Consider the following 56,420-nt stretch of genomic DNA (forward strand, 5'->3'; position numbering starts at 1 on the left):
AGGCGAAGGGCAGCGAGTGTGGGTGACCTACGCGAAAGACAACTACGACCTAGCCAAGGTTGAGGGAAGAAAGTGGACGCTTTCGCTGATTCCCGCCTTGAGCACGCTAGCGGTCGCGAGTGCCATAGCAGCCGGGTTATGGTGGCTGGTGAGCAGGTGGCCTGCTACGCAAGCCGCAAAGGCTCCCACTATTCGCACCACCGTGAGGTAAGCGTATGCGCGTGGCGATCATCGCCGAGTCCTTTTTGCCCTACGTCAATGGAGTAAGCAACTCAGTGTTGCGCATCCTCGACTACGCCTCGCGCCACGGGCACGAATGCATCGTGATCGCGCCGGGTAGCGCCCATGACATCAGCAACGTAGGCACCACACCCATCATTCGAGTACCGCAGATCCGTGTACCAAGAATTAACTCCCTGCCGGTAGGCGCTCCGAGCCCAAAGGTGCTTTCTGCCTTACGTGAATTCCAACCAGACGTCGTGCACCTGGCAAGCCCCTTCGTGCTTGGCGGCGCTGGTGCCTGGGCTGCAAAGCACCTCGATGTTCCCTGCGTGGCGGTATTCCAAACAGATATTGCAGGTTTTTCACTTCGCTATCGCCTGAGCTGGCTCTACCAAGCCTCTTGGCGCTGGATTGCCACCTTGCACAATGCCTGCAGCCTCACACTGGCCCCCAGCAGCGTGGCCGAGCAGGAACTGCGTCGCGCAGGTGTGCACGATATTCAGCGCTGGGGCAGGGGAGTAGACGTAGCGCTTTTTCACCCCAAGAAGCGCCGCCGCCAGAAGGCACAAGACCAACCAATCAGGGTGGGCTACGTGGGCAGGCTCGCGGCAGAAAAAAGCGTGCATCGCCTGGCCTGCCTGGATCAAGACCCAGCCTTTGAGCTGGTGATTATTGGTGATGGGCCAGAACGCGGCGCGCTGCAAAGAGCGATGCCCAATGCTGAGTTCCTCGGTGCACGGTATGGCGAAGAGCTCGCCCAGGAGATGGCGAACCTGGATATCTTTGTGCACACCGGGGAATTTGAAACCTTCTGCCAAACCATTCAAGAAGCCCACGCCAGCGGTGTGCCAACCATCGCCCCGCGCGCCGGTGGCCCGATTGACCTCATCGACCCAAGCGTTGGGGAATTGCTGCCTGTTGCATCATTTGAGCAGGAATTGCCTGGCGCGGTGCGTCGACTAGCAAAGCAACACGACGCTATGAGCAAAGCGGCACGGGCGAAGGTAGAGCCGCGAACCTGGGACGCCGTGTGCCAAGCATTATTTGAGCACTACGCCCAGGTGCGTGCCTGTTTTGTGGCTTAGCGCCCAAAGGTAGAAGCGGCGTTGACTACACTTACACAGCGTGGCTAAGGCATCTTTGGACAAACAACCCAGCGACGTGGCAAAAATGTTTGACGCGGTGGGCAAAAAATACGACCTCACCAACACCATCTTGAGTTTTGGTCAGGATCGGCACTGGCGCAAACGCACCCGCGAGCGCCTAGATCTGCGCCCCGGCGAGCTCGTGCTCGACCTTGCCGCCGGCACCGCAGTGTCCACCGAGGAGCTAGCCAAGTCCGGGGCCACCGTGATTGCCTGCGACTTTTCCCAAGGCATGCTCGCAGCAGGTGCCGAACGCGACGTGCCTAAAGTGTGCGGCGATGGCATGCAACTGCCCTTTGCCGATGCCACCTTCGATGCCGTGACCATTTCCTACGGCCTGCGCAATATCCACGATTTCCGCGCCGGGCTGCGCGAAATGGCGCGCGTGACCAAACCCGGTGGCAGGCTGACGGTGGCGGAGTTTTCCAAGCCGGTGGTGCCGGTATTTGGCACCGTGTACAAGGAATACCTGATGCGCCTCTTACCGCCGGTGGCTCGCCTTGTATCTTCCAACCCCGATGCCTACGAGTACTTGGCCGATTCCATCCGTGCATGGCCAGAACAAGAGGCCTTGGCGCGCGAGATCAACGCCAATGGTTGGTCGGATTGCGGCTGGCAAAACCTCACCTTCGGCATCGTGGCCATGCACTCTGCCATCAAGCCTGCCTAGTATTGCCAGGTAGCCTCGGGGCATGCAGAAAATCGTCCCGAATATTTGGTGCAACGGCAATGCCGATGAAATGGCCGAGTTTTATCTGGCAGCCTTCGAAGATGCCCACGTTGTTGAGCACCAGCGCTACCCAGCAGAAGGCCTGCTGGATTTCCAGCAGCCCATGGCCGGGCAAACGCTATTGATCGAGCTTTCCCTGCGCGGCTTTCACATCATGCTCATCAACGCTGATGACACCTTCACCCCCAACCCCTCGATCTCTTTGATGGTGAGCAACCCCAGCGTCGAGGCCACCACCAAGCTCTATGAGCACCTCTCAGATGGTGGCTTTGCCCTCATGCCCTTGGACTCTTATGACTTCAATGAGCATTACGCCTGGGTGCAGGACAAGTTTGGTGTGAGCTGGCAGTTGTTCAGCCACACCGAACCCACCGACCTCCCCGCCATCTACCCCAGCCTCATGTTCTGTGGCGATGCCCAGAATCGCGCCGGCGAGGCCATCGAGCGTTATACCAAGCTTTTTAGCGGCCACGTGACCCAAAAGGTGACCTACGGCGAGATTGGCCAGGATGCCAACGGGGTGATTGAGCCCGAATCGGTGGTGTTTGCCACCTTCGAACTGCTCGGTGAAACCATCGGCGCGATGGACTCAGCCGTGGAACAAACGTTGAGCTTCGATGGTGGCGTGGCGCTGTTGGTGAATGCCCACGGCCAGGAAGAAATCGACCACTACTTCGATGGCCTCAGCGCTGTGCCTGAGGCCGAGCGTTGCGGCTGGCTCCGCGATGAATTCGGCGTGAGCTGGGAAATCGTGCCAGACAACATGGGCGAACTCATGGCTAAGCCCAATGCCTATGAAAAGCTCATGGGCATGGGCAAGATCATGATTGAGGAGTTTTAGCAGGTTGTTGCACGACCCGCGGAACTGCCCCCAGCCTGCTACTGCTTGGTGTTCTCCACGGTGTCGAGGATGAACTTGGCCGAGTGATGCAGTTGCTCAATTTCCCAGTCGTTGAGCTGCGGTTGGAGGCGTTTTACCCAACCCTCGGGTTCGATGAAGGTGGGCAGGGAGAGTGAGACTTCGGGCAAGTCGTAGATGCCGTCGGCGATCAGCGTGCAGATGGGGTGCACGGAGCGTTCGCCGATGAGCAGACACTTGGCCAGTGCGTTGGCAGAGCGTGCCACACCGGCATTGGTCCAGCCTTTGTTCAGCAGCACGTCGTAGGCGGAGCGGATCACGCGTTCTTGCATTTCTGGTGCGCTTGGCAGCGCGCTGCCGCGCCAGTGGCCGAGTTCTTCCCAGCCAAGGCCAAAGACATTGACTTGGGAGAGTGCCGGCAGGGCAGTGGAGCCGTGCTCGCCGATCATGTAGCCGGTAACGGATTTGGGGTCGATGCCGAGCTCTTGGCCGATGGCGTAGCGCAGGCGCGCGGAATCGAGCATGGTGCCGGTGCCGAAGATCTTGTGGGTGGGGTAGTCGAATTCGGTCACGGCCACATGCACCACGGCATCCAGTGGGTTGGTGATGAAGATGATCACCGCATCCTTGGTGTGTTGGACGATATTGCTCATCACATCGCGCACCACCACGCCGCTGAGCCCTGCCAGTTCGGAGCGATCGGGCATACGCTCGGGATCGTTGGGGTCGGGCACGATGGAGGCGCCGGCGGCCACGATGATGATGTCTGCATCTTTGCAGTCGCTGTAATCGCCTGCGTGGCAATAGGTGTGCGTAGTGCCCATCACGCCGGTGGATTGCGCTTGGTCTACTGCCTCACCGAGCGCGACCTTCGGCTCAATATCGATGGTGACAATTTCTGAGTACAGGCCTGAGTCCATGGCATAGCTCAACACATAAGAACCAACATGACCCAGACCAACGACGACGAGTTTTGATTGTTGCATGCCTTTAACTCTAGAAAGCGCCGTTGCGTTTGTGTGCCCTATTGCCTGCGTTTATCCCCACAGCACCCTATCGCCGCGCAAACGGATGCTCATCCCTGAGGCCGCGCGCCAACAACGAGCCACCAGGTCGCGGTCTTGCTCTACCACGAGGTTGCCCATCAAGCGGGCGGCCGTGGGCATGATGTACTTCCCCAGCGGTTTGCGCAGCGCGAATGGGCCTGTAAGTGGCAAGAATTGCGGGTAGGTCAAAGCGCGAGCCAAGGTGCGTGCCAACAAAAAGGCTTCACCATAGTGTTCACGCAAGGCAGCAGGCCACGTATCGCTGAAATCTTCGCCTTGGCTCAGGAGCTCTACTGCCATGCGGGCAGTTTCTAGTCCATAGTCGATGCCCTCGCCGTTGAGCGGGTTCACGCAGGCGGCTGAATCACCAATGAGCATCCAGTTCGGTCCTGCCACGCCAGATACTGCGCCACCCATGGGCAGCAGCGCGGAGGTGACGTGCTGGGGCTTAGCAAACTCCCAGGCTTCGCGTTGCTGATCGGCATAGAGATGCAGCAGCTTTTTGGTATTCACCTTCGCTGGGCGCTTATCGGTAGAAAGTGCGCCGCAACCGACGTTCGCGCGGCCATTGCCAAGCGGGAAGATCCACCCATAGCCTGGCTGAATGGTGCGGTTGGCGTCGCGAAGCTCAAGGTGCGAATGGATCCAGGGTTCATCCCCGAAGGGCGTATCGCAGTAGGAGCGCGCGGCAATGCCAAACACTTCGCCTTTATGCCAGGTGCGGCCGAGCTGTTTGCCAAAGGTGGAACGCACCCCATCGGCCACGATGACAAAACGCGGATGGATCTGGGTGCCGTCGCTCAAACACACCTGCTTGATCGACCCATCGACTGTTACTTCCGTAGCGCCTGCGCCGCCAAGGAAACGAACGCTGTCCTGCGCCACGGCGTGATCCAGCAGGGTTTGATCCAACTCGGTGCGGGGCATGGCCGAGCCGAGGGTGCCGAAGGGGGAGTCGGGCCAGGGTGCTTCAACGGAACCGCCGAAGCCGTGCAGTTTCAGGCCCTTGGAATGGTAGTGGGAGGTGACGTCGATGCCCATCAACTCAAGCTGGTGAATCGCGCGAGGGGTGAGGCCATCGCCGCAGGTTTTATCGCGGGGGAATTGTGCTTGATCAACGATCAGCACGTCGAGGCCTTGTTGCGCGGCGTGCCAAGCAGCGGCGGATCCGGCTGGTCCTGCACCGATCACGAGCAGCTCTGGGCTTAATTGCTTAGGAGTCACAGGGGTTATTGTGGCAGTTCAACTGCTGGCCGTGCACCCCGGGGTGTGTGTATGTGGGCGTTTCGACTACGGTAAAGGGGTTAGTTGGAACATGCTTCACGTGGCACGACGCTTTGAGCCCCTCGGCGCCGAGCCCTCGACCTCAATGTAAGGCAGTGTGGAAATGAGCAACGGCGCCGAAGGATCGCAGCCAGTGGCGGCGGCACACGTCGATCTTGGCGACGACACCCTAAACAAGGCCGTAGCCGATGGCATGGAGCGCGTAGAAACGCTGCTGATCGAGGAGCTATCGAAAGGCGAGGCCTTTGTTTCCGAGAAGGTGCTGCACCTGACCAAGGCAGGCGGCAAGCGCTTCCGCCCCATGTTCGCGCTGCTGGCCTCCCAATACGGCAGCGAGCCGATGAATGATCGCGTGATCAAGGCCGCCGCGATTGTAGAGATGACGCACCTGGCCACCCTCTATCACGATGATGTGATGGATGAGGCCGATAAGCGCCGTGGCGTGCCCAGTGCCAATGCCCGTTGGAATAACTCGGTGGCCATCTTGGCTGGCGACATCCTGTTGGCGCACACCTCGCGCATCATGAGTGAGCTGGGTGTGGAAACGGTGGCGCACTTTGCCGAGACCTTCGGGGATCTGGTTACCGGCCAGATGCGCGAGACCATCGGCGCTGGCGACGGGGATCCGGTGGAGCACTACATGAACGTGATCCGCGAAAAAACCGGCGTGCTGATCGCCTCTGCTGGCTTCTTAGGTGGCCTGCACTCCGGGGCAAGCCAGGAGCACATCAAGGCCTTGCAGGGTTATGGTTACGCCATCGGCATGGTCTTCCAGATCGTGGACGACTTCATCGACATCTTCTCTGACACCACCCAGTCCGGCAAGACCCCCGGCACGGACCTGCGCGAAGGCGTATTTACCCTTCCCGTGCTCTACGCGCTGCAGGAGGACACCCCGGTGGGCGAAGAGCTGCGCGGCATCCTCACCGGCCCCATCCATGACGATGCCACGGTGGAGCATGTGCTGGGCCTGCTGGCGAAGTCGCAGGGGCGGCAAAAGGCGCTTGACGACGTCTCCGCGTACCTCAATGAAGCCGAGCAGCACCTCGAGGCACTGCCTGCATGTGCCACCACGGATGCACTGCGCAACCTGGCTCGCTTTACCGTAGCGCGCGTGGGTTAGTGCCCCCTGTAGTGCGAATTTGCAAAGTTATGGGATGGGCAGTGTAGAGTGTTCAACGCACGCCAGGTTGCCCGAGCGGCCAAAGGGAGCGGACTGTAAATCCGTCGGCATTGCCTACAGAAGTTCGAATCTTCTACCTGGCACAGCAATATAAGGAGCCCGTCACGAAAGTGACGGGCTCCTTCGCGTTTCCCAAAAACCCATGACAATAGTTAGATCAAGCCTATAATGAGGTGACCTACGACACATTAGAGGGGCTATGAAGCGGAAAATTCTTTCGGCTTCGGGATCGATGAGCGCAATACTTGCGGCGACTGGCGTCTCTCCCGTCATGGCGATTCAGCCCGCATGATGCAGCGCAAGGTTGCTAAGCGTTCAGAAGAGCATGATCCCGAGGCGCGTCAGGCGGCGCTGGACTTCCAGCGGGACATCGATCGAGGGCGTGCTGGCTTCTAGCGCGGCCGTGCCGATCAGGGGCGTTGAAAACGGGAGCGTTGGGGCGCTGAAAAGCTAGGCTGTAGTGCAGATTTGTGTTCTTTCAACGCTTCGGGTTAATCTTTATCAGGCTTCAACAGGAGCGGGTCGGAAAATACCGGCACAATTCAATGAGGCTAGCGCCCCCTTAGCTCAGTCGGCAGAGCGTTTCCATGGTAAGGAAAAGGTCGACAGTTCGATTCTGTCAGGGGGCTCTGTTCTTTTATCTAGGGTAACCTAGTTGGAAGATCGTGGCGGTGTAGCTCAGTGGTAGAGCAAGCGACTCATAATCGCTGTGTCGCGAGTTCAATTCTCGCCATCGCTACCAAAGGGGCGTGGCTCAATTGGTAGAGCATCGGTCTCCAAAACCGAAGGTTGCAGGTTCGAGTCCTGTCGCCCCTGCAAGAGAAAAAATAGAACACCCGGTTGCCTTGAGGTACCGGGTGTTCTTGCGTTCTATTGGCACCACCATCAGCGTGCTATAGTTGCCAATCTGAACGTGGTGCACCTGGCGGTGCGCCAAAAGGTCCCGATAGGCAACATGATTAAGGGAATGCAGTGAGCGAAGAACAACGGCAACCTACCTCGGCAGCCCGGCCCACCGGCAAGCGCCAACTCGCCGGAACGAGCACCGTTGATGCTTCCCAAGCGGAGGCCAAGAAGGTAGCCAAGCGCGAGCATGATGATCGCCCCGGCGGTTCCGTCGTGCAGTTCCTGCCTGAGGTGGGCAAGGAAATGCGCAAGGTGATTTGGCCTACCACCAAGCAGATGGTCAACTACACCATCATCGTGTTTGCTTTCCTGATTTTGATGACGGCTCTTGTAGCAGGCGTGGACTTCGTCGCCGGCTTGGGAGTTGAAAAGGTGCTGACCCGGTAGTTATACTGGCACCCACTAAAAAAGAAGATCCCGCCTCACCGAAAGCACTGGTGAGGCGGGATACTTTATGTCAGTGAGCGGGCTAGGCTTAAAAGCAGCACGGCCACCACGCTGGCAGGAAGTACGACACACCTTCAAGAGGATGGAACACAGTATGAGCGATGAGCACAAAGGCTCCTTTGCTGATGCTTTCGGCGAAGCCGTCGAAGCATCACTAAGCGCCGAGCAAGAACAAGAGCAGCAGTCCGAAACCTCCAACGAGGTTGAGGTTGAAGAGCAAACGGTGCAGGAAGCCGACTACGAGGCTGCCATCGCTGAAGACTCCGAGGAACTCGACGCCGATGCCGAGTACAAGGCTCGCCTGCGTAAGTTCACCCGTGAGCTGAAAAAGCAGCCCGGCAAGTGGTACATCATTCAGTGCTACTCCGGTTATGAGAACAAGGTGAAGACCAACCTGGACATGCGTGCCCAGACCCTTGAGGTGGAAGATTCCATCTTCGAGGTCGTTGTGCCCGTGGAGCAGGCCGTGGAGATCCGCGACGGTAAGCGCAAGATTGTCAAGCGCAAGCTGCTGCCCGGCTATGTGCTGGTGCGCATGGACATCAACGACCGCGCCTGGTCCGTGGTACGCGATACCCCTGGTGTGACCAGCTTCGTGGGCAACGAAGGCAACGCCACTCCCGTCAAGCACCGCGACGTAGCCAAGTTCCTCATGCCGCAGGAATCTGCCCCCGGCACCGACAAGGGTGCTGCGACCGAAGACGGCGAGCAGGTCGTGGCAATGCCCACCGAAGCCACCAAGGCTCCAGTCCAGGTGGACTACCAGGTTGGCGAGGCCGTCACCATCCTCACCGGCGCCCTGGCATCGGTATCGGCCACCATCTCCGAGATCGACGCCGAAAACGGCAAGCTTCAAGCGCTCGTGTCGATCTTCGGCCGCGAAACTCCTGTGGAGCTCGGCTTTGATCAGGTAGAAAAGATCACCTAGGCCTTTTATCGCCCTGATTGCACTAGGACAAACCCCGGCTGCTTTGGTTGCAGCCGGGGTTTGAGTGTATTCTGGTTGATCGCGTGTGTTTGAGGCATGCGCGAATAAGAACATATACATCCCCGGTGGCTGGATGAATGAAGCACAGGCACGCTGTATCGCCTCGTTTCATGTCTCTGGCATCCGGACGTCGAAAAGCCAAAAAGGCGCATCGGCGTTAACACGGAAAGTTGGTAGAAGTCTCCATGGCTCCTAAGAAGAAGAAGGTCTCCGGCCTGATCAAGCTGCAGATCGAAGCAGGCCAGGCAAACCCGGCTCCCCCGGTTGGTCCTGCCCTTGGTGCTCACGGCGTGAACATCATGGAATTCTGCAAGGCTTATAACGCTGCAACGGAAAACCAGCGCGGCAACGTTGTGCCTGTAGAGATCACCGTCTACGAAGACCGCTCCTTCGACTTCAAGCTGAAGACCCCTCCGGCTGCCAAGCTGCTGATGAAGGCCGCTGGCATCAAGAAGGGCTCCGGCGTTCCCCACACCCAGAAGGTGGGCACCGTGACCCTCGACCAGGTCAAGGAAATCGCTCAGACCAAGCTTGAAGACCTCAACGCATACGACGTTGACACCGCAGCCAAGATCATCATGGGCACCGCACGCTCCATGGGCATCGAGGTCAAGGAATAAGCAAGGGACTCAGTGCTGCACCTTTTCGCAGCATGACCCTCACCGTGGCAGGGCCAGCTTCGGCCCGCACCACACAATCCGAATAAGAACCACAGAAGGATTTTCAACATGAGCAAGCGTTCTAAGGCATACAAGGCCAACGCAGAGAAGGTAGACAAGAGCCGCGTGTACAGCCCCATGGCTGCTGCAGAGCTGGTGAAGGAAACCTCCTCCAAGAACACCGACGCCACCGTTGAGGTTGCACTGCGCCTCGGCGTTGACCCCCGCAAGGCTGACCAGCTTGTGCGCGGCACCGTCTCCTTGCCCAACGGCACCGGTAAGACCGTGCGCGTGGCCGTATTCGCCGAAGGCGAGAAGGCAACCCAGGCTCAAGAAGCTGGCGCCGACATCGTGGGCACCACCGAGCTGATCGAGCAGATCACCGCTGGCACCATCGACTTCGACGTTGCTATCGCAACCCCCGACCAGATGGCCAAGGTTGGCCGTGTGGCTCGCGTCCTCGGCCCCCGTGGCCTGATGCCGAACCCCAAGACCGGCACCGTGACCACCGACGTGGCAAAGGCTATCGCCGACGTCAAGGGCGGCAAGATCTCCTTCCGCGTGGACAAGGCTTCCAACCTGCACGCCATCATTGGTAAGTCCTCCTTCGACGCCAAGGCATTGGCTGAGAACTACGGCGCACTGATCGACGAAGTGCTGCGTATCAAGCCTTCCTCCTCCAAGGGTGTCTACCTGAAGAAGGTCACCATGGCCTCCACCTTCGGCCCTGGCGTTCCGGTTGATCCTTCCGTTCAGAAGAACTACACCGAGGCCTAAAAGCCCTCAGCGCGTGCTGGCTCATTATTGAGCTAGCACACGTTCTACACTCATCCCTATGGCTGGTTTTCCACGCCATAGGGATTGTTGTGTTTTTAGAGATCATGACGAGGGACTAGACCATGCGCACATCGGACCGAAGCTACCGCAGACATGCAAGACTCATCAGCGCAGCGGTCTTAAGCGCTGCCATCTTCGGAATGATCCTTGCCCTGACCGTGCTCGTGTTCAATCCCTTAGATAATGACGCGCTGAGCTTGGTGATGTTGCTATTTTTCGGGCCGCTGATCATCTGGATCGCCCGAAGGTTCAAACAAGCCAAAGCGCGCCTGACCTATGCGCGCATCGATGCACAACAGTATCCGGATATTCACCAGCTAGTTCAGCGCTTCTCCCGGGAAGTCGAGCTCAGAGGCTTCCCGGCGGCCTTCCTTATCACCGACGCCTCAACCAACCCTTGCGCGGGAGAGCTCAACACCAGGCCTTGTGTGCGCATCGGTTCCGATTTCTTTGCAGGGTGCAGGGAAAACGACACGCCCGAAGCGCTGGAGTTTATGGTGGCCCACCAAATCGCGCACCTTAAAGCCGGGCACACCAGCCACTGGTGGGCGATGGTGGTGTCCTCCGTGCGCTTTGTTCCTGTGCTCAATGCCCTGGTTGCTCGCCAAATGGAGTTCCACGCCGATTATCTTGCAGCCCGCATGTCGCCTCAAGGAGCAGGACTGGCCATCGGCTTATGCCAGGTGGGCAAGGATAATTTTCCCTACCTCAACCCCGAGGTCCAATACGACAGTGGTGTAAGCAGCTCCGGCTTCTGGGCCTGGATTGCCAAGTGGAGCAGCATTGAGGTCAGCCCGTCTGAACGGTATGCGCGCTTAGTTGATGCAGGGCTCGTGCCCCAAAAACCCGAAGAGTAGCTTGCCCGAGCTGCCAGGGCAGTGTGCGGTTTTCCGGGCTGCCACAGGGGCGCTGAAAAGCTCGCCCCCGAATAGGGGAATACTTAATCGGTTCAGTGTTAAATCTGAATCGGTTAAGCCTTTGAGCTGCATGTTTTAGCTAGCGCAGAGGGGTTAGTCTCGTGGGCATGGCAAAAATCAATGTGGCTATTGCAGGCCTAGGTAACTGTGCAACCTCCCTGATTCAGGGGATCCATTACTACCGTGATGCAGACCCAGCATCGGAAGTCCCTGGACTCATGCACGTCCAATTCGGCGACTATCACGTAGGCGATCTCAACGTGGTGGCAGCCTTCGATGTGGATGCAGACAAAGTGGGCAAGGACGTCTCCAAGGCCATCGAAAGCGGCCAGAACTGCACCATCAAGATCTGCGATGTGCCCGAGATGGGCGTGAAGGTCCAGCGCGGCCATACCTTGGATGGCTTGGGTCGCTACTATCAGCAGACCATCGAGGAATCCGATGCTGAGCCAGTAGATGTGGTTCAAGCGCTCAAGGATGCCGAGGTAGACGTGCTGGTGAGCTACCTGCCGGTGGGCTCTGAGGAGGCAGACAAGTTCTACGCCCAGTGCGCGATTGATGCAGGCTGCGCCTTTGTCAACGCCCTTCCGGTCTTTATCGCCTCTGATCCCGAGTGGGCTGAGAAGTTCCGTGCAGCCGGTGTGCCGATCGTCGGTGACGATATTAAAAGCCAGGTGGGCGCCACGATCAGCCACCGCGTGCTGGCCAAGCTCTTTGAGGATCGCGGCGTTCGTCTTGAGCGCACCATGCAGCTCAACGTCGGCGGCAACATGGACTTCAAGAACATGCTCGAACGCGAGCGCCTGGAGTCGAAGAAGATCTCCAAGACCCAATCGGTGACCTCGAATCTGCACTCCGGACCTTTGGCCGGCAAGATCGAAGACCGCAACGTGCATATCGGCCCTTCCGACTATGTGGAGTGGTTGGATGACCGCAAGTGGGCCTATGTTCGCCTTGAGGGCACTGCCTTCGGCGATGTGCCGCTGAACCTGGAGTACAAGCTGGAGGTGTGGGATTCGCCCAACTCCGCCGGCATCATCATCGACGCCATCCGCGCTGCAAAAATCGCCCTCGACCGCGGCATCGGTGGGCCGGTGGAATCTGCTTCTTCCTATCTGATGAAGTCTCCGCCTACCCAGCTTGGCGACGACACCGCTCGCGCCGAATTGGAAGCGTTTATCGCAGGCGATACTGAAGAATAATCCCCGTGATGGCCAAACAAGAGGTCTGTTTCAGCCGGAATTTGCGCTGTAGAGCTTTGATGCTGTAGCCTCGCAAGTCGAAGTTTGAAACGGACCGCTTGGTCCCCGCTCAAGTTTCACCGAAGACCGTCGGTTAGCCAAGTTTTGGCTCGAAGGAATCCAAGCAATTGGATCAGCCCACGCAGGAGACACTGAAGCGTTTTACTCCTTCCAAGGAGAACTACGTGCCCTGTGCTCTTGCACGGGGTTTTTGTTTTGTCTCAAGCGCTAGCGCTTTTAGGCGAACAGAAGCCCCGGCGGATCAGAACACGATTGATACGTACATGAGGAAGGAGGCGAAGTAATGGCAAACCCGAAGAACGAGCAGTCCCTCGCTGAGCTGAAGAACCGCTTTGCAGAGGCTGACTCCGTCGTGCTCACCGAGTACCGCGGCCTGTCCGTGGCTCAGACCACCGAACTGCGTCGTGCACTGGGTGCAGATGTCCAGTACTCCGTCGCCAAGAACACCCTGGTCAAGCTTGCTGCTAAGGAAGCTGGCATCGAGGGCCTTGATGATCTCCTCGTTGGCCCCACCGCTGTTGCCTTTGTTAAGGGCGAAGCCGTGGACGCTGCGAAGGCGATGAAGAAGTTCGCTTCTGACAACAAGGCATTCGTAGTCAAGGGTGGCTACATGGACGGCAACGCACTGAGCGCTGCTCAGGTTGATGCCATCGCCGAGCTGGACAACCGCGAGACCACCCTCGCAAAGCTGGCTGGCGCCATGAAGGGCAACTTGGCAAAGGCTGCAGGCCTATTCAACGCCCCCGCTTCTCAGGTTGCGCGCCTCGCAGTTGCGCTGCAGGAGAAGAAGGAAGCGTAAGCCTTGCCCCCAAGCGGGCAACACACGTTTTACACACAACACTTTGGATGCGAACCTGCGGGCGAGCATCCGCCTTAAGAAAGGAATACCACCATGGCTAAGCTCACCAAGGACGAGCTCATTGAAGCTTTCAAGGAGATGACCCTGATCGAGCTCTCCGAGTTCGTGAAGGAATTCGAAGAGGTCTTCGAAGTTACCGCTGCTGCTCCGGTTGCTGTTGCTGCCGCTGGCGCTGCAGGTGGCGACGCTCCTGCCGCTGAAGAGAAGGACGAGTTCGACGTTGTGCTCGAGGACGCCGGCGCCAAGAAGATCGGCGTGATCAAGGCTGTTCGCGAGATTGTTTCCGGCCTGGGTCTGAAGGAAGCTAAGGAGCTCGTTGAGTCCGCTCCTAAGGCTATCCTCGAGGGCGCTAACAAGGACGACGCTGAGGCTGCCAAGACCAAGCTCGAAGAGGCTGGCGCTAAGGTTACCCTCAAGTAATATCCCCTTCGGATATTCACTTCACATCCCCCAACCGGCATGGTGCTGGTGGGGGATGTTTTCTTGCGCTTTATCCCCTTGTCCCTTCTAAGATCAACGCATGACCAAGGCCACCACACCACCAAGCATCTTCGCCGATGTCGATACCGGCATCGACGACATGCTGGCGTTGATCTACCTATGCGCCCTGCACCGTGCAGAAGAAATCACCCTTGCCGGGGTAAGCGCTAACGCGGGCAACACCACCGCCACCATGGCGGCCAATAACACCCGCTACATCCTGAATCTGCTGCACTGCCACGATGTGCCGGTGGCACTCGGCGCTCAAAGCCCCTTGAGGGTGCCGCTGACGATCACCCCGGAAACTCATGGCCCGGCAGGCCTTGGCTACGTGTTTGCACCTGGCAATGAACAGGCCAAAAACCTCAGCGTTGCGGCAGGAGTAGTGCCAGAGGCTCGCGTGATGCAGGCCTTGCAGCGGCCAAGCCCACTGGCTCCGGGAATCCTTGAAGATGCTCCACGGCTTTGGCGGCAGGTGCTTAACACCTACCCACAGTGCCGCTTGCTGGTGAGTGGCCCAGGTACCTCAGTTGCCCAACACCTAGAGCTTGCCCGCGAGTTCTCCCACATCACCGTCATGGGTGGGGCAGTGGACTATCCCGGCAACACCACCGAGCATGCCGAGTGGAATTTTTGGTCCGACCCAGACGCAGCCCAAGCGCTGCTCAGCTTGCACCCCACACTGCTGAGCTTGCAGATCAGCGAGCAGATCACCATCACACCAGAAGTGCTGGACTCCCTAGCCATGCCAGCAGAACTCCACAAAGTAGTAGCCGAGGCATTGCGTTTCTACTTCGAATTTCATCAGGCAATGGGCGAAGGCTATCTTGCCCAAGTCCACGACCTGGCGGCGGCGATGATTGCCTGCGGCACCGCCTCGTATGCCACCACTGCCTGCAAGCTAGCCCTCGATCCCGCCGATCGTGGAGCACTCAAAAGTGGGCAAGGCGATGAGGTCGCTGTCATTAGCAGGCTGGAAGCAGCAGCGGTCGAAGAAGAATTACGCCGGGCGTGTGCGCTGCTTGGCAAATAGGCAGCAATGGCGTGCTATCCGGACTTGGAAGTGCAGGCAGGGGCGTCGAAAAGCTCATGGGGGCACCCGTGTGGAAAGCACAAGCCCGTCGTGGTTGAATGCCCAAGTGTTGTGCTCGAGGTGACATAGAGCCAACCTGACCAAAGCCCAGTGGCTGCAAGCCCATGATCGGAGCCAACGCAAAGGTTATCTATGTCTACAATCTCGAATCGTCGCAGTTATATCCTCACCGGTGTAGCACTTGCCATCATGGCGCTCACCTGGCTGATCCTGGTGCTCATGCACCCCGAAGATCAATGGGACTCCCTGGCCCAAGGCCCCGGAGCGGTTGTAGCACTGCTGGGATTTAGCCTCGGAGCTATCGTCGCGCTGGTTGCCGTCATCCCCGTGCTTCACCCCCGTGCGCTCGCACTGATCCCCGTGGCTCTGGTGCTCAATATCGTGCTCGGCCAGATCGTGGGCACCAACCCGCTGCCCATTCCGCTCTACCTCGACTCCATCGGAACGGTACTGGTTGCAGCACTTTGCGGCCCGCGTGCAGGCATGGCTACCGGTGCGCTCTCGGCCCTGGTGTGGGGAACCTTCAATCCCACCGTGGTGCCCTTCGCCGCGGACTACGCCATGATCGGCCTGCTCGCAGGTCTGGCTCCCTGGGTTACCCGCCGCTGGCTCGTGCCGATCTGGGGCGCATTTGTTGGCCTGCTGTCTGCACTCATGGCAGCACCTATCGCCTCCTTTATCTTTGGTGGTACCGCCGGAACCGGCACCGGGCTTTTGGTCAGCTTCTACCGTCAGCTCGGCCTTTCGCCCATGTCTGCGGTGTATGCGCAGTCGTTAAGCTCTGATCCCATTGACAAGGTGATCGTCTTTAGCCTGGTGCTGCTCATTGTTGCTGCCCTGCCCAAGCGCACCATGCGAGAATTTCGCCCCAAGGATGCCGCACCCAAAGCGGTAGCACCCAAGACCACTGCCGCCTAGTGCTCCTTCGCCTGCCTGCCGTGCGTTTGCATCCTTTTACGCTGCTCACCTTCGCCGGATGCTCCATGGTGTTGCTGACTGCCTTAAACAATGTGGTGGCATCTGCCATTGGGCTTGGCGGAGTGATCATTGTAGGCCTGCTCGCTCGGCGCAAGGCAGTGCTTCTTACCACCGCAGCACTCGGGCTGCCGGCGGTGGCCTCGTTTAGCTTGATGTATGGCCTGTTCGGTCAGTGGCAATCGGCGGCAGAGCTCAGCCTTCGCTTCGCCGCGATCCTGGGCTCAGGGCTGCTGTTTTTTAGCTTTATCGACGCAGACGAGATGCTTCGAGCCATGAGCACCAAAGTGCCCGCGCCGGTGGTCTTTATCCTGGGCTCCATTAGCCGGATGACCCAACTAGCCCAGCAGCGCCTGAGCACCATCGAAGAGATTCAACGCTCGCGGGGGATGAAGGTGCGCAAGTTCTCGTGGAATAACGTGCTCTTGCCCCTGATCGTGGGTATGGTCACCGACGCCGCGGTGCGCAGCAGACCCCTCCAACGCACGGGCATTGCCAGGCCAGGACCGCGCACGGTGCTCTACCCAGTAGCTGACCGCACCGCCGAGCGGGTCTTACGATGGCTTTGTGTACTCATTACTGCCTTGGTCTGTGTTGCGGTGGTGATCTGATGCAAGAGCAGCAAGAACAGCACTCGCGCCGATATATCTGGGGTGCCTCTGGCAGTGGCTTGAGCCAATACGCCTGGGAGATGGCAGAACACACGGGGGCGGCGTGGGTTGGCAATGATGCCGCGGCACACATTAGCCTGCTCAGAGCCACGGTTGAACAAGAGCTGGCCTTTGGCATGGAGCAATTGGCCATTCCGCGCGATGAGATGTTTGCGCGCATTGCCGAGGCTGCCGAGCAATGGGGGCTTGTATCGCTGCTCCAACGAGATCCAGCGAGCCTTTCTACAGGGCAAACCCGCAGAGTGGCCATTGCCAGCGCCCTACTCGTGCAGCCATCCGGCTTGGTTCTAGATTGCCCCCTCGATGGCTGCGATACCGACGCACAAGCAACGCTCGCGCAAGTGATGAGCACCTTCGATGGCGAGATCAGCATCTGCGATCGCCGCTGGACCGTGCTGGCCGACGATGCCAAAAGCTTTGAATACCGGGGTGGTGAGCTGCACCCGATGCAGCCACCGCGGCCGCAACTACAACAAGGTTCATACCTGCCGCTGGGGCAAGGCGAGGACGGCTCAGTACACGACAATGACGTCGTCTTAGAGCAGATGATTGTGCGCCGCGGCGAGCGCAAGGCTGGACGCCGGGCCGGACGGAGGGTTGGACGGAGGGTTGGCAGCGGTGGCGAGCGTGGTGCTGCACCTACCTTTGCCTTAGGGCCTGTGAGCCTGCGCTTTCCTGCAGGGGCTATCACGCACCTTCGGGGTGCCAATGGTTGTGGCAAAACCACGCTCATGCTCGCAGCAGCAGGACTGATTCCACACGAAGGCCAGGTGCATGCGCCAACCATTGGCTGGGTGCCAACGGCGATGGATCAAGCCTTTTCGCAGCCAAGCGCACTGCGGGAGGTGTCGTTGGGTAGTGATCAAGCCCATGCCGAGGCGGCACTTGCTTGGTGTGGTTTAGAGGAGGTTGCTCAGTTGCACCCTCTTGATCTGCCGAGCTCTCAGCGACGCTTATTGGCATTTGCTTGTGCCATCGTCCGTGGGCCTGGCGCGATTTTTCTTGATGAACCTACCGTGGGCCTTGATACCTCCGGCATTGAGCAGCTTGCGGTATTGATGCAGCGCTTTGTTCAGGGGCGGTGGCATGAGCACCTGCGAGAACGTGGCCTTGATGTGCTCCACGAGGGGCTGCCGAGTGTTGTGTGGAGTTGCCATGAGCAAGACTTCGCTCATATTTCGGATTTCGTTGTGGATCTGCCCTTGAGCTAATGGCTATCGGGCTTTCCTGATCCAGTTCTTTCTCTTTGATGCTTTCCTGCTGGCGTGGCGGGTTTCTTGTGCTTTTTGTACAGCTCAGGATGGATGTATTGTGCACCACTTGAGGCGTTATGTGACCGGCGTTATAGTGGCAAGTGACACCGAGCACACTCGGTGGACCGTGAATTCCCTACACAAGCACCACCCGGCTTGTTTTCTTCCGATAACTACACCGCCCCGAATGCCTGTAAGGAACCACCATGAACGCGATCAACGAGCTGCCAACCCTTCCCCGGTCTGAGAACCCCTACGAGGACTTCCGCTACTTCTACCGCGACGGCATGCCACTTCGCCCCTCGCCGCGGCGCCGCACCGAACGGCCGTCCTGGAGCACCGTGCGTCACAACCTTTTTGATAAATGGCACCACGTGCGCGATGACTGGAGCTACGACACTCCACAAACTCGCCTGCTCGACGACCACATGTGGCAAACCGACGAGCTCGGCGCCGCCGTGGCCGAGATGTTCAAACGTGTGGGATCCAAGCAAGCTCGTGCCGATTTCGAGCTGGCTTTGGAGGAGGGCATCGACAAAGTAGCAAACCCCGAGCCAGAACTCGTCGCACTTTTCGAGCAGCTCGACCACATTCCTGAGTGGATCGACTTAGAGGCCGCAGAACGCGGACGCGTGGCCTACTACAACACCACCGAAACCTCAGAGTTTCTCACCTTCGCCTTTGGCTACTGGGCCACCACCATGGAGGATCGAACTTCTGCCGCTACCGGCGAAACTCAGATGTTTGAGCTGCGCCCATTGCAGCGTGCGATGGAAACCAGCGAGTTCTTTGTCAATACCGGTCTCCACGGCGTATTCGACCGCTTCAGCGAGGGCTTTAAATCCGCCGTCCGTGTCCGCCTGGCGCATGCTCAGGCAAATCGCTACCTAGAAAAGCTCTGGGGGCCGGAGCACTTTAATGAGTTCGGTCGCCCCATCGGATCCAGCTTCCTGGTGTCTGGAGAAGGGTGGTTCGCCCTCTTGCCGCTGGCTCTTGATGAGTTCTTCGGTCGCCCACATTCTGGGCAGGAGTGGGACGATGTGGCCATGTACTGGGCCTATATCCTCTACGTGATGGGCGCAGAGGAGCGCATCATTCCCAAGACCGGCGATGAGATGCGAAAGATGACCGACTTTATCTTCGCCAATGGCGGTATGAGCTCGAGTTATCGCCAACAAATCGCCACCGCGTTATTCAAGATCCTGGAGATGATGAACCCCGATGCGCCACGAAAGTCGCTGGCTGGGCTCTCGCTGATCGTGGGTGAAGAAGATACGCGCTTTATGATCAGCGGCACCCGTTGGGCCGAGCTGGACTGGTCGGAGGAAGCGAAGAAGCTCGAAGCCGAGGCACGCGAGCAAGCCGCGCAAATGCGCGAGGAAGATGCGCATACCGATGCCTGGCAGCGCATGGAAGCGCGCTCCCGCGAAGGCAACCCGCCGTGGATGACCGCGCTGCGCGAGCAGATCCACCACGCCGAAGAACACGGCTTGGATGTGCCCAGCAACTTCCAGTTGCATGACGCCACCACCGACGCTCACTAGTGCCAACGCTGCAGGCGACACCGCAGCCTCTACTCATCACTGTGAGGCTGCGGTGCAGCATCTCGGCGCATCGGCCTTCTGCTTTGGCATGATGGGGCACATGAAGATCGCATGGCTAGGAACTGGACGCATGGGCACCGAGCTCGCCCTGCATTTGCTGAAAGATCATGAGGTGACGGTGTGGAATCGCACCGCTGCGAAGGCACAGAAGCTTGTCGACGCCGGCGCGACCCTCGCCAACTCTCCCGCAGAGGCAGTAAGTGGTGCTGATCTGGTGGTGACCTGCCTTTTCGGCCCGCCGCAGATCAAGGAAGTTGTGCTCGATGCCAACCTAATTCCCGATGGGGTGCCCTGGGCGGACGCCACCACCGTATCCCCAGCAGATACCGTCGATTTTGCAGAGGCCGTTCCCGCCTACGTGGCAACTCCCGTGGTTGGCTCACTTGGCCCTGCTCGTGAGGGCAAACTGGGCGTCTACGTTGGCGGCGCCGACGCCCAAGCTCGTGAGCTGGTGGCCAAAGTTGTGGCTCCATGGGCCGCTGCCAATCCTGAGCGCCTCAAAGTGGTGGACTCCGCGGCCAAGGCTGCAACCGGCAAACTTATGGCCAACCTTGCCCTGGCTGTCAGCGCTCAGGGCGTGCTGGAGGCATTACAGCTTGCGGCTTCCAATGGTGTTGAAGCCGAGGAGGCCCTGGAGATGCTGGACTCTACTGGTCTGGCCTTTCTTAAGAATATGAAGGCGCCGTTTATCCTCGGCGAGCGTGAAACCTGCCCGGGTGATTTCACCGTGGATGCCATTGCTAAAGATGTGGCCTTGATGTTGCGCAGCGCCAATACCGTGCTGCCGGCTACCGCTGCTGCCCTGGAGAGCCTGGAAGGCCAGCAGGAGCAGGGAAGGGGAGATGAGGATTTCTCCGCTATGTTGGTGTACCGCAATAAGATCAACCCGGCCGAATAGTAGGATCAGACCTCATGCTGCCAAAGTCTCGCATTCAGTCGGCGCTCGCCATCGGCATCGGCCTGTTCCTCGTCGTGGTCGGTGTGCTGGCCCCCGTGCTGCTTGATAAGGGCGTGCAGTTGCCCATGGATCTCAAGCACAGCACCTATACGCTGCGAGACGAGGCTGCTCACAGTCGGGTGATTGGCAAGGATGTAGAAGTCACCGCACCGGTGACGCGCCAAACCCACTTCGAGATCTTCCCCGCAGCCGACGAAGAACATGCCACCTTGCAGGTCGGTGTGACCAATATGCGAGACAGCATGCAAGACGAGGTGGATAGGCTCATTACCGCGAGTGTGTGGTCGGCAACCATCGACCGCGTCACAGGTGAGATCACCGGTCCGATGACGGTCACGGATCAGCTTGGCAATCCCCCGCGCGAAGTGCAGGCCGAAGGCGTGTGGATGAAGTTCCCTTCAGATGCGCAGCAAAGCACCTACCAGGTATTTGATCCGCTGCTGCGTGAGGCTCTGCCGGCGGAATTTAGCCAAGAAGAGCAGCGTGATGGCAGGACGCTGTATCGCTATGTGCAGCGAATTGAGCCCAAAAACGTGGCCTTGAACTACGCCGCGGTGCAAAACACCGTCTCGATTCCTCGCGATGATAAGCAAATCACCGCCTACCTCTATCACTCCGGCACCCGCGAATTCCTCGTGGATCAGGCCACGGGCCTTGTTGTGGGGTTGGAGGAGCATATCGACGACTACTACGCCACCAATACCGGCGAGCGGGTAGCAGTAGGTATGCAATTTAATGGCAGCCTCAATGAGCAGCAGGCCGAAGAGCTGCTTGCAGAAACTGATCAATTCCCCGACTGGCATATCTGGCGTTATATCTGCTGGGGCATCGCAGGCCTTGGTGGCCTGCTGACGCTCATCGGGCTGTTCGGTGCCTTCGGTACAGGCAAGAAGCAAGACAAGCCGCAGCCGGAAGCAGAAGATGGTGAAGGTGCCGCACCTGCTGCTAGCGACACGCCGCAAGAGGCGGCTATCCTAGACCAGGATTCCACCATGTATATTCCCCTCAAAGACGCACCCAACACTGCTGAGGGTCAAAAGCCTTCCCCCTAGCAGACCCGCGGGGGAGCAACCAAAAAAGTAGTTGACGCTTTGGCTTTGGGGGTATAAGCTAAACCGTTGCGCTGGAATCCGTGTTGGATAGAAGCTCTGGCCTTGTTCAAGTTCGAGGAAAACGACAACTTGACAAGGTCATTCCGTGCTATCTGTGCACGATGATTCCTTAGCAGACCGAAATGCTCATTTACCAGCGGTTTTGGTGGTCAATATTGCGGGGCCATCATCCGCGCGAGGTGCTGGAAGGACCCATCTTGGCAGTCTCCCGCCAGACCAAGGCCGACATCCCTGGGGCTCCCGAACGTTATTCGTTCGCAAAAATTACCGAACCTATCGAGGTCCCGGGACTTCTCGATATTCAGCTCGATTCCTTTGCATGGCTGATTGGTACGCCTGAGTGGCGCGCCAAAAAGCAGGAGGAATTAGGCCCTGATGCCCGCGTAACCAGCGGGTTGGAGGACATCCTAGAGGAGCTTTCTCCCATTCAGGATTACTCCGGCAATATGTCTTTGTCGCTCTCGGAGCCACGCTTCGAGGACATGAAAAACACCATCGACGAGGCTAAAGATAAAGACATCAACTACTCCGCGCCTCTCTACGTCACGGCGGAGTTCATTAACAACGACACCCAAGAGATCAAGTCTCAGACGGTGTTCATCGGCGATTTCCCGATGATGACCGACAAGGGCACGTTCATTGTCAACGGCACCGAGCGTGTTGTGGTGTCGCAGCTTGTTCGTTCCCCTGGTGTGTACTTCGACCAGACCATCGACAAGTCCACCGAGCGTCCCCTGCACTCCGTGAAGGTGATTCCTTCCCGCGGTGCATGGCTTGAGTTCGACGTGGACAAGCGCGATACCGTTGGCGTTCGCATCGACCGCAAGCGTCGCCAGCCCGTCACCGTGCTGCTCAAGGCTCTGGGTTGGACCACCGAGCAGATCAAGGAGCGCTTCGGCTTCTCCGAGATCATGATGTCTACCCTTGAGGCAGACAATGTTGCTAGCACCGATGAAGCGCTGCTGGAGATCTACCGCAAGCAGCGTCCAGGTGAGCAGCCGACTCGCGATCTGGCTCAGTCGCTGCTTGATAATTCCTTCTTCCGCGCAAAGCGCTATGACCTAGCCAAGGTGGGCCGTTACAAGGTCAACCGCAAGCTCGGTCTTGGCGGCGATAACGAGGGTCTGATGACTCTCACCGAAGAAGACATCGCTACCACCATCGAATACCTGGTGCGCCTGCACGCAGGTGAAACCAGCATGACCTCCCCTGAGGGCACCGTCATCCCCGTGGAAACGGACGATATCGACCACTTCGGTAACCGTCGTCTGCGCACCGTGGGTGAGCTGATCCAAAACCAGGTTCGCGTTGGTCTTTCCCGCATGGAGCGCGTCGTGCGTGAGCGCATGACCACCCAAGACGCAGAATCGATCACGCCTACCTCGCTGATCAACGTGCGTCCCGTTTCGGCTGCAATCCGCGAGTTCTTCGGCACCTCCCAGCTCTCGCAGTTCATGGACCAGAACAACTCCCTGTCTGGTCTTACCCACAAGCGCCGTCTGTCTGCGCTTGGCCCCGGCGGCCTCTCCCGCGAGCGCGCCGGCATCGAGGTGCGCGACGTGCACCCCTCGCACTACGGCCGTATGTGCCCGATCGAGACTCCCGAAGGCCCGAACATTGGTCTGATCGGCTCGCTGGCTTCCTATGCCCGCGTGAACGCCTTCGGCTTCATCGAGACCCCTTACCGCAAGGTGGTCGACGGTGTTGTCACCGATCAGGTTGATTACCTCACCGCTGATGAGGAAGACCGCTACGTGGTGGCCCAGGCCAACACTCCTTTTGATAAGGACGGCAAGATCCTCGAAGAGCGCGTCACCGTGCGCGTGAAGAACGGCGATATCCAGGTCGTTTCCGGCGACGCCATCGACTACATGGACGTTTCGCCCCGCCAGATGGTTTCCGTGGCAACCGCCATGATTCCCTTCCTGGAGCACGACGATGCAAACCGTGCCCTCATGGGCGCGAACATGCAGCGTCAGGCTGTGCCGCTGGTGCGTTCCGAGGCTCCGCTGGTTGGTACCGGCATGGAGATGCGTGCCGCCTACGACGCCGGCGACCTGCTGATCAGCAAGAAGTCCGGTGCCGTTGAAAACGTCTCTGCAGACTTCATCACCATCATGGACGATGAGGGCATCCGCGATACCTACCGTCTGCGTAAGTTCGAGCGCACCAACCAGGGCACCAGCTACAACCAGAAGCCGCTGGTAAACATCGGCGACCGTGTCGAGGCTGGCCAGGTTATTGCCGATGGCCCCGGCACCCACAACGGTGAGATGGCGCTTGGCCGCAACCTGCTCGTGGCATTCATGCCTTGGGAAGGCCACAACTACGAGGACGCCATCATCTTGAACCAGCGCCTGGTTGAAGAAGATGTGCTCACCTCCATCCACATCGAAGAGCACGAGATCGATGCCCGCGACACCAAGCTCGGTGCCGAGGAAATCACCCGTGAGCTGCCGAATGTTTCCGAAGACGTACTCAAAGACCTCGATGAGCGCGGTATCGTGCGCATCGGTGCTGACGTGCGTGACGGCGACATCCTGGTGGGTAAGGTCACCCCGAAGGGTGAAACCGAGCTGACCCCTGAAGAGCGCCTGCTGCGCGCCATCTTCGGTGAGAAGGCCCGCGAGGTTCGCGATACCTCCATGAAGGTGCCGCACGGTGAAACCGGCAAGGTGATCGGTGTGCGTCGCTTCTCCCGCGAGGACGACGACGATCTCGCCCCCGGCGTGAACGAGATGATCCGCGTCTATGTTGCTCAAAAGCGCAAGATCCAGGACGGCGATAAGCTAGCTGGCCGCCACGGCAACAAGGGTGTTGTGGGCAAGATTCTGCCTGCCGAGGACATGCCCTTCATGCCCGATGGCACCCCTGTCGACATCATCTTGAACACCCACGGTGTGCCGCGTCGTATGAACATCGGCCAGGTGCTGGAAGTGCACCTTGGTTGGTTGGCCGCCGCTGGTTGGGAAATCGACACCGATGATCCCGCCAACGCCGAGCTGATGAAGATGCTGCCCGAGGAGCTCTACAGCGTTCCTGCCGGTTCGCTGACCTCCACCCCGGTATTCGACGGTGCTTCCAACGATGAGCTGGCTGGCCTTCTTGCCAACTCGCGCCCCAACCGCGATGGCGACGTCATGGTTGATGCCGACGGTAAGGCACAGCTTTTCGACGGTCGCTCCGGCGAGCCTTTCCCGTACCCGGTTTCGGTTGGCTACATGTACATCCTCAAGCTCCACCACCTGGTGGACGAGAAGATCCACGCACGTTCCACCGGCCCGTACTCCATGATTACCCAGCAGCCGCTGGGTGGTAAGGCTCAGTTCGGTGGCCAGCGCTTCGGCGAGATGGAGGTGTGGGCAATGCAGGCATACGGCGCTGCCTACACCCTGCAGGAACTGCTGACCATCAAGTCGGACGACGTGGTTGGCCGTGTGAAGGTCTACGAGGCGATCGTCAAGGGCGAGAACATCCCGGATCCGGGTATCCCCGAGTCCTTCAAGGTGTTGCTCAAGGAGCTGCAGTCGCTGTGCTTGAACGTGGAAGTGCTTTCCGCAGACGGCACCCCGATGGAACTGTCCGGTTCCGACGAGGACGACTTCGACCAGGCTGGTGCCTCCCTTGGTATCAACCTGTCGCGCGACGAGCGTTCGGACGCCGACACCGCATAACGCCAGGTCTGTAGGGGACGGCTTTTCAAGGCGCACATGAGCGTCGAAAAGCTCCCTGCAGGCGGACATTCAAAGAAAGCAAATAGTTTTTAACGAGCCCCTAAGCATTAGGGGGAAAGGGAGTTACGTGCTCGACGTCAACTTCTTCGACGAACTCCGCATCGGCCTGGCCACCGCCGACGACATCCGCCGTTGGTCCAAAGGTGAGGTTAAGAAGCCGGAGACCATTAACTACCGCACGCTCAAGCCTGAGAAGGACGGCTTGTTCTGTGAGCGTATTTTCGGCCCCACCCGCGACTGGGAGTGTGCCTGCGGTAAGTACAAGCGCGTGCGCTACAAGGGCATCATCTGTGAACGCTGTGGCGTTGAGGTGACCAAGTCCAAGGTGCGTCGTGAGCGCATGGGCCACATTGAGTTGGCCGCGCCCGTGACCCACATCTGGTACTTCAAGGGCGTGCCTTCACGCCTGGGCTACCTGCTTGACCTTGCTCCTAAGGATCTTGAGCGCATCATCTACTTCGCTGCGAACATCATCACCAGCGTTGATGAGGAAGCTCGCCACAACGACCTGTCCACCCTGGAAGCCGAGATGCTTCTAGAAAAGAAGGACGTTGAGGCCGATGCAGAATCCGATATTGCAGAGCGTGCCCAAAAGCTTGAGGAAGACCTCGCAGAGCTTGAAGCCGCAGGTGCAAAGGCTGATGCGCGCCGCAAGGTGCAAAATGCAGCCGATAAGGAAATGCAGCACATCCGCGAGCGTGCCGAGCGTGAGATCGACCGCCTCGAGGAAATCTGGCAGACCTTTGTCAAGCTTGCCCCGAAGCAGATGATCATCGATGAGTCCATCTACGAAGAGCTCATCGACCGCTACGAGGATTACTTCACCGGCGGCATGGGTGCTGAGGCCATTCAGACCCTGATTCGCAACTTCGACCTCGACGCCGAGGCCGAGGAGCTGCGCGAGATCATCAACAATGGCAAGGGCCAGAAGAAGATGCGCGCGCTCAAGCGCCTGAAGGTTGTGGCTGCATTCCAGCGTTCGGGTAACGACCCGGCTGGCATGGTGCTCGACTGCATCCCGGTGATCCCGCCGGAGCTTCGCCCCATGGTGCAGCTCGACGGTGGCCGTTTCGCCACCTCGGACCTCAACGACCTCTACCGTCGTGTGATCAACCGCAACAACCGCCTCAAGCGCATGATCGATCTCGGTGCTCCTGAGATCATCGTGAACAACGAAAAGCGCATGCTGCAGGAATCTGTGGACGCGCTCTTCGACAACGGCCGTCGTGGCCGTCCGGTGTCTGGTCCGGGCAACCGCCCGCTGAAGTCCCTGAGCGACCTGCTCAAGGGTAAGGCTGGCCGTTTCCGTCAGAACCTGCTGGGTAAGCGTGTTGACTACTCCGGCCGTTCGGTGATTATCGTCGGCCCGCAGCTCAAGCTGCATGAGTGTGGTCTGCCCAAGCTCATGGCGTTGGAGCTGTTCAAGCCCTTCGTGATGAAGCGTCTGGTGGAAAATGACTTCGCCCAGAACATCCGCTCCGCAAAGCGCATGGTGGAACGCCAGCGCCCCGAGGTGTGGGACGTGCTGGAAGAGGCCATTGCTGAGCACCCAGTGATGCTCAACCGTGCGCCTACCCTGCACCGCCTGGGTATTCAGGCCTTCGAGCCGAAGCTGGTGGAAGGTAAAGCCATCCAGCTACACCCGCTGGCCTGTGAAGCCTTCAACGCCGACTTCGACGGCGACCAGATGGCTGTGCACCTGCCGCTTTCCGCAGAAGCACAGGCAGAGGCCCGCATCCTCATGCTCGCCTCCAACAACATCCTTTCGCCTGCCTCGGGTAAGCCCCTGGCTATGCCGCGTCTGGATATGGTTACCGGCCTGTACTTCCTCACCATGGACAAGGCCGAAGGCGAGCTCGGTGGCGAGGGTGCCTACAAGCCTGCTAGCGATGATCAGCCTGCACAGGGCGTGTACTCCTCCTACGCCGAGGCAATCATGGCGCGCGACCGTGGCGTGCTTGGCCTACAGGCCAAGATCAAGGTGCGTATTTCTCACCTGCGCCCGCCGGCAGACATCGAGGCAGAGCAGTTCCCCGATGGCTGGCAACAGGGTCAGACCTGGTTGGCAGACACCACCTTGGGTCGTGTCATGTTCAACGAGTTGCTGCCGTGGAACTACCCCTACCTTGAAGGCGTCATGGTGCGTAAGGGTGGCGGTTCCGACAAGATCATGCTTGGCGATGTGATTAATGATCTCGCCGCCAAGTACCCCATGATCACCGTGGCTCAAACCATGGACAAGATGAAGGATGCCGGCTTCTACTGGGCAACCCGTTCCGGTGTCACCATCGCCATGTCCGACGTGCTCGTGCTTCCCAACAAGGACGAGATGCTCGAAAACTACGAGGCCGAGGCCCGCAAGATCGAGCGCAAGTACTGGGAGCAGGGTGCGCTGACCGAGCGCGAGCGTTACGACCGCCTGGTGGAACTGTGGAAGGATGCCACCGACGAAGTTGGTCAGGCCGTCGAGGATCTGTACCCCGACGACAACCCGATCCCGATGATCGTGAAGTCCGGTGCTGCCGGTAACATGCGTCAGATCTGGACCCTGGCCGGCATGAAGGGCATGGTTGTGAACTCCAAGGGTGACTACATCACCCGCCCGATCAAGACCTCCTTCCGTGAAGGTCTGTCGGTGCTGGAGTACTTCAACAACTCCCACGGTTCGCGTAAGGGCCTGGCCGATACTGCGCTTCGTACCGCCGACTCCGGCTACCTCACCCGTAGGCTTGTCGACGTCGCACAGGACGTCATCGTGCGCGAGGAAGACTGCGGTACCCGCCTTGGTATCCGAGTGCCCGTAGCCGAGGCCGTGAAGAATGCCGAAGGCAAGGTCACTTCCTACACCGGTAACGCCTTGATTGAAACCTCTGTGGCCGGCCGTGTGGCTGCCACCGATATCAAGGACTCCGAGGGCGAAGTGCTCGTTGCTGCTGGTGAGAACCTCACCGAGGCTGCCATCGAGAAGATCATCGCCGCTGGTGTTGAGCAGATCAAGGTGCGTTCGGTACTGACCTGCCAGACCGCCACCGGCGTGTGCGCCAAGTGCTACGGCAAGTCCATGGCTACCGGCCAGCTCGTCGATATCGGCGAGGCCGTCGGCATCGTGGCTGCACAGTCCATTGGTGAGCCCGGTACTCAGCTCACCATGCGTACCTTCCACCAAGGTGGTGTGGGTGGCGACATTACCGGTGGTCTGCCGCGTGTGCAGGAGCTCTTCGAGGCTCGTGTACCAAAGAACCGCGCGCCGATCGCTTCGGTTGCCGGCACCGTGCACCTGGAAGACGAGGGCAACTTCTACACCTTGACCATTACCCCGGACGATGGATCCGACAATGTGGTCTACGAGAAGCTCTCCAAGCGCCAGGGTCTTGCCACTGTGCGCGTGCCCATGGAATCCAACCCGGGTGCCATGATCGAACGCACGCTGGCTGAAGGCGATCACGTTGAGGTTGGCGACCGCCTCCTGCGCGGCCCTGCCGATCCTCACGACGTGCTTGAGGTACTTGGTCGCCGCGGTGTGGAACAGCACCTGGTAGACGAAGTGCAGGATGTGTACCGCGCCCAGGGTGTGGCCATCCACGACAAGCACATCGAGATCATCATCCGCCAGATGCTGCGTCGCGGCACCGTGATCGAGTCGGGCTCCACCGAGTTCCTGCCCGGTACCCTGGTAGATCTCTCCGAAGCCAAGGCAGCCAATGCCGAGGCACTGGCCTCCGGTGGACAGCCCGCCGAGCTGCGTAGCGAGATCATGGGTATTACCAAGGCCTCGCTGGCAACCGAATCCTGGCTCTCCGCGGCCTCCTTCCAGGAGACCACCCGTGTGCTTACCGATGCCGCTATTAACAAGCGCTCCGATAAGCTCATCGGCCTCAAGGAGAACGTGATCATCGGTAAGCTGATCCCGGCCGGTACCGGCATCTCGCGTTACCGCAACATCTCGGTCAAGCCCACCGAGGCTGCGCGCAACGCCGCCTACTCCATCCCCACCTATGGTGAATCCGTCTACGGCGATGAAACCTTCGGTGAGTTCGTGGGCAAGTCTGTGCCGCTCGATGAGGCATACGACCTCTAAGCGCTAGACAAGCACAAAGCTCCCGGTATGTTCCTTAACTGGAACACCGGGAGCTTTTCTTTTTGCCCTTAGGCCTTGCGCACGACGGAGGATTTGAGCTTCATCGCACCAAAACCATCGATCTTGCAGTCAATGTCGTGGCCATCGCTGGCTTCTGGCAGCAGGCGAATATTGCGCACCTTCGTACCAGCCTTAATGCCCTGGGGTGAGCCTTTGACCTTCAAGGTTTTGACTACGGTGACCGAGTCGCCGTCGAAAAGCTCATTGCCAACGGCATCTTTGATCACCGGGTGTTGCTCTGCAACCTCTTCCTCCTGGGGCTGCCACTCGTGGGCGCATTCGGGGCACACCAATAGCGGTGGCATCTCATAGGTGTACTCGCTTTGGCACTCGGGGCAGGGCTGCAGGGCTTCATCACTCATGGCTACTCATGCTACTTCCCGCAGCAAAGACTGCCCCCGCAAGCCCACCCCTGCGCTTAGAATGACTGTCTGTGAGCAAAAACGAGTGGAACGATCAGCCAGATTACGCCGAGGAGGACTTCGCCGGTGGTGGTTGGGGTGAGCAGCCTCAGACCCCAGAGACGAGCATGTTCCCGCCACAGGGTGCCTCTCAGCCTGAAACGCCTAAGCAGCAGTTCCCGGAAACTGCCTATGCACCGCCGGCGTATCAACAACCGGCGCAGCCATATCCCCAAAACCAGTATCAACAGCCCATGCAGGCTGCTCCTGTGTACCAACAGCAGGGCGGATCGAAAACCTGGCTGGTGGTGCTGCTTACGGTGCTCGTGCTGCTAGCGGCAGCAGCCGTGGGCTATTACGTTTTGCAAAATAACAAGGGCGACGATGTTCAGGCCACGGATCAAGATCCCGTGACTGTGGTGACCACGGTGCCGCCTGACAATAGCGCCGAGGCTACCCAGACCACCACCAGCAAGAAGAAGGAACAGCGCCCCGCAAGGCCGAACCTTCCTTCCTCCGTGGAGGCTGTAAGCCAGGGCGCGAAATCAGGTCGCCAGTCCGGCAACCTGGATAATGTGTGGAAGTCCGGTCCTACCTCCGATGTCTTCGCCATGGCTGTGGCCAAGGCCTTTAGCGATGAATACCGCAGCACCAAAAACACCAGCCCCACCTTGCAGGTGTACTCCGCGGTGACCGGGCAAACCTACCAGATGACTTGCTCTGATAACGGCCAGTATGTGCACTGCACCGGAGGTAATAACGCCAATGTCTACATTGCCTAAGCAGTACCTTCGCGTAGCCGCTGCCCTGGGAGGGGCAGCGTTGCTGCTATCCAGCTGCATGTTCCCCGAAGATGTCCAGAAGGACGAACGTTCCACCGTCACTTCCACCACCACGGCCGAAAGTTCCACGCCGGATCAGGGAGTATCAGCGGATCTGCCTCAAGCCATCCTCGATGCCGTAGCCGATGTAGAGGCGGATACGGGCTCACGGGTGTCGCTGGCTATCAGCAGTGGGGTAGAGCAGGAGCCGAAGTTCGCTGGCAATTTGGCTCCTCGACAAGAGGCATGGTCCACCATCAAGGTGCCGCTGTCGATCGCTGCCCTGCGCCAGGATCCCTCCCTTGAGCCCACCATGGTCTTGGCCATTACGCAGTCGGACAATGACGCAGCCATGCAGATGTGGGATGCCCTCGGTGGTGGCGAACAGGCAGCGGCCGCAGTGGAAGAGGTGCTGGCAGAAGCCGGGGTGGAAGTAGATGTGCCGGCAGAAAAAACCCGTGCGCAGTTCTCTCCTTTTGGCCAGGCCCTGTTCTCCACCGGGCAACAGGCAAGCTTTGCCGCCGCCTTGCCCACCCTTGATGGGGCAGCGCCGGTGCTGGAGGCAATGGGTGAGGTTGTCGCAGGCCAAGATTATGGCCTCGGCACCTTCGAAGGTGCGCGCTTCAAGGGCGGCTGGGGCCCGGATACCAGTGGTGCCTATTTGGTGCGCCAATTCGGCTTGGTAGGTGATACTGCCATCGCTATTGCCACCAAACCCGCCGATGGCACCTATGAGTCTGGGCAAGTAGTACTGACGAAGATCGCTCAGGCAATCGAACCGCACCTTGATAGCCTCGATGCCCCCGCTGGGGCAGCGGCGTCTTCCTCTACTGATCCAAGCAGCAACAACGAGAAATCAGAAACGCCAACCCGCCAATCAGGCCAGGAGCAACCGGAGCCGCAGCCTGTGCAGTCGCCCACTCCTGGGCAAGGCCAACAGCGCGGCCCAGAGGGCTTTAGCACCATCCCTGCTGTATAGCTCCAAGGATGGCGTGTTCGAAAAAACGAAGTACGGATGAGATAAGAAGGCAGCAAGATGACGCAATGGGGATCGCCACAGCAGCAACCACAATGGTCCGATGAGCAGCAGTGGCAAACGTCGACAAGCCAATGGCAACAACCACCACAAACGCCGGAACCTCGACGGAATAACTGGTGGCTTGCCGCGGTGGCAGCCCTCATCGTGATCCTCGGGATCCTCGCTGTGTGGTTCTTTACTGCTCGTGGTGATGACGAAGAAGTAGCGGAGGCGCCGGCCACCACCCAGACCACCGTTACGGTTGAAGAACCGGCCCCGGTGACGGTGACAGAGCGAGTGCAGCCGCCGGTGACGGTGACGGATCGCACGACCGTGAGGCAGACGGTGACATCGGAACCTGACAGCAAAAACTGGAGTGATCTGATGAATAACGCCACCGGATGCTCGGATCCTGAATATGCGGCAACGAATGGCACCGACTACGTCTCGGTGTGCCGAAGCGGCGGTACCAGGGTGTATAAGGGCTGGTTCAATGGCAAGGCCTTGGAGCTAGAAGGCAAGACCACGCGCTATGGTCAGGCCGAATACACCATCGATGCCAAACCCAATACCATCGAAATCGATGGCGCCGAGGTGGATGTCTATGACGCCGACGGTGATCTTGCTGCAAGCTTTTATATGACCGAGTGGGAAGCAGAATAAAAAAACTCATACCCAGGTAGCATGTGAGCAGCTCGAAGGCTGCTTATGCTAACAGCCACCATGGATCCCACTCACCAGCAATCCCAACCACAAACCGAAGACCCAACGCTTGCAAGCACCAAGGCGTCGAGTGCGGCCAAGGCCAAGCCCGAGCTCAAGCCCAAGCTCAAGCGCATCACCCTGCAGCTCCTTCTCGTGGTAGCACTGCTCTGGGTGCTGCTGCCAGTGCGTCTGGTATCCCCTTCGGCTACGGGCACATCCTGGCAAATCCTCGGCAACATCGCCGTGGCCACCCTGATCTCGGCGCTTGTGGTGCAGCGCTACCGCTTTGGTGTGGGCACCTGGATGATTGTTGGCGCACTGGTGCTCATTGCCGTGACTGGGCTGGGCCAATACGTCCTACCGATCTACGGGTTGGTGTGCTGGCAGGCATGGCTTCTAGCTAAAAATCTGCAACGGTATCGCCCTTGGGTACTCGCCGGCATGGTCCTCGCCAGCGTGTCGGGCATGTTCCTGCTCTTCTTCCGCTTCATCGGCACCACCGAGGCGAAAGGATTATTAGCAGACCCCGAAAAGGACATAGCCGGTGCGCTGGCGGTCGGTGCGGTGCTGTGCGTGGTTTCCATCGGGTTCTTCTGGCTGCTTGGCAATAACTCCCGAAGAAAACAACTCCGCCTCGCCGATTTACAGGCACGCGCAGAGCTTGCGGCTCTGACCGAACGCAGCCGCATCGCCCGAGAAATGCACGATATTGTCGCCCATTCTCTTACGGCGGTGATCGCCCAGGCCGATGGCGGGCGTTTTGCTGCCAAGCAACACCCCGAGATGGCCCAAGAAGCGCTCAGCACCATCGGCCAGGAGGCGCGCCGGGCACTCGGCCAGATGCGCTCTTTGCTTTCCGTGCTGCATGAAGATGAGCGAAGCCAAGACATAACCCCAGGCAGTGAGCAGATTACGCACTTGCTGCGAGAAGCTCAGCGCAATGGTCTGCGCATCGATTTTGTTGAGCAATCCCAACCCGGCCAACTCAGCGAGGCTCAGTCGCTGACGGTGTACCGAATTGTGCAGGAGTGCATCACCAATACTCTCAAGCACGCAGGGGCCGTGGACGCCACCTTGGCCATCGACTGGGACACGCAGATCACCATCACCATGGACAATGCCCCCGGCCAAGGCCTTGATGGTTTGCCCAAGGATTTTGGGCGCGGCTTGATCGGTATCCGCGAACGCGCCAGGATTCACGGTGGGGATGCGCAATGGGGATCCTCGACACGCTATCCGGGAGGTTGGAAGGTGCAAGCATGGATCATGAGGTAGTGCGCGTTGGGCTTGTCGACGACCAACGTCTTGTTCGCGCAGGCTTTGCCATGGTGCTCAGTTCTCAACCCGATCTGCTCGTTAGCTGGCAGGCCGCCGATGGCAAAGAAGCTGTGCATCTGGCGCAAACGCAGCCCGTCGATGTGATCTTGATGGATATTCAGATGCCGGTCATGAATGGCATTCAGGCAATTCAGGCGCTCAAGAACAACCCGGCCAAAATCGTCGTGCTTACTACCTTTGACGCCGATGCCTATGTGATCGGCGCGCTCGAACATGGCGCCTCGGGCTTTTTGCTCAAAGACACCGAACCGGAAGCCCTCATCGAGGCTGTGCGTACCGTTGCCGCAGGTGATGCGGTGATTAGCCCCCAAGCCACATCCACCCTGCTGCAGCATATGCGCGCCTCTGTACCCGAGACTGCTTCACAGCGCGTGCCGCTGAAGTTGATTGATCCGCTCACACCGCGCGAGGAAGAAATTCTGGTGCTCATTGCCAAGGGGCTCAGCAACGCAGAAATTGCCCGGGAGCTTTATATTTCTATGCCTACGGTCAAAACCCATGTGGGCAAGGTGTTGGCCAAAACTGATTCCCGGGATCGCGTGCAGGCGGTGCTCTTTGCGTTTCGGCATGGGATGGTCACGCAGGCCGAATTGCTAAGAGATCATCCCCGGGGCTGATTTTCCAAAGCTCATACCCCGGTCGGATGCCCCGATGGGCCGAGCCGTGCATGATGGTAGTCATGTTCACCGTAGAGGGATTAACAAAACGTTATGGCAATCACACTGCCGTGCAGGATTTAAGTTTCCACGTACCTGATGGTGTTGTCACCGGCTTCCTAGGCCCGAATGGTTCAGGTAAGTCCACCACCATGCGTTGCATGCTGGGCCTCGATGCCCCAAGCAGCGGCAAGGTGACGGTGCGCCACGGCAATTTCGAAGGCCCAGTCCAGGCCTGCAAACACAAGGCCCAATTAGTAGGTGCGCTGCTCGATGCCTCCTGGGTAGACCCAAAGCGCAGTGCAAGAAACCACCTACGCATGTTGGCTCAAGGCGCAGGTATTCCGGATTCCCGCGTGGATGAGTGCCTCGACTTGGTGGGTTTGAGCTCAAAGGCCAAGGCTAAGGTGGGCGGCTATTCACTAGGTATGCGCCAGCGCCTGGGCGTGGCTGCGGCCCTTTTGGGTGATCCTCAGCATTTGCTTTTCGACGAGCCCGTCAATGGTCTTGACCCAGAAGGCGTGAGCTGGATGCGTCAAACCATCCGCTACTTCGCATCGGAAGGCAAATCGGTGCTGGTGTCCTCGCACCTATTGGCAGAGATGCAACAAACCGCCGACCGTCTGGTGATTATTGGCCGTGGCAAGCTCATTGGCGAATATGACATGGACGAGTTCCTCGGCGATGCACTGGTAGAGGTGCAAACCCCGCAACAAGAGTTTGGTGCGGTTCTGCAGCGCCAGGGCTTTGAGCCTCAGGCGATCGAAGGTGGTTTTAGCGTTCCGGTGGAAGGCGATGAACAGCAGGCCAGGGAGCGCATTGCCCGCCTCGCCCTGGAGCACCAGGTGCTCATCACCGGGTTGAGTTCGCGTAGCGCGGGGCTTGAAGAACGTTTCCTCCAAGCCACCATGAACGAGCAAGAATATAGGAGCAAATAAGCCATGCACGTTTTAAAGTCCGAACTGACCAAACTGCTCACGCTGCGCTCTACCTGGATCACCTTCGGCATCGCCATCGTGCTCATGCAGATCCCGGTGCTGGTTCAAGGCTTTGTGGGCACTGAGAGCCAAGATGTGAGCATTAGCGGTGCGCTGGTAGCCGATATGCTCTACGCGCTGATCATGACCTACTTTGGTGCAGCCATTGGCCGCGACTTGAATTTCAAGCTCCATGCTCAAGCCATGCTCACCCAACCCAGCCGTGGCTCCTGGATCTTCGCCCGCATTTTCTGGCTGAACCTCTTCGCCTTCTTGGGGCTCGTGGTGGTCGTGGCCTTGAGCGCTGTAATCGCCACGATCATGCCTGATCTTCACTTCCAGGCCGAGGGTTGGGAGAGTTTCGGCACCGCAGCGCTGAAAACCCTGACCATGCTGAACCTGGGTACCGGCTTTGCCATGCTCACCCGCAGCACCGCAGCCGGTGTGAGCATCCCCCTTGCGCTGGCGCTGGTGGTGGACAACCTCTTGTACGTGGCCTCGATGAAGTTCGAGTTTGTGAAGTACCTGTTGCTGATCAGCCCAACCACGCGCGCCGGGCAATTCGGCGTGGATAATGGCGAGCCCCGAGGATTCGAGGTGGGCCAGTATCAACCGGATTGGTTCAACGGCACCGTGATGCTGGTTTGGCTGGTGCTCATGATCGCACTGGCACTGTGGTCGAATAAGCGAGATGTGCGTTAAGCCAGATCTCGTGCACCGTGGGTATATAAGGCGATGCCGGTGGCAACGGAAACGTTGAGGCTCTCTACACCCTCGCGCATCGCAATGGCATAGCGGTGCTTGGCGTGTTCATGCAATTGCGTGGACACGCCTTTTCTTTCGCTGCCCATGACCAAAGCGATGCGGCCTTCAAGCTGTGCGATCTGTGCGAGCGCTTCGCTGGCATCAGCAGCCAAACTCACCAGCGGAATTTCCTGAGCCTCAAGCGCAGCCAAGGTGTCTTCCCTGGTGCTCAGCACCACTGGCAGGGCAAAGACCAGCCCGCGGCTGGCGCGCACGAGGCGTCGATCAAGCGCATCATCTAAACCAGAATCCACCAACACCACCGCTGCTGCACCTAGGCCAGCGGCGGTACGAATAATCGCGCCGATATTGCCCGGCAGGCGCACCCCATCAAGGACCACCACATCGCCTTGGCCTTCCAAGGCCTGCTTGAGGGTGCTAGGCGGGGGAGTTTCCGCAAGTGCAAACAGGCGCGGGCGCTTATCGCTGCCAAAGAGCTTTTTTGCCACATGCACGGCAATGCCGGTTAGCGCTATCTGCTCGCGTTCTAATAACGTGCCCAAGGTTTCCGAGGGGGAGCGATCCCCAACGCCAAAGACTGCGTGGATGGTGAGTCCATGCAGCAGTGCTTGCTCGATATTTTCTTCGTCATCGATGATGAAGCGTCCAGGAACCTCGCCATCAATCACGGCGGAGATTTCGCGGGCTTGGGCATCGAGCAGTGATTCAATCATGGCGAAAATCCTACCGGAGGCTTTCAATGTGCGTCTGCCACATAAGGTGCAGCTAAGGGGTGCTAACGGGTGTGGGGCATGCGCTGGAACTGGACTGCGAAGGTGGGCTCGATGTGTATTTGAATTTGGTTGGCGCTATCCTTGGGGTGTTCGTCTGACAAGCAAAGCGGCAAGCAAGCAAGGGGTGCAGTAGGTTGCAGCAGGAGCGCTCGAGGGCCTCGACTCGGCCTCGGTCTTTCATCGTTGCACTACTACCACTCATACTCACGGTGCTTGGTATTTGCGTAGCTAGCGCATACTTTTTCTCGGAAAAACTCGATACCGAGGCTGTGCAAAACGTCCGTACCGGCAGCGTTGGCCCAAACGGTATTGAAGAGATCGCGCAGAGCACGACGGTACAAAACTTAGATGCGCACACCCACCAAGGGGAGGATGCTTGGGGGCACCTGGTCAATTCCGTGACCCGTTGCCAAGGGGAATACGCCTACGCAGGCACCAATGGCCACGACTTTGTCTCCATCTGCGCTACCCCCGAAGGGCTGCTGTATCAGGCGTATGTGGCCAATGGGATCCTTCGGAAGCCGGCGCATGAAATTTCCCCGGGTGCATATCAGGCAGATGCCGGTGCGCACCGTATCTTTATTGAAGGCCCACGGGTCAAAGTAGTGGAGCCCGATGGCGAAGTTGCCTTAGTGGTTGATCTTCCCGATTGGCATGAGCGCCAAGCGCTCCAGGCGGAGCAAGCGAGCTAAGTCTTGGGGCTTAGTCTTAGGCCTTAGGTGAGCCCAAGGGTGGGGCGTTGCCGAATGTTCTTTTTCGGCATTGACTCGTTTGGGCTGCTCCGGTATGTTGAATCTTTGGCTCTGTGGCTTTTGACCACAGAATCTCTACAAGTCATACGGTCGGCTGACGCCAAAGGCATTGGTGTCTACGCTTCGTTCGTTCTTCGTAGCTCCAGCACTATCGCCCCACCGGGTACCCAAGTAGCTGTCTGCGGAGGGCCGGCCCGTTTTAGAAGGATGGTTTATGCCTACTATTCAACAGCTGGTCCGCAAGGGTCGCCACGATAAGGCCGCTAAGGTCAAGACCGCGGCGCTCAAGGGCTCGCCTCAGCGTCGTGGTGTGTGCACCCGTGTGTACACCACCACCCCGAAGAAGCCGAACTCCGCTCTGCGTAAGGTCGCGCGTGTTCGCCTGACCTCTGGCATCGAGGTTTCTGCTTATATCCCCGGTGAGGGTCACAACCTCCAGGAGCACTCCATGGTGCTCGTTCGTGGTGGTCGTGTGAAGGACCTCCCCGGTGTTCGTTACAAGATCATCCGCGGTGCTCTCGACACCCAGGGTGTGAAGGATCGTAAGCAGGCCCGTTCCCGTTACGGCGCAAAGAAGGAGAAGTAAACAATGCGTAAGAATGCAGCTCCCAAGCGTCCTGTAATCAAGGACCCGGTCTACGGCTCTGAGGTTGTTACCCAGCTCGTGAACAAGGTGCTTCTCGACGGCAAGAAGTCCACCGCTCAGCGCATCGTTTATGGTGCACTGGACATCTGCAAGGAAAAGACCGGCACCGATCCGGTTCTCACCCTTGAAAAGGCTCTCGGCAACATCAAGCCTGACCTTGAGGTTCGTTCCCGCCGCGTCGGTGGCGCCACCTACCAGGTGCCCGTTGACGTTCGCCCCGCCCGTGCCAACACCTTGGCACTGCGTTGGTTGGTGAACTTCACCCGTCAGCGTCGCGAGAACACCATGGTTGAGCGTCTTGCCAACGAGATCCTCGATGCTGCCAACGGCCTCGGTGCTTCCGTGAAGCGCCGCGAGGATACCCACAAGATGGCAGAGGCAAACCGCGCCTTCGCCCACTACCGCTGGTAATTCGCGTCCCATGCGTTTTCGAGCCCAATCGATCGCGGCGAACACCCCAGTGGTGTTGCTTTGCCGTGCATCGGCTGGGCTCCAACGCTATTCAAGGCTGTAAATTTCAGGCTTCGTCGGGCAAAAGTCCAACAAACCTGGCAGCATTGAGAAGAAACACTATCCGTGTGAGCCGAAGAATCTTCGGCTTCCGCTACACAAGTTAGGGAATAACGTGGCACAAGAAGTGCTTAAGGATCTGAACAAGGTCCGCAACATCGGCATCATGGCTCACATCGATGCCGGTAAGACCACGACCACCGAGCGCATCCTCTTCTACACCGGTATCAACCGCAAGGTTGGCGAGACTCACGACGGTCAGTCCACCACTGACTGGATGGAGCAGGAGAAGGAACGCGGCATCACCATTACGTCTGCTGCCGTGACCTGTTTCTGGGAGGGCAACCAGATCAACATCATCGACACCCCCGGTCACGTGGACTTCACCGTTGAGGTGGAGCGCTCTCTGCGCGTGCTCGATGGTGCCGTTGCCGTGTTCGACGGCAAGGAAGGCGTTGAGCCTCAGTCCGAGCAGGTGTGGCGTCAGGCTGCGAAGTACGACGTTCCTCGTATCTGCTTCGTGAACAAGATGGACAAGCTGGGTGCAGACTTCTACTACACCGTGCAGACCATCATCGACCGCCTCGGCGCTAAGCCGTTGGTTATGCAGCTTCCTATCGGCGCTGAGGACGACTTCGACGGCGTTGTCGACCTGCTCGAGATGAAGGCCATCACCTGGCGCGGCAAGGTTGAGACTGGTGCTGAACCCACCATCGAAGAGATCCCTGCCGACCTGAAGGAAAAGGCTGAGCAGTACCGTGAGCAGCTCGTCGAGACCGTTGCTGAGTCCGATGAAGAGCTCATGGAGAAGTACTTCGGTGGCGAAGAACTCACCATCGAAGAGCTCAAGGCCGGCATCCGCAAGATGACCGTGAACTCCGAGGTCTACCCCGTGCTTTGCGGTACCGCTTACCGCAACAAGGGCGTGCAGCCTCTGCTCGACGCCGTGATCGACTACCTGCCCACCCCGCTCGACATCGGCGAGGTTCACGGCCACGCTGTCGGCGACGAGGCCAAGGAACTCGTGCGCAAGCCTTCCGTTGAAGAGCCTTTCTCTGCACTGGCCTTCAAGATTGCTGCACACCCCTTCTTTGGCAAGCTCACCTTCGTGCGCGTGTACTCCGGCCTGGTTGAGCCGGGTGCTCAGGTGGCCAACTCCACCAAGGGCAAGAACGAGCGCATCGGCAAGCTCTTCCAGATGCACGCCAACAAGGAGAACCCGGTTTCCGAGGCTCGCGCAGGTAACATCTACGCGTTCATCGGCCTGAAGGACACCACCACTGGTGACACCCTCTGCGATAAGAACAACCAGATCATCCTCGAGTCCATGGACTTCCCGGATCCTGTGATCAAGGTGTCCATCGAGCCGAAGACCAAGTCGGACCAAGAGAAGCTCGGTATCGCTATTCAGAAGCTGGCCGAAGAGGACCCGACCTTCACCGTTGAGTTGGATGAGGAATCCGGCCAGACCGTTATTGGCGGCATGGGCGAGCTTCACCTCGACGTGCTGGTTGACCGCATGAAGCGCGAGTTCAAGGTTGAGGCCAACGTGGGTAACCCGCAGGTTGCGTACCGCGAGACCATCCGCAAGCCCGTGGAGAAGCTCGAGTACACCCACAAGAAGCAGACCGGTGGTTCCGGCCAGTTCGCAAAGGTCATCATCTCCCTGGAGCCTTATGCACCCGACGTGGAGACCTTGGAAGAGGGCGAGTCCGCCATCTACAAGTTCGAAAACGCCGTTACCGGTGGCCGCATCCCCAAGGAATACATTCCTTCCGTGGACGCTGGTATCCAGGACGCCATGCAGTACGGTTACCTCGCCGGCTACCCGCTGGTGAACATCAAGGCCACCGTGCTCGATGGTGCTTACCACGAAGTGGACTCCTCGGAAATGGCCTTCAAGCTTGCAGGTTCGCAGGCTCTGAAGGAAGCCGTGGCAAAGGCAAAGCCTGTGCTGCTCGAGCCCGTGATGGCCGTTGAGGTTATTACCCCTGAGGATTACATGGGCGACGTCATCGGCGACATCAACTCTCGCCGTGGTGAAATGTCCGCCATGGAAGACCGCGCTGGTGCCAAGGTTGTGAAGGCCAAGGTGCCGCTGTCTGAGATGTTCGGCTACGTTGGTGACCTGCGTTCCAAGACCCAGGGTCGCGCCAACTACACCATGATCTTCGACTCCTACGCTGAGGTGCCGAAGAACGTGGCAGACGAGATCGTTGCTGAGCGCAACGGCTCCTAATGCCAACCGGGGCGTGAGATAACAAGCGTTATCTCCGCCCCACCCCAACTACTTCGTGCCAAGGCGGTGCGGTAGCGGCGGGTTGAAGACTTTCCCAGCAGATGAAAGCCTTGAACTGGCCGTTACCTCATCGCAGATCCCTGGAAATGTATCGCGGGTTTGAAAAATAGCCCGGTGCAACCTAGGATCATGTAACTGGCACATTTGTAATCACTGTACTGCCAGGCTGCCGAATTAGTGGCCAGAACGTACAGGAACTGTCAATTCGTGGCTGCGGAATCGTAGCCACCACGAAGTCCAGGAGGACACATAGTGGCAAAGGCTAAGTTCGAGCGTACTAAGCCGCACGTTAACATCGGTACTATCGGTCACGTCGACCACGGCAAGACCACCACTACCGCTGCTATTACCAAGGTTCTGGCTGACACCTACCCGGACCTGAACCAGGCTTTCGCTTTCGATGCCATCGACAAGGCACCGGAAGAGAAAGAGCGTGGCATCACCATCAACATCTCCCACGTGGAGTACCAGACCGAGAAGCGCCACTACGCACACGTGGACGCCCCCGGCCACGCTGACTACATCAAGAACATGATTACCGGTGCCGCTCAGATGGACGGCGCAATCCTCGTGGTTGCTGCTACCGACGGCCCCATGCCTCAGACCCGCGAGCACGTGCTGCTCGCTCGCCAGGTGGGCGTGCCTTACATCCTCGTTGCACTGAACAAGTGCGACATGGTTGACGATGAGGAAATCATCGAGCTCGTCGAGATGGAAATCCGCGAGCTGCTCGCTGAGCAGGACTACGATGAGGAAGCTCCTATCGTTCACATCTCCGCTCTGAAGGCTCTTGAGGGCGACGAGAAGTGGACCCAGTCCATCGTTGAGCTCATGCAGGCTTGCGACGACTCCATCCCGGATCCTGAGCGCGAGACCGACAAGCCCTTCCTCATGCCTATCGAGGACATCTTCACCATTACCGGCCGCGGCACCGTGGTTACCGGTCGTGTTGAGCGTGGCTCCTTGAACGTGAACGAAGAAGTCGAGATCATCGGTATCCGCGAGAAGTCCACCAAGACCACCGTTACCGGTATCGAGATGTTCCGTAAGCTCCTCGACTACACCGAGGCTGGCGACAACTGTGGTCTGCTGCTTCGTGGCCTCAAGCGCGAAGACGTTGAGCGCGGCCAGGTTGTTATCAAGCCGGGCGCTTACACCCCCCACACCGAGTTCGAGGGTTCCGTCTACGTTCTGTCCAAGGACGAGGGCGGCCGCCACACCCCGTTCTTCGACAACTACCGTCCTCAGTTCTACTTCCGCACCACCGACGTTACCGGTGTTGTGAAGCTTCCTGAGGGCACCGAGATGGTTATGCCTGGCGACAACGTCGACATGTCCGTCACCCTGATCCAGCCTGTTGCTATGGACGAGGGCCTGCGCTTCGCTATCCGCGAAGGCTCCCGTACCGTTGGCGCCGGCCGCGTTACCAAGATCATCAAGTAACGCACGCTACGCAACGTAGTTGAAGCACCCAAGCATCACGCTTGGGTGCTTTTCTTATGCACTCGATAAGATCAGATAGCGTGAGCACGCATCAGGAACGCATTATCGAAGCCCTCGCGGCTATATGGCGCGCCCAACCAGACTTGGGCATCAGCGATGTGCTCACACAAATCGCCAACCGGCACGGAGGCCCCGGGGCAAGCGATGAGGAATTCTTGCAGGCCTGCCACAGCATCCAGGCTGAGATTCTCGGAGCATTGCCGGAGCCCCTGCACCCCGATCAAACGTTGCTGCTGCACACCACCAAGTTTTATGTAGCCATACGCGGGCAACACGCTTTGCTCATGCGCAAAGGCGCACAACCTGTTCACTGGCGCTACGAGCATGTTGCCAGTGCTCAAGTTGGCGGCCCACTGCTGCTTGCAGACGCAGAATTTCAGGTGCATAACTACGGCACGATCCAAAGCATCAGAGTGGGTTCAGCAGAAGAACAGGCAGCAGTGTGTGAAGATGCGATCGCGATGGGGCGCGGACAGCATGTCCAGCTATGGCGCCAGCACAGGCGAGCGGTGGGCGTCGAAAAGCTGCACACCACGCTTGAAGCTGCGGTGGGGCAGTCGCTGATCCTGGGCGGGGTGGACTATGGGGCAGTGGTGCAGACCTTCGATTTGGGGTAGGACATGGGTCTTTGATGGTGATGGCGCTAAGCTAAGCCTTCATGGAAGAGTTCAAAAGACTCGTCGTTGAGCAGATGACCATCGAGCTCAAACGCATCCCCGTGGTGGTGCTTGCCGGGCTGGTCGTCTACATCGTGTTTCTTGGTTTAGTGCACCTGTTTGGCCCTCGCGTACTGGCCCGCATGACGGCCTTTGACGCCGTGGTGATTGTCATGTTCGGTGCCGTAGCCGGGCGTGTGATCGTTGGGCACCCGCCCACCCTCGCAGCGGGTATTGTCGGTCTGATCACCCTCATGGGTTTAGAGGCGGCCTTTGGCACCATACGTTCGGTCTCGGGTATTCGGCAGGCCTTGGACGGCAGAGCAAGAATCGTGGTGGCGCATGGCAAAGTGGTGGAAAAGCAACTGCGCAAAAGCCACATGAACCGCAACGACATCCGCTTCGCAGTGCGCAAAGCCGGCATCCCCACCATGTCGCAGGTGCAATGCATGATCCTTGAGCCCACCGGCGAGCTCACCGTGATTAAAACTGGCACGCCCATCGACCCGGAGCTGCTCAAAGGCGTCGCTGGGGTAGAGGCGCTCTATCCCTAACGCTTTGAGCGCTGATACGGCGCCTGCGCATAGCAAAACACCACCGCCCAAAGTTTCAGCGGTGGTGTTTATTTGTGTGCTTTAGCCTTCTACCGACTGGAAGTGAAGGCGATATTCGGTGCGCACATCAAAGTTGGGAAGTGCTGAGCGAATATCTGCTTCTGCCTGCTGGTGCGCTGCCTCGATGACTTCCGTGCTCGCCTGGGGATCAACCGTGGTGGTGATCCGAATAATGCGCTCACGCTTGTTATCAATGGCAGTGCCCTTGGACTGCACCACGCCGGGGGTCTGCTCAAGCACCTCGGCGGTCATGTCTGCGATCTGATCCAAAGCCACGGCGGAGCGGGTTTTACCCTTGCGCTCCACATTGACCCGACCCGCGCGGTTCAGGCGCAGGTTGGCAATCAGAATCCACAGCCCGAGCACGGCAAAGAGCACCGTGAGTCCGAACAGGAGGTAGTTGTACCAGGGCTGTTCGTAGAGCTGGTTCCAGCTATCGAAGCTCGCTGCCTCGCTGACTTGCTCGGCTTCGCGCACATCATAGTGCGAGGCGATGGCCCACACTGAGATGGCGATGAGCACGGCAGCCAAGAGGAAGGTGAAGATTCGCCCGAAGGCTACGGTTGAACGTTTCATTCTTCTTCCTTTCCGAGCACCACGCGAACCTTGGGGTTCGATGCCAGCTTTTCGACGTGCGCACGTACCTCATCTTCGACGCGCGCAGCCAGGCTGGGGTCGTCATTGCCAATGACATTGACGGTGACCTTGGTGGCCTTGTGGTTCACGGTGGTTTGAGCGTCGTACACGCCGCTGACGCGCTCTGCCACGGCAGTGGCACGGCGGGCAATATCGATGGGACGCAGGTACAGGCGAGTGTTCGCGCCCGCATCGGAGGCAATGTACTTCGGCGGTGCCGGCTTGAGTGCAAGAATCAACAGCACCACGCCAAGCACACCAATGGCGATGCCGACGGGGAAGAACCAGTCTTGCTGGCCAAGGTTGGCAATCCAATCGAGCAGGGGACGGATCCACGCCTGATCGCCATTACCTTCTTGGCGCACCCACCAAAGCTCGCGGCCGCAGATCACTGCAAGCGCGATCAGCAACAGCGAGAACAGGATCATCAGCACGCGAACAGCAGGGCTGCCCTTGAGGTACTTCGGACCTTGATCCTGTGCCTGGGTTTGCTGCTCATTGCCCGCAACCACTGGGGCATGAGCCTGCGTGTCATTGGGGTGCTGTGCCGGCAAAGCTTCGGTATTTGCTTCACGGTGTTGTTCAGCCACGGCGTGCTCCTTCCGATGCGCGATCAGCAAAGCCGCGTTTGAGATCCACGGGGATCACGCGGATGGGGGCGAGCTCGAAGGGGGCAGGTGCCTCAGCTTTGCGGAGGCGCTGCTCCTTGGGGCGCGAGATCTCGATCTCTGGTACGCCAGGAGCCACCACAGGCTGAAGGTCGTGCTGCTTCACCCGATAATCCTCAACCTTTGGCTCGGGGAGTCCATCGAGTACTGAGTTGATCTTCGGTTCGATCACACGAGCGGTATGGCGCTGATCCACCTTCGGCTCAATCACGCGCGAAGTGTTGCGGGCATCCACGCGAGGCTCAATCACCTTGGAGGTGTTGCGGGCGTCCACGCGAGGCTTGATTGCCTCCTTCAGGCCGCGACGAACCTTTGGTTGAACCGGCTCGCCCATGCTGCGATGAACCTTAGGTTCTTTCACTTCCTGGATGCGGTGATGGATCCGGGGCTCTGCTGCCTCAGCTACCACGTGCTTGACGCGGGGCTCCACTGCGGGGCGCTCAATGGCCTTGGGGTTAAAGAGCGAAGGTGGGGTGGGCGCCTGCAAAGTAGTCACGCGCTGGCCGCGCACCAATTCGCTGACGACAACGTTGACGCGGAGCGCTTCCACGCCGGCGTAGGTGTCGAGCCATTCGCGAATGGCCTCGCGTACCACGCCGGTCAGATCGGTGACCGGACTTGGCCAGGTAGCTGCGATGAACGCCTCTACATTCGCGGTCTTACGTTCTGCATCTAGACGCACATCAACCCGAGGCAGGTCGCGGCCGGCAACCTTGCTTACCGCCGAGGTGCCGCGAACCGAAAGCACCGCCGCTTTGGCGATGGTGGTCAGCGCACGCTCGTCAATGGTTAGGGTCGAAGACGGCATTAACCGCGCCCTCCGTTACGGAAGCCTTCGAGGCCCTTATTCAGATCGATGCGGCCTTCGAGCTGTGCGCCGGCCAAGCCGCCGATGGCAGCGAGCAGCACAATGAGTAGCAAGCCGCTAAGACCCCACTGCAGCAGGGCAACGGCAATCACTACGCCCAGAAGAGCGCCGAGAAAGGTTTTATTGGACATCATGATGGTCCTTCAGGTGTTTTCGTTGAATAAGAAAGTCTAAGTGGGCCTTGTTCGAGGCACCGTGATACTGCGCAAAAGCGCGGGGCTTGGCTGAACATTCGATACAGCAAACCCCGCGCCGAAGCAGTTGAACTACTCGTGTTCTTCTGCTTGTTGTTCAGTGGCGATATCGGCAATAACCACCGACACCGGCATAGTTAACCCATCTGCTTTGAGGGTTTGCGCAGCGGTGGCGCGAACTTCCTCGGCAAGGTCGTAGAGGTTATCGGCACCGAATTCGGCAACGATGTCTACTTCAAAAGATTCCTCGTCTCGGTTTTGGAAACGTAAACCTTGAACGCGTTGCTTAGGGTAAAGCAGCGCAACCTCGCCGAAGCGCCCCGAGTGCATCGCATGCACGCCGGGGATGGCCACCACGGCCTCGACAAGCGCCTGTGCTTTATCGAGTGAAAGAGTCGCCATTGTGATTACTGAACGCGGCTCGGGAGCTGCTTCTGCTCTTCTTCGTTGTTCTCGTCCTCGTTCTCATCTTCGAACTCGAAGTGAACGTCGTGAACGGTCACGTTGACCTCGGTAACCTCAAGGCCGGTCATGCGCTCGATGGCAGAGGAGATGTTCTCGCGGATTGCGTCGGCAAGCTGGTGAATAGCAACGCCATACTCAGCAACGATGGACACGTCGACGGCAGCCTGACGCTCGCCAACCTCAACGTCTACACCCTGCTGCAGGTTGGTGTTGGTGCCGGGGATGGAGTCGCGAAGGGCACCCAGTGCGCGAGCAGCGCCGCCGCCGAGGGCGTGTACGCCGGAAACTTCGCGGGCTGCAACGCCGGCGATCTTGCCAACTACCTGATCATCAATGATGGTGCGGCCGTGGCCGTTGTCTTCTGCGACGTTGTTGTCCTGGGCTTCCTTGTTCTCAGCCATGTTTTCTCCTTCTATATAGACGCACACCCGCAAGGCAGCGGATGTGCAAGCGAATTGCTTGCCACCATCATAGGGTCTTTCATGCAAGACTTCGCATCTAGAGCGTGATTGTTGCCGATTTGATACACAACCGCGCCCGAACCGTGTTAAAAGATGCGCAAAGTGTTATGTAATTGCGGTGCAATCCGAGGACGCTGGCGAGATCCCATATTTATAAAGCGATCCCTGGAGACTTCATCTTCGGGGTTTCGATTCTTGGCGCGGGCAAGGGGGGCAATCGGCAGGGGATTGGGCGCTGAGATCTATAAGGAACGCTTTGGCTAAGGCTTTCAGGCGAGCCGGAAAATTATTTTGCCAGCTCGCACTTGCATATCCCGTGGTGGCATGTTTTAATACTGGGGTTGCTTTGACAACAGCTACCTTTGCGTAGTTGATGGCAAGGCAAACATGACACCTTCGCTGTGAAGCTCATGTAGATGAGTGAATCAGGTAAGGATCCTTGAGGAATGAAGTGCAAAGCACGTTTTTCTTGAGGGCCGGAACCTCGAAGGGGCATGGCAAATAAACAGCGGCAGTTGGCTAGGGCTCTTGAGCGTTTATAACGTTGAGACCCTTCCTCACTTGGAGTGCATCTTCGAAGTGTGTGGCAGTTGATTTGCAACGCCCCGAAGCGAAGTTGCCGGCAAGTCTTAAACGACAGTCAAGTAAGAACTGGCGTTGCGCCCAGGCCCCAAAGGTCCGGACAACGTTATAGAGATGAATGAAGCGATTCCCACCAATCCATTCAGTGATGTGGGACAAGCGAGGAAGAGGTAACCGTGGCGGGACAAAAGATCCGCATTCGGCTCAAGGCCTACGACCACGAGGCGATCGATGCGTCTGCACGCAAGATCGTCGAGACCGTCACCCGTACGGGTGCACGCGTTGTTGGCCCGGTGCCGTTGCCCACTGAAAAGAACGTGTACGCCGTTATTCGTTCTCCCCACAAGTACAAGGATTCTCGCGAACACTTCGAGATGCGCACTCACAAGCGCCTGATCGATATCCTCGACCCGACGCCGAAGACGGTTGACGCACTCATGCGCATCGACCTTCCGGCCAGCGTCGACGTGAACATTCAGTGATCGACGAAATTTTTGGCAGCGGAGAATAACTAATGAGTGAAACAGAGATCAAGGGCATCTTGGGCACCAAGCTCGGCATGACCCAGATCTTCGACGAGGAGAACCGAGTCATTCCGGTCACCGTCGTTGAAGCTGGTCCGTGCGTGGTCACCCAGATTCGCACCACCGAAACCGATGGCTACAACGCCATCCAAATCGCCTACGGCGACATCGACCCCCGCAAGGTAAAGAAGCCTCAGGCGGGTCACTTTAAGAAAGCAGGCGTTACCCCCCGCCGCCACGTAGCAGAAATCCGTATGGATGATGTTTCTGCCTACGAGGTTGGTCAGGACGTCACCGTGGACATCTTCGAAGGCGTGACCTTCGTAGACGTCACCGGTACCTCCAAGGGTAAGGGCTACGCCGGCGGCATGAAGCGCCACGGCTTTGCCGGACAGGGCGCAGCCCACGGTAACCAGGCCGCTCACCGTCGTGTGGGCTCCATTGGCCAGGCTGCCACCCCGGGCCGCGTGTTCAAGGGCAAGCGCATGGCAGGCCGCATGGGTAATGACCGCGTCACCACCCAGAACCTCAAGGTTCAAAAGATCGACGCCGATGCCAACCTCATCCTGATCAAGGGTGCGATCCCGGGCAACCGTGGCGGCATCGTAACCGTTAAGACCGCAGTGAAGGGCGGTGCACACGCATGACCAATCTGAAGTTGGACGTCCACACCGCTGAGGGTGCTACCGACGGCTCCGTAGAGCTGCCTGCAGCAATCTTCGACCGCGAGGTGTCCGTTGCACTCCTGCACCAGGTAGTCAACGCACAGCTTGCAGCACGTCGTCAGGGCACTCACTCCACCAAGACCCGCGCAGAGGTGCGCGGTGGTGGTCGCAAGCCGTTCCGCCAGAAGGGCACCGGTCGCGCTCGTCAGGGCTCGATCCGTGCACCTCACTTCACCGGCGGCGGCATCTCGCACGGCCCTAAGCCGCGCGATTACGCTCAGCGCACCCCCAAGAAGATGATCAAGGCCGCTCTGTTCGGCGCACTGTCCGATCGTGCTCGTAACGAGCGCATCCACGTGCTCACCGAATTGGTGCCTGGTCAGACTCCTTCCACCAAGTCCGCACGCGCATTCTTCGAGCGCCTCACCGATCGCCGCAGCATTCTGTTCGTGGTCGGCCGCGCAGACGAGAATGCTCAAAAGAGCGCCCGCAACCTGCCTGGTGTGAACGTTTTGTTCGAAGACCAGCTCAACACCTACGACGTTCTGAATGCAGACGACGTTGTGTTCTCGGTTGAGGCTCTCAACACCTTCATCAACCGCGTCCAGGGCGCGGAGAAGGAGGAGAACTAATGGCTAAGATCGCAGACCCCCGCGACATCATCCTCGCACCGGTCGTCTCTGAGAAGTCTTATGGCTTGATGGAGCAGGGAACCTACACGTTCTTTGTTGCTCCCACCGCCCACAAGACGCAGATCAAGGATGCCGTGGAGCGCATTTTCGGCGTGAAGGTCGCCTCCGTGAACACCGTGAACCGTGAGGGCAAGCGCAAGCGCACCCGCACCGGCTACGGCCGACGCAAGGCAACCAAGCGCGCATACGTGACGCTTCGTGAAGGCAGCGACGCAATCGACATCTTCGGCGGCTCCGCCGCTTAAGGGTCGAGGTAAGGACAAACTATGGCTATTCGTAAATACAAGCCGACAACCCCGGGTCGCCGCCAGAGCTCCGTTTCCCAATTCGACGAGATCACTCGCTCGAATCCGGAAAAGTCTCTGCTTCGCCCCCTGCCCAAGAAGGGCGGCCGTAACGTACACGGCCACATCACCGTTCGTCACAAGGGTGGTGGCCACAAGCGTCGCTACCGCGTGATCGACTTCCGCCGCACCGACAAAGATGGCATTCCGGCCAAGGTTGCTCACATCGAGTACGACCCGAACCGTACCGCCAACATTGCGCTGCTGCACTACGCCGATGGCGAGAAGCGCTACATCATCGCCCCGAAGAACCTCAAGCAGGGTCAAATCATCGAGGCTGGCGCTAACGCAGACATCAAGGTTGGCAACAACCTGCCGCTGCGCAACATCCCCGCCGGTACCGTGGTGCACTGCGTGGAGCTCAAGCCAGGCGCTGGCGCTAAGCTCGCCCGCTCCGCTGGTGCTTCCATCCAGTTGCTGGGTAAGGCAGGCAAGTACGCAGTGCTGCGTATGCCTTCCTCCGAAATCCGCCGCGTGGACATCCGTTGCCGCGCCACCGTGGGTGAGGTTGGCAACGCCGACCAGATCAACATCCGCTGGGGCAAGGCCGGCCGTATGCGCTGGAAGGGCGTTCGCCCGACCGTTCGTGGTGTTGTGATGAACCCTGTTGACCACCCGCACGGCGGTGGTGAGGGTAAGACCTCCGGTGGTCGCCACCCTGTGTCCCCTTGGGGCAAGAAGGAAGGTCGCACCCGCAACCCCAACCGTTACAGCAACAAGATGATCGTGCAGCGTCGCCGCACGAACAAGTCCAAGAAGCGCTAAGAGGAGGAAACTTAGATGCCACGCAGCCTAAAGAAAGGCCCGTTCGTCGATGAGCACCTCCTCGCAAAGGTAGATGCTCAGAACGAGAAGGGCACCAAGCAGGTCATCAAGACCTGGTCCCGCCGTTCCACCATTCTCCCCGACTTCATCGGCCACACCTTCGCCGTTCACGACGGCCGCAAGCACGTGCCGGTGTTCGTGGACGACTCCATGGTCGGCCACAAGCTCGGTGAGTTCGCACCCACCAAGACCTTCAAGGGTCACGTCAAGGACGACAAGAAGGGACGTCGATAAGCGATGAGTGAAGCTATCACCTCCGCACGCGCAACCGCGCGCTTCGTCCGTGTTTCTCCAATGAAGGCACGTCGCGTGATCGACCTGGTTCGCGGCAAGTCCGTTGAAGAAGCACTGGCTATCTTGAAGTACGCCCCTCAGGCTGCTTCGGAGCCCGTTGCCAAGGTCGTCGCATCCGCTGCGGCTAACGCCGAGAACAACTTCGGCCTGGATCGCAAGAGCCTGGTCATCTCCGAGGCTTTCGCCGACGAGGGTCCGACGATGCGTCGATTCCAGCCGCGCGCACAGGGTCGTGCATTCCAGATCCGTAAGCGCACCAGCCACATCACCGTGGTTGTTAGCCAGAAGGAAGGGGCCAAGTAGTGGGCCAGAAAATCCATCCTCACGGCCTACGTTTGGGCATCACTTCCGATTGGAAGTCCCACTGGTACGCCGACAAGAACTACGCAGACTACGTCGCTGAGGACATCAAGATCCGCGAGTACCTGCAAAAGACCTTGGACCGCGCCGGTATCGCCGACATCGTGATCGAGCGCACCCGCGACCGCGTCCGCGTCGACATCCACACCGCCCGCCCGGGCATCGTGATTGGTCGTCGTGGCTCCGAGGCAGACCGTCTGCGCCGCGAGCTGGAAAAGCTCACCGGCAAGCAGGTTGCTCTGAACATCCTCGAGGTCAAGAACATTGACGCCAACGCTCAGCTCGTGGCTCAGTCCATCGCCGAGCAGCTGACCAACCGTGTGGCATTCCGCCGCGCAATGCGCAAGGCCATCCAGTCCGCGATGCGCCAGCCTCAGGTCAAGGGCATCAAGGTTATGTGCTCCGGTCGTCTCGGCGGTGCCGAGATGTCCCGCACCGAGCGCTACCACGAGGGTCGCGTTCCGCTGCACACGCTGCGTGCGGAAATCGACTACGGCACCTACGAAGCACACACCACCTTCGGCCGCATTGGCGTCAAGGTGTGGATCTACAAGGGTGACGTCGTGGGCGGCAAGCGCGAGTCCGAACTGAACGCACCCGCAGAACGCCGTGGCCGCGGCGACCGCAACGCACGTCCGCGTCGTGGTGGCCAGCGCCGCCAGCGTGCTGAGAAGAAGCAGGAGGGCTAAGAATGCTTATCCCCAAGCGCGTGAAGTACCGCCGTCAGCACCGCCCGACCCGTCGTGGCGTGTCCAAGGGTGGTAACCGCCTTAACTTCGGTGATTATGGCATCCAGGCCCTCGAGCCCGCCTACATCACTAACCGTCAGATCGAGTCCGCTCGTATTGCCATCAACCGCCACGTCAAGCGTGGTGGCAAGGTGTGGATCAACATCTTCCCGGATCGTCCTTTGACCCAGAAGCCGCTCGGCGTGCGTATGGGTTCCGGTAAGGGCCCCGTGGAGAAGTGGGTTGCGAACGTCAAGCCCGGTCGCATCCTCTTCGAGATGAGCTACCCCAACGAGGCTATGGCACTCGAGGCTCTGCGCCGCGCAGGCCAGAAGCTCCCTTGCAAAGTTCGTATCGTTAAGAAGGAGGACCAGTTCTAATGGCTAACGGTACCCCCGCACACGAGCTTCGCGAGCTAAACGCCGAGGAGCTGACCACCAAGCTGACCGAGGCTAAGGAAGAGCTGTTCAACCTGCGCTTCCAGCACGCCACCGGCCAGTTGAACAACAACCGTCGCCTGCGCACCGTCAAGCGCGACATCGCCCGCATCTACACGGTGCTCCGTGAGCGCGAGCTCGGCCTGTCCGAGGTTCCGGGAGCTGAGGCTTAAACATGAGTGAGGCAAACGTGACTGAGAACAACGAGAACGCCAAGGAAAAGGGTGCCCGCAAGGTTCGCATCGGCTACGTGGTTTCCACGAAGATGCAAAAGACCATTGTGGTTGAGCTTGAAGACCGCAAGCAGCACCGCCTTTACGGCAAGACCATCCGCACCAACTCCAAGGTGAAGGCTCACGATGAAAACGAGATCGCCGGTGTTGGCGACCGCGTGCGCATCGAAGAGACTCGCCCGCTGAGCAAGGACAAGCACTTCCGCCTCGTCGAGATCGTCGAGAAGGCACGCTAGTCCAAACGCGGACAAACGCTTGAAGCACATCCCACCACGGGGTGTGCTTTTTGCATTTCTTAGCTTTTCGACGTCCCCCATGCCGTGCGTTGCTGGGTGTGGGGGAGCGGGTGGGGGAGGGGATGCAAGCTCAAGATGGATTGACGAGCCAAGAGGAACAGCAGCTTGTAGATAGTGTTGAGCAAGGATTTGAAACCTTGTTCACGGAGGTCGTGCGAGAAACTTCCCCCGGCGTGTGGGAAGTTGACCCAGAGGCCGCTGCGCGTTACGGAATTAGTCTTGAAGAAGCGAACGCACTGGCGCGCATGATGCAGCGAGAAAGATTGTGTCGACTGCAGCTATCGATGGATCGGCAAACTTGTTGAAATATGGAGTGATGGCTGTAGGAGGTTGGCCAGCGATTGCTGCAAAAACTGCAATTAGTGCTGGTGCGTGTGGTCTGAGCGAACGCACCTGAGGTACCTGAAGAGGGAATACAGCGACCTTGCCGGGCCTAGCTAGCTAACCAGTAGGGTTAAAGTGACCGGGATTGGAGAATGAATTCATTGGTCTGACTATTTGTGGTCACCTCTCGTGCCTCTAGTTAAGAACGGTAAAGACGGTAAGCCTTGGGCTCCTGACAAGAAATGGAACCTTGTATACGCACCCGTGGCGGCGCTGTTTGTGGGAATCATCTTGCGGATCACAGATTTGGATTGGACAGATGATGGGGTTCGACCTGATAAGTTCAGTAATGCTCAGGTCGTGATGTACGCACTAGGATGCTTGGCATGGTGGTATTTGGTGATGAATCCAATTTATTACCTAAACCGCCGATGGCGTTTGAAGAACCGCACTGAAGAGGGGAATGCGTACCAGGACGATGAAAATCGCTGGCCCTAAGTCTGTTGGAGGGCTGCTCCTGCATCAGACCCGCGTGCTTGGACTAGGCTTTGTTCTTATGAAAGCCCTTCACGTCATCCTTAATGTCATTTGGCTGCTCACCGCAGGTATCTGGCTGTGGCTTGCCTACTTCATCGCTGGTGCCATCGCCTGCATTTTCATCATCACCATCCCCTTCGGTGTGGCCAGCTTCCGCATCGCCAATTACATCTTGTGGCCATTTGGCCGCGAGGTTGTTGATACCGGCAGGGGCGGCGGCATGTCGATGCTCGGCAACGTGATCTGGTTCGTAGTGGCAGGTTTGTGGCTCGCTCTGGGGCATGTCGCCACTGCTATTGCGCAGGCACTCACCATTATTGGTCTGCCCTTGGCCTGGGCAAACCTCAAGCTCATTCCTGTGACCTGCTTCCCCTTTGGCAAGAAGATTGTGGATTCTTCTGATGCCAAGGCAACTATGATTCCGCTTGCTCGCCCTTAAAGCAGCATCGCAATCCGCGCACCACGTACTGTGGTGCGCGTTTGTTTTGGGTTAGTTGCCACGCCTTGCTTTGATTGCCAGGATGGCTGCGATGCCAAAGCCTGCAAAACCTGCCAGCCAAAGCGCGAGTGTGACCCACGATGCTTCCACGTTGACGGCGCACAGGAGCGCAGCGCCACTGAACAAAGCGAGCACGCAGATGATGGGGGTGAGTGGGGATCTCGATGCGTTGTTTGGTGATGTCATGGCATTGCCTTCCTTCCATCGCTTAGACAATCGCTACGGGTGGTGTGCGCCTTTTCGCTTGGAAAGCATCGGGCGTTGCAATACCCGTAATGTGCTGCGTGTAACTATCAGTGTAGGTGGCGTGTTAAAAACAAGGCTGTAGCTACTATCATCGCCAGCTTTGACCAAGCATGCTCGCTGCTGGCCTGGCTGAATAGGTCAGCAGCTCGGAAGGCAAGAACGCAAGATTTCAAGGAGGCGCTAACGTGCTCGCTGCACTGCTCACCTGCGTTGCATTGCTCGCGATCACCATCGTGGCTGATGCGCCTGGTTGGCTATACGTGCTCACCATAACCTGTGGCACATTCGGCATCGCCCCTTTCGTGGGCAACTCGCTTGTTCGTATCATCCCTGAGTCGTTTTGGCAGCGTCTGCGCCTTTCGCGGGATTCATCGCGCCGGCTGGGGGTGAAATGTTTTAACTCCACGCTCACGCGCATTGGGTGGAACACGCTTGTGTTCGAGATGCGTGGCGATGATCCCTGGAATCCACGCCACATGCAGGCAGCCGCGGCAGGCCACGGTTGGGGCTTTCTTATTCACCTCGTCGCTAGTGTGTGGGCCTGTTGTACCCAATCCTGCTTGGCGGCAGCCATCTTGGTGGTATTGGGCGTGCTCTTGCATCTGTATCCGGTGCTCTTACAAATCTATGTGCTTACCCAACTGCGCGAGCACAAGATTGGCAGGTAGCACAACACCCCAGCAGGCCTCGCTGCTGGGGTGTTATGGCAGGTAACGTAGCCTAGTTGCCTTCGCCGATCTTACCCTTGGGGTTCCACACCACCGCTACACCTGGGCGTGGAGGGGTCTTGCCTCCATCTGGCCAGTGAGAGGCGGGGTTTTCCACTGTGGCCTCATCGGTTTCGCCGGGGTGCTGCACATTGACCAGCACTCGGTCTTTGGTCACGATGGGTCCGCAGGTTTCTGCTCCTGTGGGCACGGTGAGGAAGCAACGGGTATTGCCGCGGTTTTCACCTTCGAGGCCGACGGCATAGAGGCCATCATTGGAGCCGAGTGCGTTGCCATCGGAGGAGATCCACAAGTTGCCGTGATCATCAAAAGCGAGGTTATCCGGGCAGGAGATCGGGGATACCTTGGATTTATCAAAGCCGCCGAAATAGCTATAGGCAGCCTCGGGATCACCGCAAACGAGCAAGATATTCCACTTGAACTTCTCGCCGGCGTGATCGTCGTCAAGCTCCATCACGAGGCCGTTTTTGTTCTCGGTGATCGGCGCCCATTCTTTGGCGTCTTCTTTATTCTTCTTCGCGTCCTTGCCCGTGGCGCCGCGGTAGGAGTTGTTGGTCAGTGCAACATACACCTTGCCGCTGTGCTTATTTGCCTCGAAGTCTTCTGGGCGGTCCATCTTGGTGGCCCCTGCCTCATCGGCTGCGAAGCGGGTGTACACGGCAACTTCTTCTGGGCTCATGCCATCGATATGGGATTTCGCCCCATCCTCATCCACCGTCAGCAGCGGTACCCAGGTGCCTTGGCCGTCGAAAAGCCCATCGCTGGGTAGCTCACCGGAGCCGTCGATTTCTTTTTCGGGGGAGTTGCCGTCGAGCTTGCCCACGTACAGGGTGCCGTAGTCGAGAATGCCCATGTTGTGGGCGGTATCGCCCTCTTTGATCTTGCGGGAAGAAACGAACTTATAGATGTATTCGAAGCGTGCGTCATCGCCGGTGTAGCACACGACGGTGCCATCGGAGGTGACATAAATATTGCCCGACTCGTGCTTGAAGCGGCCGGCGGAGGTGTGCTTGACGGG

Annotated in this window: 61 protein-coding genes and 4 tRNA genes (2 of these 65 only partly in view); 53 read left to right on the forward strand and 12 right to left on the reverse strand. The window is 58.7% G+C overall.

Translation table 11 applies throughout. The annotated features are described in order from the left end of the window. The 4 genes in view from IEU99_RS04640 to IEU99_RS04655 are tightly spaced (at most 40 nt apart) and all read left to right on the forward strand, a layout consistent with a single transcriptional unit that may run on beyond the window. Positions 1-211 carry the end of a hypothetical protein gene (locus tag IEU99_RS04640; RefSeq protein WP_128890880.1) on the forward strand. It extends 230 nt beyond the left edge of the window, so the window shows 211 of its 441 coding nt (coding positions 231-441); its start codon lies beyond the left edge, outside the window; it ends in the stop codon at positions 209-211. Between the two features lie 4 nt (positions 212-215). Then, positions 216-1,307, forward strand: a complete 1,092-nt coding sequence (locus tag IEU99_RS04645) for a glycosyltransferase family 4 protein (RefSeq protein WP_128890535.1) — start codon at positions 216-218, stop codon at positions 1,305-1,307. A 40-nt stretch (positions 1,308-1,347) separates the two neighbouring features. Next, positions 1,348-2,037 carry a demethylmenaquinone methyltransferase gene (locus IEU99_RS04650; protein ID WP_128890534.1) on the forward strand — a complete coding sequence of 230 codons (690 nt, stop codon included), beginning with the start codon at positions 1,348-1,350 and terminating at the stop codon, positions 2,035-2,037. Positions 2,038-2,059: 22 nt separating this feature from the next. Further along, entirely contained in the window at positions 2,060-2,938 is an 879-nt protein-coding gene (locus IEU99_RS04655; protein WP_128890533.1) for a VOC family protein, read from the forward strand. Positions 2,939-2,976: 38 nt separating this feature from the next. On the opposite strand, the gene IEU99_RS04660 is transcribed toward IEU99_RS04655, so the two are convergent. Then, positions 2,977-3,942, reverse strand: a complete 966-nt coding sequence (locus IEU99_RS04660; protein ID WP_128890532.1) for a lactate/malate family dehydrogenase — start codon at positions 3,940-3,942, stop codon at positions 2,977-2,979. Positions 3,943-3,993: 51 nt separating this feature from the next. Beyond that, entirely contained in the window at positions 3,994-5,235 is a 1,242-nt protein-coding gene (locus tag IEU99_RS04665) for a geranylgeranyl reductase family protein (protein WP_371869476.1), read from the reverse strand. A gap of 154 nt (positions 5,236-5,389) precedes the next feature. On the opposite strand from IEU99_RS04665, the gene IEU99_RS04670 reads away from it, so the two are divergent. From IEU99_RS04670 to IEU99_RS04775, 22 genes are all read left to right on the forward strand, one after another. Next, the gene (locus IEU99_RS04670) at positions 5,390-6,409 is read left to right on the forward strand and encodes a polyprenyl synthetase family protein (RefSeq protein ID WP_123960955.1); all 1,020 of its coding nucleotides are present in this window, start codon (positions 5,390-5,392) and stop codon (positions 6,407-6,409) included. 61 nt (positions 6,410-6,470) lie between these two features. Next, a tRNA-Tyr gene (locus tag IEU99_RS04675) sits at positions 6,471-6,552 on the forward strand. 473 nt (positions 6,553-7,025) lie between these two features. Further along, positions 7,026-7,098, forward strand: a tRNA-Thr gene (locus IEU99_RS04680). A 38-nt stretch (positions 7,099-7,136) separates the two neighbouring features. Then, a tRNA-Met gene (locus tag IEU99_RS04685) sits at positions 7,137-7,211 on the forward strand. A gap of 1 nt (position 7,212) precedes the next feature. After that, positions 7,213-7,285: transfer RNA gene (locus IEU99_RS04690), tRNA-Trp, on the forward strand. Between the two features lie 156 nt (positions 7,286-7,441). Continuing rightward, on the forward strand, positions 7,442-7,762 hold the full coding sequence (gene secE, locus IEU99_RS04695) for a preprotein translocase subunit SecE (protein ID WP_128890530.1): 321 nt from the start codon (positions 7,442-7,444) through the stop codon (positions 7,760-7,762). Between the two features lie 154 nt (positions 7,763-7,916). Then, positions 7,917-8,750: a transcription termination/antitermination protein NusG gene (nusG, locus tag IEU99_RS04700; protein WP_128890529.1), complete on the forward strand. Its 834-nt coding sequence runs from the start codon at positions 7,917-7,919 to the stop codon at positions 8,748-8,750. 245 nt (positions 8,751-8,995) lie between these two features. After that, positions 8,996-9,430, forward strand: coding sequence for a 50S ribosomal protein L11 (rplK, locus tag IEU99_RS04705; RefSeq protein ID WP_123960952.1), 435 nt, complete (start codon positions 8,996-8,998; stop codon positions 9,428-9,430). A gap of 108 nt (positions 9,431-9,538) precedes the next feature. Beyond that, a complete protein-coding gene (gene rplA / locus IEU99_RS04710) occupies positions 9,539-10,246 on the forward strand; it encodes a 50S ribosomal protein L1 (protein ID WP_128890528.1) in 708 nt (235 codons plus the stop codon). A 122-nt stretch (positions 10,247-10,368) separates the two neighbouring features. Then, the gene (locus tag IEU99_RS04715; RefSeq protein WP_128890527.1) at positions 10,369-11,163 is read left to right on the forward strand and encodes a M48 family metalloprotease; all 795 of its coding nucleotides are present in this window, start codon (positions 10,369-10,371) and stop codon (positions 11,161-11,163) included. Between the two features lie 167 nt (positions 11,164-11,330). Beyond that, entirely contained in the window at positions 11,331-12,425 is a 1,095-nt protein-coding gene (locus IEU99_RS04720) for an inositol-3-phosphate synthase (RefSeq protein ID WP_128890526.1), read from the forward strand. 343 nt (positions 12,426-12,768) lie between these two features. After that, complete coding sequence (gene rplJ, locus IEU99_RS04725) at positions 12,769-13,284, forward strand: 50S ribosomal protein L10 (RefSeq protein ID WP_128890525.1); 516 nt, start codon at positions 12,769-12,771, stop codon at positions 13,282-13,284. A gap of 93 nt (positions 13,285-13,377) precedes the next feature. Further along, on the forward strand, positions 13,378-13,764 hold the full coding sequence (gene rplL / locus IEU99_RS04730; RefSeq protein WP_123960947.1) for a 50S ribosomal protein L7/L12: 387 nt from the start codon (positions 13,378-13,380) through the stop codon (positions 13,762-13,764). A 100-nt stretch (positions 13,765-13,864) separates the two neighbouring features. After that, on the forward strand, positions 13,865-14,857 hold the full coding sequence (locus IEU99_RS04735; RefSeq protein ID WP_128890524.1) for a nucleoside hydrolase: 993 nt from the start codon (positions 13,865-13,867) through the stop codon (positions 14,855-14,857). Between the two features lie 192 nt (positions 14,858-15,049). Next, positions 15,050-15,835, forward strand: coding sequence for an ECF transporter S component (locus IEU99_RS04740; protein ID WP_128890523.1), 786 nt, complete (start codon positions 15,050-15,052; stop codon positions 15,833-15,835). Next, positions 15,835-16,503 (forward strand): energy-coupling factor transporter transmembrane component T, encoded by a 669-nt coding sequence (locus tag IEU99_RS04745; RefSeq protein WP_128890522.1) that lies wholly within the window; start codon positions 15,835-15,837, stop codon positions 16,501-16,503. Before IEU99_RS04740 ends, IEU99_RS04745 begins: the two co-directional genes overlap by 1 nt. Then, positions 16,503-17,774 carry an ATP-binding cassette domain-containing protein gene (locus IEU99_RS04750; RefSeq protein ID WP_128890521.1) on the forward strand — a complete coding sequence of 424 codons (1,272 nt, stop codon included), beginning with the start codon at positions 16,503-16,505 and terminating at the stop codon, positions 17,772-17,774. Before IEU99_RS04745 ends, IEU99_RS04750 begins: the two co-directional genes overlap by 1 nt. A 248-nt stretch (positions 17,775-18,022) precedes the next feature. Beyond that, positions 18,023-19,360 (forward strand): oxygenase MpaB family protein, encoded by a 1,338-nt coding sequence (locus tag IEU99_RS04755; RefSeq protein WP_128890520.1) that lies wholly within the window; start codon positions 18,023-18,025, stop codon positions 19,358-19,360. Positions 19,361-19,460: 100 nt separating this feature from the next. Beyond that, positions 19,461-20,318, forward strand: a complete 858-nt coding sequence (locus tag IEU99_RS04760; protein WP_128890879.1) for an NAD(P)-dependent oxidoreductase — start codon at positions 19,461-19,463, stop codon at positions 20,316-20,318. A gap of 14 nt (positions 20,319-20,332) precedes the next feature. Continuing rightward, a complete protein-coding gene (pgfA, locus tag IEU99_RS04765) occupies positions 20,333-21,430 on the forward strand; it encodes a cell envelope lipid trafficking protein PgfA (RefSeq protein ID WP_128890519.1) in 1,098 nt (365 codons plus the stop codon). 239 nt (positions 21,431-21,669) lie between these two features. Further along, positions 21,670-25,164, forward strand: a complete 3,495-nt coding sequence (gene rpoB, locus IEU99_RS04770) for a DNA-directed RNA polymerase subunit beta (protein ID WP_164931193.1) — start codon at positions 21,670-21,672, stop codon at positions 25,162-25,164. Positions 25,165-25,291: 127 nt separating this feature from the next. Then, positions 25,292-29,302 carry a DNA-directed RNA polymerase subunit beta' gene (locus IEU99_RS04775; protein WP_128890517.1) on the forward strand — a complete coding sequence of 1,337 codons (4,011 nt, stop codon included), beginning with the start codon at positions 25,292-25,294 and terminating at the stop codon, positions 29,300-29,302. Between the two features lie 68 nt (positions 29,303-29,370). Here the strand turns inward: IEU99_RS04775 and IEU99_RS04780 are convergent, their stop codons facing one another. Continuing rightward, complete coding sequence (locus IEU99_RS04780) at positions 29,371-29,724, reverse strand: zinc ribbon domain-containing protein YjdM (RefSeq protein WP_128890516.1); 354 nt, start codon at positions 29,722-29,724, stop codon at positions 29,371-29,373. A gap of 71 nt (positions 29,725-29,795) precedes the next feature. Here IEU99_RS04780 and IEU99_RS04785 point away from each other — a divergent pair, with 71 nt between their 5' ends. From IEU99_RS04785 to IEU99_RS04815, 7 genes are read left to right on the forward strand one after another with little or no spacing between them, the layout of a single operon-like run. Continuing rightward, a complete protein-coding gene (locus tag IEU99_RS04785) occupies positions 29,796-30,545 on the forward strand; it encodes a hypothetical protein (protein ID WP_128890515.1) in 750 nt (249 codons plus the stop codon). Next, positions 30,529-31,563 (forward strand): hypothetical protein, encoded by a 1,035-nt coding sequence (locus tag IEU99_RS04790; protein ID WP_128890514.1) that lies wholly within the window; start codon positions 30,529-30,531, stop codon positions 31,561-31,563. Before IEU99_RS04785 ends, IEU99_RS04790 begins: the two co-directional genes overlap by 17 nt. A gap of 57 nt (positions 31,564-31,620) precedes the next feature. Next, entirely contained in the window at positions 31,621-32,265 is a 645-nt protein-coding gene (locus IEU99_RS04795) for a hypothetical protein (protein ID WP_128890513.1), read from the forward strand. Between the two features lie 60 nt (positions 32,266-32,325). Beyond that, on the forward strand, positions 32,326-33,582 hold the full coding sequence (locus IEU99_RS04800) for a sensor histidine kinase (protein ID WP_164931192.1): 1,257 nt from the start codon (positions 32,326-32,328) through the stop codon (positions 33,580-33,582). Then, a complete protein-coding gene (locus IEU99_RS04805; protein WP_128890511.1) occupies positions 33,567-34,262 on the forward strand; it encodes a response regulator in 696 nt (231 codons plus the stop codon). The genes IEU99_RS04800 and IEU99_RS04805 overlap by 16 nt, the downstream gene beginning before the upstream one ends. A 53-nt stretch (positions 34,263-34,315) precedes the next feature. After that, positions 34,316-35,239 carry an ABC transporter ATP-binding protein gene (locus IEU99_RS04810; RefSeq protein WP_128890878.1) on the forward strand — a complete coding sequence of 308 codons (924 nt, stop codon included), beginning with the start codon at positions 34,316-34,318 and terminating at the stop codon, positions 35,237-35,239. A 3-nt stretch (positions 35,240-35,242) separates the two neighbouring features. After that, the gene (locus IEU99_RS04815; protein WP_128890510.1) at positions 35,243-35,980 is read left to right on the forward strand and encodes a hypothetical protein; all 738 of its coding nucleotides are present in this window, start codon (positions 35,243-35,245) and stop codon (positions 35,978-35,980) included. On the opposite strand, the gene IEU99_RS04820 is transcribed toward IEU99_RS04815, so the two are convergent. Next, entirely contained in the window at positions 35,977-36,756 is a 780-nt protein-coding gene (locus tag IEU99_RS04820; RefSeq protein ID WP_128890509.1) for a TrmH family RNA methyltransferase, read from the reverse strand. The two genes, IEU99_RS04815 and IEU99_RS04820, sit on opposite strands and share 4 nt — an antisense overlap. 269 nt (positions 36,757-37,025) lie before the next feature. Here IEU99_RS04820 and IEU99_RS04825 point away from each other — a divergent pair, with 269 nt between their 5' ends. The 7 genes from IEU99_RS04825 to IEU99_RS04855 all read left to right on the forward strand — a co-directional run bounded on the left by IEU99_RS04825 (position 37,026) and on the right by IEU99_RS04855 (position 43,736). Then, entirely contained in the window at positions 37,026-37,508 is a 483-nt protein-coding gene (locus tag IEU99_RS04825; protein WP_128890508.1) for a hypothetical protein, read from the forward strand. 274 nt (positions 37,509-37,782) lie between these two features. Beyond that, the gene (gene rpsL, locus IEU99_RS04830) at positions 37,783-38,154 is read left to right on the forward strand and encodes a 30S ribosomal protein S12 (protein WP_128890507.1); all 372 of its coding nucleotides are present in this window, start codon (positions 37,783-37,785) and stop codon (positions 38,152-38,154) included. 3 nt (positions 38,155-38,157) lie between these two features. Further along, positions 38,158-38,625 carry a 30S ribosomal protein S7 gene (gene rpsG / locus IEU99_RS04835; protein WP_123935314.1) on the forward strand — a complete coding sequence of 156 codons (468 nt, stop codon included), beginning with the start codon at positions 38,158-38,160 and terminating at the stop codon, positions 38,623-38,625. Between the two features lie 214 nt (positions 38,626-38,839). Beyond that, the gene (fusA, locus tag IEU99_RS04840; RefSeq protein ID WP_128890506.1) at positions 38,840-40,963 is read left to right on the forward strand and encodes an elongation factor G; all 2,124 of its coding nucleotides are present in this window, start codon (positions 38,840-38,842) and stop codon (positions 40,961-40,963) included. Between the two features lie 312 nt (positions 40,964-41,275). Continuing rightward, entirely contained in the window at positions 41,276-42,466 is a 1,191-nt protein-coding gene (tuf, locus tag IEU99_RS04845; protein ID WP_128890505.1) for an elongation factor Tu, read from the forward strand. 80 nt (positions 42,467-42,546) lie between these two features. Further along, a complete protein-coding gene (locus IEU99_RS04850) occupies positions 42,547-43,143 on the forward strand; it encodes a hypothetical protein (protein ID WP_128890504.1) in 597 nt (198 codons plus the stop codon). Positions 43,144-43,184: 41 nt separating this feature from the next. Further along, positions 43,185-43,736 carry a DUF421 domain-containing protein gene (locus IEU99_RS04855; RefSeq protein WP_128890503.1) on the forward strand — a complete coding sequence of 184 codons (552 nt, stop codon included), beginning with the start codon at positions 43,185-43,187 and terminating at the stop codon, positions 43,734-43,736. Positions 43,737-43,817: 81 nt separating this feature from the next. On the opposite strand, the gene IEU99_RS04860 is transcribed toward IEU99_RS04855, so the two are convergent. The 6 genes from IEU99_RS04860 to IEU99_RS04885 form a co-directional block, all read right to left on the reverse strand. Then, positions 43,818-44,372: an Asp23/Gls24 family envelope stress response protein gene (locus IEU99_RS04860; protein ID WP_128890502.1), complete on the reverse strand. Its 555-nt coding sequence runs from the start codon at positions 44,370-44,372 to the stop codon at positions 43,818-43,820. Continuing rightward, the gene (locus IEU99_RS04865; RefSeq protein ID WP_128890501.1) at positions 44,369-45,022 is read right to left on the reverse strand and encodes a DUF6286 domain-containing protein; all 654 of its coding nucleotides are present in this window, start codon (positions 45,020-45,022) and stop codon (positions 44,369-44,371) included. Before IEU99_RS04865 ends, IEU99_RS04860 begins: the two co-directional genes overlap by 4 nt. Then, positions 45,015-45,908 (reverse strand): Asp23/Gls24 family envelope stress response protein, encoded by an 894-nt coding sequence (locus tag IEU99_RS04870; protein WP_128890500.1) that lies wholly within the window; start codon positions 45,906-45,908, stop codon positions 45,015-45,017. Before IEU99_RS04870 ends, IEU99_RS04865 begins: the two co-directional genes overlap by 8 nt. Next, entirely contained in the window at positions 45,908-46,102 is a 195-nt protein-coding gene (locus IEU99_RS04875) for a hypothetical protein (RefSeq protein WP_128890499.1), read from the reverse strand. Before IEU99_RS04875 ends, IEU99_RS04870 begins: the two co-directional genes overlap by 1 nt. Before the next feature lie 132 nt (positions 46,103-46,234). Continuing rightward, entirely contained in the window at positions 46,235-46,564 is a 330-nt protein-coding gene (locus tag IEU99_RS04880; protein WP_128890498.1) for an Asp23/Gls24 family envelope stress response protein, read from the reverse strand. Between the two features lie 5 nt (positions 46,565-46,569). Continuing rightward, positions 46,570-47,028: an Asp23/Gls24 family envelope stress response protein gene (locus IEU99_RS04885; RefSeq protein WP_123960920.1), complete on the reverse strand. Its 459-nt coding sequence runs from the start codon at positions 47,026-47,028 to the stop codon at positions 46,570-46,572. 818 nt (positions 47,029-47,846) lie between these two features. On the opposite strand from IEU99_RS04885, the gene rpsJ reads away from it, so the two are divergent. The 12 genes from rpsJ (at position 47,847) to IEU99_RS04945 (ending at position 54,368) form a co-directional block, all read left to right on the forward strand. Continuing rightward, positions 47,847-48,152, forward strand: a complete 306-nt coding sequence (rpsJ, locus tag IEU99_RS04890; RefSeq protein ID WP_003854291.1) for a 30S ribosomal protein S10 — start codon at positions 47,847-47,849, stop codon at positions 48,150-48,152. A 32-nt stretch (positions 48,153-48,184) separates the two neighbouring features. Next, a complete protein-coding gene (gene rplC / locus IEU99_RS04895; protein ID WP_123935292.1) occupies positions 48,185-48,841 on the forward strand; it encodes a 50S ribosomal protein L3 in 657 nt (218 codons plus the stop codon). Beyond that, positions 48,838-49,491, forward strand: coding sequence for a 50S ribosomal protein L4 (gene rplD, locus IEU99_RS04900; protein WP_123960918.1), 654 nt, complete (start codon positions 48,838-48,840; stop codon positions 49,489-49,491). The genes rplC and rplD overlap by 4 nt, the downstream gene beginning before the upstream one ends. Further along, on the forward strand, positions 49,491-49,796 hold the full coding sequence (gene rplW / locus IEU99_RS04905; RefSeq protein WP_123935288.1) for a 50S ribosomal protein L23: 306 nt from the start codon (positions 49,491-49,493) through the stop codon (positions 49,794-49,796). Before rplD ends, rplW begins: the two co-directional genes overlap by 1 nt. Before the next feature lie 21 nt (positions 49,797-49,817). After that, positions 49,818-50,660: a 50S ribosomal protein L2 gene (rplB, locus tag IEU99_RS04910; protein WP_123960917.1), complete on the forward strand. Its 843-nt coding sequence runs from the start codon at positions 49,818-49,820 to the stop codon at positions 50,658-50,660. Positions 50,661-50,675: 15 nt separating this feature from the next. After that, entirely contained in the window at positions 50,676-50,954 is a 279-nt protein-coding gene (rpsS, locus tag IEU99_RS04915; protein ID WP_005509882.1) for a 30S ribosomal protein S19, read from the forward strand. A gap of 3 nt (positions 50,955-50,957) precedes the next feature. Then, positions 50,958-51,317: a 50S ribosomal protein L22 gene (gene rplV / locus IEU99_RS04920; RefSeq protein ID WP_123960916.1), complete on the forward strand. Its 360-nt coding sequence runs from the start codon at positions 50,958-50,960 to the stop codon at positions 51,315-51,317. Beyond that, positions 51,317-52,063, forward strand: a complete 747-nt coding sequence (gene rpsC, locus IEU99_RS04925; protein ID WP_123960915.1) for a 30S ribosomal protein S3 — start codon at positions 51,317-51,319, stop codon at positions 52,061-52,063. The genes rplV and rpsC overlap by 1 nt, the downstream gene beginning before the upstream one ends. A gap of 2 nt (positions 52,064-52,065) precedes the next feature. Beyond that, on the forward strand, positions 52,066-52,482 hold the full coding sequence (gene rplP / locus IEU99_RS04930) for a 50S ribosomal protein L16 (protein ID WP_123935280.1): 417 nt from the start codon (positions 52,066-52,068) through the stop codon (positions 52,480-52,482). Beyond that, positions 52,482-52,712 (forward strand): 50S ribosomal protein L29, encoded by a 231-nt coding sequence (gene rpmC / locus IEU99_RS04935; RefSeq protein ID WP_123960914.1) that lies wholly within the window; start codon positions 52,482-52,484, stop codon positions 52,710-52,712. The genes rplP and rpmC overlap by 1 nt, the downstream gene beginning before the upstream one ends. A gap of 2 nt (positions 52,713-52,714) precedes the next feature. Then, entirely contained in the window at positions 52,715-53,008 is a 294-nt protein-coding gene (gene rpsQ, locus IEU99_RS04940) for a 30S ribosomal protein S17 (protein ID WP_123935276.1), read from the forward strand. A 940-nt stretch (positions 53,009-53,948) separates the two neighbouring features. Beyond that, on the forward strand, positions 53,949-54,368 hold the full coding sequence (locus tag IEU99_RS04945) for a YccF domain-containing protein (RefSeq protein WP_128890497.1): 420 nt from the start codon (positions 53,949-53,951) through the stop codon (positions 54,366-54,368). Between the two features lie 51 nt (positions 54,369-54,419). On the opposite strand, the gene IEU99_RS04950 is transcribed toward IEU99_RS04945, so the two are convergent. Next, positions 54,420-54,614 carry a hypothetical protein gene (locus tag IEU99_RS04950; RefSeq protein ID WP_128890496.1) on the reverse strand — a complete coding sequence of 65 codons (195 nt, stop codon included), beginning with the start codon at positions 54,612-54,614 and terminating at the stop codon, positions 54,420-54,422. Between the two features lie 245 nt (positions 54,615-54,859). Here IEU99_RS04950 and IEU99_RS04955 point away from each other — a divergent pair, with 245 nt between their 5' ends. Continuing rightward, positions 54,860-55,342 carry a hypothetical protein gene (locus IEU99_RS04955; protein ID WP_128890495.1) on the forward strand — a complete coding sequence of 161 codons (483 nt, stop codon included), beginning with the start codon at positions 54,860-54,862 and terminating at the stop codon, positions 55,340-55,342. A gap of 52 nt (positions 55,343-55,394) precedes the next feature. Here the strand turns inward: IEU99_RS04955 and IEU99_RS04960 are convergent, their stop codons facing one another. Further along, on the reverse strand, positions 55,395-56,420 hold the final stretch of the coding sequence (locus tag IEU99_RS04960; protein WP_128890494.1) for a PhoX family protein. Its footprint extends 1,056 nt past the window's final position; the window shows 1,026 of its 2,082 coding nt (coding positions 1,057-2,082); the start codon falls outside the window, past its right edge — the gene reads right to left on this strand; it ends in the stop codon at positions 55,395-55,397.

The sequence above is a fragment of the Corynebacterium pelargi genome (assembly GCF_014635485.1).
Taxonomy (GTDB): domain Bacteria; phylum Actinomycetota; class Actinomycetes; order Mycobacteriales; family Mycobacteriaceae; genus Corynebacterium; species Corynebacterium pelargi.

Bases quoted from the DNA above. Each gene is read 5' to 3' on its own strand.
- IEU99_RS04645 (WP_128890535.1), top strand. From the start codon at position 216: ATGCGCGTGGCGATCATCGCCGAGTCCTTTTTGCCCTACGTCAATGGA.
- IEU99_RS04655 (WP_128890533.1), top strand. From the start codon at position 2,060: ATGCAGAAAATCGTCCCGAATATTTGGTGCAACGGCAATGCCGATGAA.
- IEU99_RS04660 (WP_128890532.1), bottom strand. From the start codon at position 3,942: ATGCAACAATCAAAACTCGTCGTCGTTGGTCTGGGTCATGTTGGTTCT.
- IEU99_RS04670 (WP_123960955.1), top strand. From the start codon at position 5,390: ATGAGCAACGGCGCCGAAGGATCGCAGCCAGTGGCGGCGGCACACGTC.
- nusG (WP_128890529.1), top strand. From the start codon at position 7,917: ATGAGCGATGAGCACAAAGGCTCCTTTGCTGATGCTTTCGGCGAAGCC.
- rplK (WP_123960952.1), top strand. From the start codon at position 8,996: ATGGCTCCTAAGAAGAAGAAGGTCTCCGGCCTGATCAAGCTGCAGATC.
- rplA (WP_128890528.1), top strand. From the start codon at position 9,539: ATGAGCAAGCGTTCTAAGGCATACAAGGCCAACGCAGAGAAGGTAGAC.
- IEU99_RS04715 (WP_128890527.1), top strand. From the start codon at position 10,369: ATGCGCACATCGGACCGAAGCTACCGCAGACATGCAAGACTCATCAGC.
- IEU99_RS04720 (WP_128890526.1), top strand. From the start codon at position 11,331: ATGGCAAAAATCAATGTGGCTATTGCAGGCCTAGGTAACTGTGCAACC.
- rplJ (WP_128890525.1), top strand. From the start codon at position 12,769: ATGGCAAACCCGAAGAACGAGCAGTCCCTCGCTGAGCTGAAGAACCGC.
- rplL (WP_123960947.1), top strand. From the start codon at position 13,378: ATGGCTAAGCTCACCAAGGACGAGCTCATTGAAGCTTTCAAGGAGATG.
- IEU99_RS04735 (WP_128890524.1), top strand. From the start codon at position 13,865: ATGACCAAGGCCACCACACCACCAAGCATCTTCGCCGATGTCGATACC.
- IEU99_RS04740 (WP_128890523.1), top strand. From the start codon at position 15,050: ATGTCTACAATCTCGAATCGTCGCAGTTATATCCTCACCGGTGTAGCA.
- IEU99_RS04750 (WP_128890521.1), top strand. From the start codon at position 16,503: ATGCAAGAGCAGCAAGAACAGCACTCGCGCCGATATATCTGGGGTGCC.
- IEU99_RS04755 (WP_128890520.1), top strand. From the start codon at position 18,023: ATGAACGCGATCAACGAGCTGCCAACCCTTCCCCGGTCTGAGAACCCC.
- IEU99_RS04760 (WP_128890879.1), top strand. From the start codon at position 19,461: ATGAAGATCGCATGGCTAGGAACTGGACGCATGGGCACCGAGCTCGCC.
- pgfA (WP_128890519.1), top strand. From the start codon at position 20,333: ATGCTGCCAAAGTCTCGCATTCAGTCGGCGCTCGCCATCGGCATCGGC.
- IEU99_RS04780 (WP_128890516.1), bottom strand. From the start codon at position 29,724: ATGAGTGATGAAGCCCTGCAGCCCTGCCCCGAGTGCCAAAGCGAGTAC.
- IEU99_RS04790 (WP_128890514.1), top strand. From the start codon at position 30,529: ATGTCTACATTGCCTAAGCAGTACCTTCGCGTAGCCGCTGCCCTGGGA.
- IEU99_RS04795 (WP_128890513.1), top strand. From the start codon at position 31,621: ATGACGCAATGGGGATCGCCACAGCAGCAACCACAATGGTCCGATGAG.
- IEU99_RS04800 (WP_164931192.1), top strand. From the start codon at position 32,326: ATGGATCCCACTCACCAGCAATCCCAACCACAAACCGAAGACCCAACG.
- IEU99_RS04805 (WP_128890511.1), top strand. From the start codon at position 33,567: ATGGATCATGAGGTAGTGCGCGTTGGGCTTGTCGACGACCAACGTCTT.
- IEU99_RS04810 (WP_128890878.1), top strand. From the start codon at position 34,316: ATGGTAGTCATGTTCACCGTAGAGGGATTAACAAAACGTTATGGCAAT.
- IEU99_RS04815 (WP_128890510.1), top strand. From the start codon at position 35,243: ATGCACGTTTTAAAGTCCGAACTGACCAAACTGCTCACGCTGCGCTCT.
- IEU99_RS04820 (WP_128890509.1), bottom strand. From the start codon at position 36,756: ATGATTGAATCACTGCTCGATGCCCAAGCCCGCGAAATCTCCGCCGTG.
- rpsL (WP_128890507.1), top strand. From the start codon at position 37,783: ATGCCTACTATTCAACAGCTGGTCCGCAAGGGTCGCCACGATAAGGCC.
- rpsG (WP_123935314.1), top strand. From the start codon at position 38,158: ATGCGTAAGAATGCAGCTCCCAAGCGTCCTGTAATCAAGGACCCGGTC.
- IEU99_RS04855 (WP_128890503.1), top strand. From the start codon at position 43,185: ATGGAAGAGTTCAAAAGACTCGTCGTTGAGCAGATGACCATCGAGCTC.
- IEU99_RS04860 (WP_128890502.1), bottom strand. From the start codon at position 44,372: ATGAAACGTTCAACCGTAGCCTTCGGGCGAATCTTCACCTTCCTCTTG.
- IEU99_RS04870 (WP_128890500.1), bottom strand. From the start codon at position 45,908: ATGCCGTCTTCGACCCTAACCATTGACGAGCGTGCGCTGACCACCATC.
- IEU99_RS04875 (WP_128890499.1), bottom strand. From the start codon at position 46,102: ATGATGTCCAATAAAACCTTTCTCGGCGCTCTTCTGGGCGTAGTGATT.
- IEU99_RS04880 (WP_128890498.1), bottom strand. From the start codon at position 46,564: ATGGCGACTCTTTCACTCGATAAAGCACAGGCGCTTGTCGAGGCCGTG.
- IEU99_RS04885 (WP_123960920.1), bottom strand. From the start codon at position 47,028: ATGGCTGAGAACAAGGAAGCCCAGGACAACAACGTCGCAGAAGACAAC.
- rplC (WP_123935292.1), top strand. From the start codon at position 48,185: ATGAGTGAAACAGAGATCAAGGGCATCTTGGGCACCAAGCTCGGCATG.
- rplD (WP_123960918.1), top strand. From the start codon at position 48,838: ATGACCAATCTGAAGTTGGACGTCCACACCGCTGAGGGTGCTACCGAC.
- rplW (WP_123935288.1), top strand. From the start codon at position 49,491: ATGGCTAAGATCGCAGACCCCCGCGACATCATCCTCGCACCGGTCGTC.
- rplB (WP_123960917.1), top strand. From the start codon at position 49,818: ATGGCTATTCGTAAATACAAGCCGACAACCCCGGGTCGCCGCCAGAGC.
- rpsS (WP_005509882.1), top strand. From the start codon at position 50,676: ATGCCACGCAGCCTAAAGAAAGGCCCGTTCGTCGATGAGCACCTCCTC.
- rplV (WP_123960916.1), top strand. From the start codon at position 50,958: ATGAGTGAAGCTATCACCTCCGCACGCGCAACCGCGCGCTTCGTCCGT.
- rplP (WP_123935280.1), top strand. From the start codon at position 52,066: ATGCTTATCCCCAAGCGCGTGAAGTACCGCCGTCAGCACCGCCCGACC.
- rpmC (WP_123960914.1), top strand. From the start codon at position 52,482: ATGGCTAACGGTACCCCCGCACACGAGCTTCGCGAGCTAAACGCCGAG.
- rpsQ (WP_123935276.1), top strand. From the start codon at position 52,715: ATGAGTGAGGCAAACGTGACTGAGAACAACGAGAACGCCAAGGAAAAG.
- IEU99_RS04945 (WP_128890497.1), top strand. From the start codon at position 53,949: ATGAAAGCCCTTCACGTCATCCTTAATGTCATTTGGCTGCTCACCGCA.
- IEU99_RS04950 (WP_128890496.1), bottom strand. From the start codon at position 54,614: ATGACATCACCAAACAACGCATCGAGATCCCCACTCACCCCCATCATC.